Origin of the sequence: Neopararhizobium haloflavum, from assembly GCF_002750855.1 — a bacterium.
GTDB lineage: Bacteria > Pseudomonadota > Alphaproteobacteria > Rhizobiales > Rhizobiaceae > Georhizobium > Georhizobium haloflavum.
Genome location: NZ_NWUC01000010.1, coordinates 57672 through 115342 on the forward strand (window position 1 = coordinate 57672; position 57671 = coordinate 115342).

The window sequence follows — 57671 nt, forward strand, 5'->3', positions numbered from 1 at the left end:
CGACCCGGATTTCCGGTTCGATCATGCGCTCACTCGCAAGGGCCAGACATTCCCGCGTGATGGAGAGGCGAAATTCGTCCCAGGCAGCGGGCGATGCCGCAAGGGCGGGCGCGGTGAAGCTGGCCGATGCAAGGGCCGCAAGCAGTACCGAACGCAACATGATGAATTCCTTTGATGTATCGGGGTCAAAAATCACTCGGCTTCATCCTCGTAACCGATCAGGTGAAGCGGACGGGCGCGGATGCCTTTCGTTTCGCACCAGCGCACCAGCGCCTCCTCGCGCCCATGCGTCACCCATACCTCGGAAGGCGCGATGGTGGTGATGGTGTCCACCAGTTCGTCCCAGTCCGCATGGTCCGAGAGGATCAGCGGCAGCTCGACACCGCGCTGCTTGGCCCGTTGCCGCACCCGCATCCAGCCTGATGCGAAGCAGGAGACCGGATCGGGAAACCGCCGCGCCCACCGGTCTGCGAATGCCGATGGCGGCCCGACGACGATCGCGGCGGCAAATGCGCCTTTGCTTGCGTTATCGACTGTGGCAGGAGCGAGCGGGCCGAGCGCAATGCCCTGGCTTTCGTAATAGTCGCAGAGCGTCTTGAGCGCCCCGTGGATATAGATCGTGTCCTCATGCCCTTCATCGCGCAAAAGACGGATGACGCGCTGGGCCTTGCCAAGTGCATAGGCACCGACAAGATGCGCCCGATCCGGGAACTGTCGCAGCGAACGCAGCAGCTTCTGGATTTCGGCGCGGTCGTCCGGGTGTCGAAAGACCGGCAGCGCGAAGGTTGCTTCGGTTATGAACACATCGCAGGCGATCGGCTCGAAGGCTGCGCAGGTCGGATCGGGCCGCGGCTTGTAGTCGCCCGAGGCGACAATTTTCATTCCGTCCTTCGCAACCGCGATCTGCGCCGAGCCAAGGACATGGCCGGCCGGATGGAAGGAGACGTCCACCCCGTTGATCGTCAGCGCTTCGCCCAAGGCGGCCACTTGCCGCTCCTTGGCGAAATCCGCACCGTATCGGATCGCCATGATGTCCAGCGTCTGCGCCGTTGCCAGGACGCGCACATTGCCGGGCCGCGCATGGTCGGCATGCCCGTGTGTCACGAGGGCGCGCTCGACCGGCCGCACCGGATCGATGTAGAAATCGCCGGGCGGACAATAGAGGCCTTCCGGCCTTGGTTGCAGAAGATCTTCAGGGCGCATCTGGTTCTAGATAAGGCGCCAGGAGTGCGGCGAAAAGGCGCTTGCCTGTTGCAACGTTTGAGCGCATAGCAGCGCCGCCCTCCTGCTAGGCCTGTTCATGACACCGAAAAATCTCACTTCCGGCGACCTTGTCGCCGACCGCCGCGCGGACTACGCGCGCATGCTGGCCGATGCCGGTGATGCTGCTGCTGCCGCCGATCTCATGGGCCAGGCGCTGGCGATCGCCCCCGACTGGCCGGCCGGCTGGTTTCAGCTTGGGCGCTACGCAGAGAGGGCGGGTCTCATCGAGACGGCCGGCGCGGCTTACCGCGAAGTCCTCAGCCTGTGCGATCACGACGTTTTCGGCGCGGAACTCAAGCTTGCCGCGCTTGGCTGCGCGGCGATGCCGAGCCAGCCGCCGAGCCGCTATGTCGAAAGGCTGTTCGACGACTACGCCGCACGTTTCGACAAGGCTCTTGTCGAAGGGCTCGGCTATTCCATTCCCGAAAAGCTCGCCGATCTCATTTTCTCCCATGCCCCCGATCAGTTCGCGACAGCGATCGATCTTGGCTGTGGCACCGGGCTTCTCGGCGAGCGCATTCGCCACCGCGTATCCTTTCTCAAGGGCTACGACCTGTCGCGCGGCATGCTGGTGAAGGCGCAGGAAAAGAAGATCTACGACGTCCTGGCACAAGCCGATCTCAAACATTCGGCACAGCAAGGCGGCGTCCCGCTGCCCCAGGACAGTCAGCAACGCGCCGACCTCGTGACGGCAGCCGACGTTCTCATGTATTTCGGCGATCTGACCCCGGTCTTCCAAACCGCCGCTTCCGTCATGGTTCCAGGCGGACTTTTCGCATTCTCCGTGGAGGACGACGAAGCCGATCGATGCTGGGACCTGCGGGCCTCGCTGCGCTTTGCGCACGGCGAGAGCTACGTGCGGCAGCTCTGCGCGCAAAATGGCTTCGAGGTTGTCGAGATGCGGCGCAGCCCCATCCGGCGCGATGGCGAGGAGACCATCATCGGCCTCTTGACGCTGACCCGCCGCATCGCATCGCTGCCTACGCTTGCGACACCGGTGGACGCGCAGACGATCTCGCCCGTTCAGGAAGGTCCGCTCCTCCACTAAGCGAAGCTTGGCGAATGCACCCGGCCGGCCTACCTGTTAGGCCATGAAGCACGATGCACCGCCCTTTCGCAGCCATACCGAAGAGCCGATCGGCGGTGCGGGCGAAGTATTGCCCGACCCTTTCCTGCGCTGGTTTCAGGCAAGGGGCTGGCAACCTCGCCCCCATCAGCTCAAGCTGCTGGCACTGGCAGAAGCCGGCGCCTCCACCTTGCTGATCGCACCAACGGGCGCGGGCAAGACGCTTGCCGGTTTCCTGCCCGCACTGGTCGATCTCACGCGCCGCGGCAAGCGCCAGCCCGGCGCCGCCTTTCAGGGCATACACACGCTCTACATTTCGCCGCTCAAGGCACTTGCCGTCGACATCGAGCGCAACCTTGCCCGCCCCGTTGCCGAGATGGCGCTGCCGTTGACGCTGGAGACGCGCACCGGTGACACGCCCTCCGCCAAGCGCGCCCGGCAGAAGCACACGCCGCCCGACATTCTCCTGACGACGCCCGAGCAACTGGCACTCCTGCTCGCCAATGGCGATGCGGAGCGGTTCTTCAAGGATCTGCGCTATGTCGTCTTCGACGAATTGCATTCGCTGGTGACCTCGAAGCGTGGTCACATGCTGGCGCTCGGTCTTGCGCGTCTGCGCCGCATGCGGCCGGCGCTTCAGACGATCGGCCTGTCTGCAACTGTCTCAAAACCTCATGAGCTTCAGGCCTGGCTTGTTGCGCAGGATGGCGACGTGCCACGTCTTGCCGAGTGCCTGCGCGTTGACGGCGGCGCCAAGCCGCACATCTCGATCCTCACCAGCCAGGAACGCGTCCCCTGGTCCGGCCACTCCGCGCGCTATGCGACCGCCGACGTCTACAAGGCGATCAAGGCGCATCGCACCACCCTGCTTTTCGTCAACACGCGCAGCCAGGCGGAACTCCTGTTTCGCGCGCTTTGGGACGTCAATGAGGACACGCTGCCGATTGCGCTGCATCACGGCTCGCTCGATGTCGGCCAGCGCCGGCGCGTCGAAACGGCGATGGCGCAGAACCAGCTCCGTGCGGTGGTGGCGACCTCGACGCTCGATCTCGGCATCGACTGGGGAGATGTCGACCTCGTCGTTCATGTCGGAGCCCCCAAGGGTGCAAGCCGCCTGGCGCAGCGGATCGGCCGGGCCAACCACCGCATGGACGAGCCGAGCCGCGCGCTGCTCGTGCCGGCCAACCGGTTCGAGATCATGGAATGCCAGGCTGCGCTGGACGCCAACTATCTCGGCGCACAGGACACGCCACCCTTGGCCGAGGGCGCTCTGGACGTTCTGGCTCAGCATGTCATGGGCATGGCCTGCGCAGCGCCCTTCGATGCCGACGATTTGTACCGGGAGGTCGTGTCGGCAGCGCCCTATTCCGGCCTCGACCGCGACACTTTCGAGCAGGTCATCGACTTCGTGGCGACAGGTGGCTATGCGCTGAGGACCTATGAGCGCTATGCCCGCATACGCAAGACGAAGGAAGGTCGGTGGCGCGTCAGCCATCCGCGCTATGCCCAGCAATACCGGCTCAATATCGGCACCATCGTAGAGGCGCCGGCGCTCAACGTGCGGCTCAGCCGCCGCCGGGGCGGAACGGCGACGGCGTTGCGCGGCGGGCCGGTGCTGGGCAAGATCGAGGAATATTTCCTCGAAACCATGGTCGCCGGCGACACCTTCCTCTTCGCCGGCAAGGTGCTTCGCTTCGAGGGCATCCGCGAAAACGAGTGCATCGTCTCCAATGCGTCCGGCGATGATGCGAAGATTCCGGTCTATGCCGGCGGCAAATTCCCGCTCTCGACCTATCTGGCCGAGAAGGTCCGCACCATGCTGGCTGATCCGGCCTGCTGGGCGGCGATGCCCGGCGGCGTCGGTGAGTGGCTGAGGATCCAGCAGCAGAAATCGGTCATCCCCTCGCGCGAAGACCTTCTTGTCGAGACGTTTCCACGCGGCCGTCGCTTTTACATGGTCGCCTACTCATTCGAAGGCCGGCTCGCGCACCAGACCCTCGGCATGCTGCTCACGCGCCGGCTCGAACGGGCCCGCAAACGGCCATTGGGCTTCGTGGCGACCGACTATGCCCTTGCGATCTGGGCGCTCGACGACCTCGGCGCCGCGTTCGAAGCGCGCCAGCCGGCCCTTTCGGATCTCTTCGACGAGGACATGCTGGGCGATGATCTGGAAGCCTGGCTGGACGAATCCTGGCTCCTGAAGCGCACCTTCCGAAACTGCGCCGTCATTGCGGGCCTTATCGAGCGGCGCCATCCGGGCAAGGAGAAGACGGGGCGGCAGGTCACCGTATCGGCCGATCTGATCTATGACGTCCTGCGCACGCACGAGCCGGACCATATTCTGCTCAAGGCGACGCGCGCCGATGCCGCCACGGGCCTGCTCGATGTCGGACGGCTGGCGCAGATGCTCGCCCGCATCAAGGGACATATCCGCCATCAGCCCCTGCAGCGGATCTCACCGCTCGCGGTCCCGATCATGCTGGAAATCGGAAAGGAGTCGGTGGCGGGCGAAGCCAGTGATGCGATACTGGAAGAGGCATCGGACGATTTGATTGCCGAAGCGATGGGCGAATCGGCTATGGCAGCATGGAACGAACCATGATCGGACCCGCTGCCTCGCCTCATGCCGACGTCTCCTGCAACCATCCCCGACCGGCCGGTTTCTGACATGCCGGGACGCACTGTCGCCATCGACGTGGCCGGCATCCCGCTCGTCTGCGACACATTGGGTGTTGCCTTTCTCGAGCGCAGCCGCACCCTGATCGTCTCCGACCTGCATCTTGAGAAAGGCGCGGCCTTTGCGCGCCGCGGCATGATGCTTCCGCCCTATGATACGGCCGCGACGCTGGACCTCCTTGACGCCGCGCTTCGCCGCTACCGCCCGACGGCAGTGGTCAGCCTGGGCGACAGCTTCCACGACCGGCTGGGCGCGCACCATCTGCCGCCGATCTACGAGACCCGCCTGCGTGGCTTGATGGCCGGCCGCGATTGGTTCTGGATCGCCGGCAATCACGACCCTGATCGCCCCGCGAACCTGCCCGGCGATTGCGTCGAGACGCTTGCCATCGACGGCCTCACCTTCCGGCACGAGCCTACAGCGACGACGCGCCATGCAGCCGGCGAAATTGCCGGGCACCTGCATCCTTCGGCCCGCGTGGTGCGGCGTGGCCGGGCCGTGCGGCGCCCCTGCTTCGCCACCGACGGGACTCGCCTCGTCATGCCTGCCTTCGGTGTTACGACAGGCGGACTGGACCTGCGTCACCGGGCAATGGAAGGTCTCTTCGACCGCTCGGTGCTCTATGCGCACATGCTCGGCCGCGAGCGGATCTATTCCGTGCGGTTCGCCAATCTGAGCGGCTGATTGTCAGGCCTGCGGTTCATATCTGACGATGACCGATCCGTTGCTAAGCGGCCTCGTTTCGACGCAGCGCAGCGCAATTGGTCGGTCCGCCGGCTTGAAGAACGGCGTGCCGTGGCCGAGAAGGACAGGCACGATGCAGAGCATCAACTCGTCGACCAGGCCCGCCGCGAGAAGTCCGTCGGTGAGTTCCGCGCTTCCGAACACATAGATCGGCTGGTCCATTTCGCGCTTGAGACGCGATAGCTCGGGGATGATCTCCGCCGTTACCCGGGTGTTGTTCCAATCGGACGAGCGAAGGCTGCGCGACGCGACGAGCTTTGGGAGTGCGTTCATGAAGCGTGTGATGTCGCCGTCTTCGGCTTGCGTCCAGTGAGCCTTCATCCCCTCATAGGTCACACGGCCGAAAACGAGCAGGCCGGCGGTGCGCCCGAACTCGAGACTGAGCGCTTCGAGTTCCTCGCCCCATGCCAGTTCATGGAATGGCAACACCCACTTTTCCGCGCCCTCAAAGTACCCGTCCACCGTCACGAGGTTCCAGACGATCAACTTGGCCATGGGTTCCCCCTCCACTGCCGATCGCGTTGCCGGTCTCGGCTGATCAGTTCTTGCGGAAGATCACGCTTCCGAGCCAGCCCGTCAACATGGCGATGGCGACGGCGAAAAGCCCATAGAGAAAGGAGCGCTCATAGGCCATGGCGTAGATGAACTGCTCCAAACCGGTCTTTACCACCCTGAGCGAGGCGTCGCGCTCCATGATGAAATTGCCACTCTTGAAGAGATAGGCGCGAATCGTGTGCTCACCCAGGGGCACATTTGCCGGGATACGGATCGACGCGCGAAACAGGCTTGAACTGACGAAATCGACACCGTGCGGATCGCGCTCGAAAAGGCCGTTCTGGCGCTTCAGCCGACGCAATGCATCGCGGAATTCGGCGATGTTGCTGCCATCGCCGATCGAGCCGGTCGGTACGAGGCGGATGTTGTCTGTTCCGATCTCGTAGCGATCGAGAACGATGTTGTCGGTGATCAGATCGACAGGGCGGGTGCTGGACAGCGAATACGATGCCGCGACCGGCTCGAATTCCATGGAGCGCCGGTTGATCCAGATGCCCAGAACCCGTTCCTTGCGCCAGACCGTGGTCTCGCGCTGCGGGCCGACGAGGGCGACGACGATGTCGTATTCGCCGAGATCGAGCAGGAATGGATCGGCGCTGTCGAGCGCACCGAAAACGGTAATGTCTGCCCCGGAGAAATCCGAGGTGATGGCAATCTCGTTGGTCGAGACCCCGATGTCGAGACGCTCCTGCGGCTCATTCGGTGCCTGCGCGCCGGCCGTGGAAAGGCCGGCCAGGAGCGCTGCAACGGCAAGGATGAGGCGCATGGTCAAAAGCCCACTCCTTGCGTAATGACGGAGTAGACCTCATCCGGCGGCACCAGAAGGTCGAGACCGAGGCGCATGCCTACTGCCAGCACGAGAAGCGCGAGAAGCGCGCGCAGTTGCTCGCCCCTCAGCTTCTGCCCGACACGCACACCGTATTGTGCGCCAATGACACCTGCGACCATCAGGAGAAAGGCAAGGACGATGTCGACCGAATAGTTCGTCGTGGCCTGCACGACGGTCGTGAACGCGGTAACGAAGATGATCTGGAACAGCGAAGTGCCGATGACGACATTGGTCGGGATGCGCAGGAGGTAGATCATGGCCGGGACCATGATGAAGCCGCCGCCCACCCCCATGATCGAGGTCAGCACACCGATCGCGAAACCGAGAACGATTACGGGAATGACGCTCAGATAGAGTTTGGACTTCTTGAACCGCATCTTCATCGGGAGCCGGTGCACCCAATTGTGCTGGCCGGGCTTCCTGAGGGCGACGGTTTCGTTCTTGGCGGCACGGCGCATCGAATTGACGCTTTCCCACAGCATCAGGCCGCCAACGACCGACAGGAAGACGACATACATGATCGATACGATGAGATCGAGCTGCCCGAGCCGGCGCAGGAGCGTGAATATCCATATGCCGACCGATGCCCCCAGGATTCCGCCGACGAGCAGCACCGTGCCGAGCTTGAGGTCCAGCGAACCGCGCTTGAAATGCCATATCGACCCGGAAAAGGACGAGGCAACGACCTGGTTGGCTCCCGTCGCGACGGCGACGGCTGGCGGGATGTTGTAGAAGATGAGAAGCGGCGTGATGAGAAAGCCGCCGCCGATCCCGAACATGCCGGAGAGGAACCCGACCGCCGCTCCCATGCCGAGGATGACGAAGACGTTCACCGACAGTTCCGCGATCGGCAGGTAAATCGTCACCTCATGCCCCTGACCATGCCAGCGAATCGGCCTTTCGTCCGTGCTTCCGTTCCGGGATTGCGCTACACGGTGCAACGCGGCCCGATGATATGTCTTCGATCTTTCTCGGCCGTTAAGCGTAGCCCCAATGCCAACGATCGCCGGGGCGGTTTCGATACCGTCCCAGCGTTGGCTGTTGTGTGCGCGCTTGACGCGCGCAAGTCAATTGAATCGTGGAGGAAAATGCCCCGATAGTGGCAGGGTCAGCCCTTCTGGCTCTCTGCCAGCAAGGCTCTCACGAGTGCCTCGTCGATCCTGCCTGTCGGCTCCATGCCGTTGGCCTCTTGAAACCCCTTGATCGCTTCGACCGTCTTGCGCCCGACGACACCGTCCGGCACACCCGCGTCGAAGCCTTCCTTGGTCAGGAGTGCTTGAATGTTGCGCACCGCCTGATCGACATCGACGGCTGCCGTTCGGGTTTCGGAGACGCCCCAGGCTTCTGGAAGTTCAACGGTATTGGCGGCCGGGTCGAGCGGTTGGGGCTGCCAAAGATCGACGGCGGCCTTGGCTTCTGCCAACGCATCCGCGTCAAGTGCGTTGGCCACCTCGTCGCGCTTGGCGGCCGCATCGGAATCGCCGTCCGCGGCTGCGAGCGCGAACCACTTGTAGGACTGGCCAAGATCCTGATCGACGCCGCTGCCACGCGCGTAGAGAACCGCCAGGTTGAACTGGCTGTCGCTGATCCCGTGGTTGGCCGCCGCCTCGAACCATTCGGCTGCCAGTTCATAGTCCGGCGCCTCGCCGCCCGATGGCGTTGCATAAAGGACGGCCAGATTGTGCATTGCACTGGCGTTGCCCTTGTCTGCGGCCGCGAGATACCAGCGTTTTGCCTCCGCAAGGTCGCGCTCGACGCCGGTGCCTTTCTCGTAGAGGTTTCCGAGCCGGTACTGGGCAGGCGCGAAGCCATCTTCGGCCGACGCGCGGTACCAGGTCGCCGCAGCCGCAGCATCGCTTTCAACGTTGCGGCCTTCGCCGAAGCGCGCGCCGATCTCGAAAAGTGCCCGGCTGTCGCCGCCGCGTGCCGCCTCGATCAGAGCGATCGGGGCGATGTCGTCCGGCAATGCATCGACACGCTCGGCCAGAACCGCGGGATCGGTTGCGCTCGATTCGGTCTCCGGCGCCGGTGCTGCGGCCCGGGCCGCTTCGTCGCTCGCTGGCGCATTGGGTGAAAGACTGGATGTCGACGCCGGATCGCGTGCGATCGCTGGATCCTGTCCGCCATCAGGTGCGTAGACCTGCGGCAACTGCGTCATTTCACGCGGCGTCGGAAGCGGTTCGGCGGTTTCGGTCGGCGTCTCGCTCGGTGCCACTGCTTCGCTCAGACGGGTCGGGGCCTCCTCGCGGGCCTGCTGCGGCTGAGCAGGGCCGGCCGTCTCGGCCGTTTCGACCGGAGCAGCCGAGGGCTCCTCTTCGCGCTCGGCCACGACCGGTTCGGGCGACGGCGCGTCATCAGCCAGGAAGCCGGCAGCCAAGGGATAGGACATGACCGCCAGGAGAACGGCGCCAACGGCGATCAGGATCGGGCGCCGGCGCGAACCGGTTTCGCTTCCCTGACCACTGCGCCCTGCCTTGTCACCTTTTTTCTTGCTGGTGTTCTCGACATCGGCAGCCGCCGCCTGCGCCGCGCGCCGTGCAGCGGCGATGAAATCGCTCTTTTCAGTTTCGCTGTAGCCGGTGCTGCCGGAGCGGATGCCTCCGGATTGCTGCTCGCGGACCTTCTGCAGGATCCGATCGATGTCGGGCGCGCCGGAGCCGGGCTCGAGCGGCATGTTGGCGGTGCTGCTGTCGAGCTGGTCGACCGGGTCGATCGACGGTGTCGGCTCCAGCTGGGCGCGAGAGACGTCGGCCTGAGACGTCTCAGGCTCGCGCCGCACGTCCTCCGCCTGCTTCGGCCGGACGCGCTGGGTCAGGCGTCCGAGCAGCGAGCGCGGCTCGCTCGTCACGCCGGCCGTCGCCGAAGCCGCGGCGACCGCAGGCGCGGCCAGCCCAGCACCATGCGCTGAGACTCTCGCCTCCTCGTCCAGGCGATCCTGATTTTCGGATTTTTCCTTTTCCGCACTGGCGGTCTCGACCGGGTGGTCATCCGCCACGCTCGGCGCCACGGTGCGGTGGCGGTCGAGACTTTCCAGCCGGTTGGCGATCTTCAGCAGCGTGTCGTGAATAGCGTCGAATGTGCGCGCATTGCGCTCATCGCTCATCCGGGTGAGCTTTTCGAGCGCGCGGAGGTCCTCGGCAAGTCCCTGGACGTCGGTGAGTTCGTCGACACCGCCGGCGAATTCGTCGGCACCGCTTTCCAGGAACGAGGCGACGGCTGCCTCTGCCGCCCGGCTTGCAGCCGCAATGACGTCGTCCTGGTTCTGGGAGAGCCGGGTCTCGATCGCCGCAAGCCGAGGCTCCAGCACCGATGCGGTGTCGCGTGGAGCGATCTCGTCGCCGCGCTCGCTCATCAGCCGCGTCAGCAGCGTGATCTGTTCCTCAAGCCCACGCACCGCAGCCTCGCTGGCCGGCGACTGCCGATCCGACTGATCGAGACGGCCACTGATCTCTTCGAGCTGACGTTGAAGCCCTTCGAGTCCGGGAACTGTCGACTGGGCAGTTTCCTGCGCTTCAGCCCGTTCGATCAGCGTCTCGAAGCGGTCGAGCAGCGCGCGGTCAACCGCGAGTTCCCCGGCGTTCGTCTGGCTGGCGGCCAGCGCATCGATCCGGCCCGAAAGGTCTTCGAGATAGGCGGCGATTTCGCGCATGCCCTCGGATTGGCCTTCGCCCGACAACCCGGCAATCTGTACGGCGACCAGATCGAGCCGCTCGGCCAGGGCGCGCGTATCGCCGGACTGGGCCAGCTGCTCGATACGGCTCGCCAGTCGTTCAAGGTGCGGTGCAAGCGCGACCGCGGCCGCCTCGTCGCGCTCGGCAAGCTGATCGGACATCTCTGCCAGACGCACCTCGACCCGCTCGATCATGGCGTCGCCCAGTGCCGGCTCGGCGGAATTGGCGACTGCGATGATGGCCTGCGAAATCTCGTCGAGACGAGCGTTCAGGTGATCGAATCTTGCGGTTTCGTCACCATCCGGCGCCTGCAGCCTCGACACGATGGTGTTCAACTCACCTTCGATGCGCTGGCTCCATTCATTGTCCGGCAGCACGGCCATGCTTGCCGACAGCACGTCCATGCGCTTGGTCAGAGCAGCTATTTCGTCTCGAACAGCGCCGGGATCGGCTTCCTGCATGAACGCGCAGATATCGGCCCAGCGATTGTCGAGGCTGCGAACGGTCTCTTCGCGGGCGAGGCCTTCCACCAGTTGCTGCAGAACTTCGCGATCAGCCTGCATTGCCGCGACGTCGCCCGCCTGGCTCGCCTGGCCGAGCGTATCGATGCTCTGGCTGAGATGAAGAAGATCGGCCCTGATCGCGTCCGGCATTGTCTCGCGCTCGGCAAGCGAGCGGATGTGCACCATTTCGCCGCGCAGCGCCCCAACATGGCGGGCGATGTCTTCGCTGAGGTCGTTGCGGATTTCGACACGCAGCTCGCGGCGCAGCGCCACCAGTGCCTGCGCCACGTCGCGCAGATCGCCGTTGCCTGCCGTGCTTGCGGACGACGAAGCGTGTGGCTTTGCTTGTGAGGAGGTTTCGGCGGCAGCGCGAAGTTCGGCGGTGCGCGCCCTGAAGGCGTCCAGCCGACGCTGACGCGCGCGAATCTGATGCAGCGGATTGTCGGTATCGACCGCCGCATCGTCCGCTGGCGCCGGGCTCGCCTTTCCCGCCTCCTCGTCGTGCGGGCTCATGTCCCCGCGTGCCGACATGACGGCATCGAGCCGCGTTTCCAGCGCGTCGATCGTTCGACCGATGGCACCGACCGACGCTGAGTCTTCGCTGTGATTCCTGGATTCCGACCGTGATTCGTTCATCGCAGAGCTCGTTTCGGTTTAGCGGCGCCCCGAAAGACTTCGGAGCCGGTAGGCCGTTCCCACTGGCGGTGTCGCGCTTGAACGCGCCCGCTGAAGTGCGGCAGGCGATCCGAAATGACCCGTTACTATGTTCGGCAACTACCCTGTGTGGCTGCACAATCGACGAAACGTGGTAAACAACCCGTTAATCTTGTGCATGACCGGAACGATTCTGCGGCGTATTTGTGTTTGTCATCGTTCGGAGGCATTCTCCCTGCCGCCTCCATCGAACCTGGCGCCCGTTCCAGCGCGATGCGAGCGAGCATCAAGGACAGGGCCGGCATGAGAACGCATCCCAATACCTCCTCCCATACCGATCCGCATGATCTCGACACAGCCGAAGCCGGACCACAGGATCGCACCTTCCGTATCGGCGACCTCGCCGGCGAATTCGGCGTCACCTTGCGGACGCTGCGTTTCTACGAGGACAAGGGTTTGCTGACGCCCCGGCGCATGGGCGTCACCCGGCTGTATTCACGGCGCGATCGGGCACGATTGAAGCTCATCCTTCTCGGCAAGCGCGTCGGCTTCTCCCTCGACGAGGTGAAGAAGATGATCGAACTCTATGATCCGCACGGCAAGAACGAGACCCAGCTTGCGGTGGCGCTGGAAAAGGGCGAGAGCCAGCTTGAGCGCCTCCGTCAGCAGCGTGACGAAATCGACGTCGCGATCGGCGAGCTGGAGCGAACGCTCAGCGTCGTGCGCAACATGCTGGCCGATCCACGCTGACAGACCGCAACCGCCAGTCAGCCGACCGATGAAAAATTGACGTTTACGCAAACGTCAATTTTTGGTATTCCCCTCCCCAACGGGAGTTCTCCCGCATTTGTCCGCAATTGAGGAGGCGACGATGCCTGTCTACAAGGCTCCGGTTGACGATACCCTTTTCATCCTGAACGACGTGCTCGGCTTCGAGCGCTACAACAATCTCGCCGGCTTTTCCGACGCGTCGGCCGACGTCGTCGAGGCGATCCTCGCAGAAGGCGGCAAATTTGCCGAGGCGGTGCTTCAGCCGCTCAACCAGGTTGGCGACCGCGAGGGATGCAAGCGGGGCGCCGATGGGTCGGTGACGACACCGCGGGGTTTCAAGGACGCTTTCGACCAGTATCGTCAGGGTGGATGGCTCGGGCTTGCCGCGGACCCAGACTATGGTGGCCAAGGACTGCCATACGTGCTGCATAGCGCCGTCGGCGAATACATGTCGTCGGCCAACATGGCGCTCATGATGTATCCGGGCCTCACGCAGGGCGCCATCGCCGCAATCCAGGAACATGGCACCGACGAGCAAAAGCGCACCTACCTGCCGAAGATGGTCGACGGCACCTGGACGGGTACGATGAACCTCACCGAGCCGCATTGCGGCACCGATCTGGGCCTGCTGCGCACCAAGGCCGTACCGAACGAAGATGGCTCCTATCGGATTTCCGGCCAGAAGATATTCATCTCGGCCGGTGAGCACGACATGGCGGAGAACATCGTCCACCTCGTCCTTGCGCGGATCGATGGCGCGCCGGAAGGCGTGAAGGGGATCTCGCTCTTCATCGTGCCGAAATTCAAGGTGAACGGCGATGGTTCGGTCGGAGAGCCGAACGGCGTTTCCTGCGGCTCGATCGAAGAGAAGATGGGCATTCACGGCAATGCAACCTGCGTCATGAACTACGACGAGGCGGAAGGCTATCTGGTTTCCGAGGCGAACAAGGGCCTGCGCGCCATGTTCGTGATGATGAACGAGGCGCGCCTGTCGGTCGGCCTTCAGGGACACGCCATCGCCGAGGTCGCCTATCAGAACGCTGCAGACTATGCGCGCGAACGCATCCAGGGACGCGCGCTCTCGGGCGCCAAGGCACCGGAAAAGAAAGCCGATCCCATCATCGTGCACCCCGACGTGCGCCGCACGCTGATGACGATCCGCGCTTTCAACGAGGCCGGCCGCGCGCTTCTTCTCTGGACCGCGCTCAAATCCGACATTGCCCACCGCTCAGATGACGACAAGGAGAAGCAGTCGGCCGACGACCTGCTTGGCCTGATGACACCGATCATCAAGGGCGTTCTGACCGACAAGGGGTTCGACCACGCAGTTGCGGCCCAGCAGCTCTACGGCGGCCATGGCTACATCGAAGAGCACGGCATGAGCCAGTTCGTGCGCGATGCCCGCATCGCCATGATCTACGAGGGAGCAAACGGCATTCAGGCCCTCGACCTCGTCGGCCGCAAGCTTGGCATGAACGGCGGCCGTGCCGTCATGGCCTTCTTCAAGGAGGTCGAGGATTTCTGCGCCGAGCACCGCGACAACGAGAAGATGAGCTTCTTCACAAAGCATCTCAAGAAGGGCCTCGGCGACCTGCAGGCCTCGACCGTGTGGTTCATGCAGAACGCCATGGCCAAGCCCGACAACGCCGGTGCCGGCTCGACCGACTACATGCACCTCTTCGGCCTCGTCGCACTCGGCTATATGTGGGCACAGATGGCGAAGGCTGCCTCCGACCAGCTTGCGCAAGGGGCCAACGGGCGATCCACCTATATGGAAAACAAGCTGATCACGGCGAAGTTCTTCATGGAGAAGCTCCTGCCGGAAACGGCGCTGCGCCGTGCGCGGATTGAAAGCGGCGCTGATTCCATGATGGAACTGGCTGCGGAAGCATTCTAGGTTCGACGAGCACTTGGGCCGGCAGCCATGTCGGCCCATATGACTGTCCGGAGGAAATGCATGACCCTAGCCGCTGAAGTTCTCGGCACCCCCCTTCCCGCCTGGCGCTCGGACGATGTGACCATGCTGGAAGACATGGCGATGCGCTGGCTGTCCGACGAGATCGCGCCCGACTACGAGCGCTTCGAGAAACAGGAGATGGTCGACCGCGCGGCGTGGGAAAAGGCCGGAGCGGCCGGTTTGCTCTGCGCCTCGATGCCGGAGGAATACGGCGGCGCGGGTGGCACCTACGCCCATGAAGCGGTTATCGCCGAAGCGCTCGGCCGGGTCGGCGTCGATGGCTTCGGCATCGCCCTGCACAACGCCATCGTCGCCCCCTACATCCTCCATTACGGTTCCGAGGAGCAGAAGAAGAAATGGCTGCCGAAGCTCGCCACCGGCGAACTGATCGGCGCCATCGCCATGACGGAACCGGGCGCGGGCTCGGACCTGCAAGGGGTCAAGACTCGTGCCGAAAAGGACGGCAACCACTACCGCATCAATGGCTCCAAGACCTTCATCACGAACGGCCAGCTCGCCAACCTGATCATCGTGGTCGCCAAGACCGATCCCCAGAAGGGCGCCAAGGGCACGTCGCTGATGATCGTCGAGACCGACGAGGTCGACGGATTCGAACGCGGGCGCAATCTCGACAAGGTCGGCCTCAAGGCCAACGACACCTCCGAGCTCTTCTTCAACGACGTGCGCATTCCGACGGCCAACATGCTGGGTGCCGAAGAGGGACAGGGCTTCATCCAGCTCATGCAGCAATTGCCCCAGGAACGGTTGCTGATTGCCAACCAGGCGATTTCGATGATCGAGCGGGCGCTTGCCGTCACCATCGATTACGTGAAGGAGCGCAAGGCATTCGGCAAGGCGGTGATCGACTTCCAGAACACTCAGTTCAAGCTTGCCGAGCTGAAATCAGAAGCGGTGATGGCGCGCGTCTTCGTCGATCATTGCGTGGATCAGCACCTTAAAGGTGAGCTGACGCCGACGACCGCCTCGATGGCGAAATATCTGCTGACAGACCTGCAATGCAAGGTTGCCGATGAATGCGTCCAGCTTCATGGCGGCTATGGCTATATGAACGAATATCCGATCGCCCGCATGTTCCGCGATGCCCGTGTGCAGCGGATCTACGGCGGCACCAATGAGATCATGAAGCTGCTGATCGCCCGCTCGCTTTGAGCCTGCCGCAGCCGAACGGAAAAAGGGAGACCAATCATGGCCGAAGTCTACGTATACGACCACGTCCGCACCCCGCGCGGCCGCGGAAAGAAGGATGGCTCGCTGCACGAGGTACCGTCGGTGCGCCTTGGCGCCAAGGTCCTGGAAGCGGTGCGCGATCGCAACGGGATCGACACCACCAAGGTGGACGACATCATATTCGGCTGTGTCGACGCCGTCGGCGAAGCGGGCGGCGACGTTGCGAAGGCCTCGGCGTTCGAGGCGCGCTACGATACGCAGGCTCCCGGCCTGCAGCTCAACCGCTTTTGCGCATCCGGCCTTGACGCCATCAACTTCGGTGCAGGCAAGATCGCCCAAGGCGCCGACGACATCGTCATCGCCGGCGGCGTGGAATCGATGTCGCGCATCGGCCTCGGTATGGCGGGCGGCGCATGGTTCATGGATCCGTCCGTCAACTTTCCGGCCTATTTCATGCCGCAGGGCGTCTCCGCCGACCTGATCGCCACCAAATACGGCTTCAGCCGTGATGATGTCGACGCTTACGCGGTCGAGAGCCAGAAGCGCGCGGCCAACGCCTGGGAAAAGGGCTGGTTCAAGAACTCGATCGTCCCTGTCGACGATATCAACGGGATGACGATCCTCGACCGTGACGAGCACATGCGACCCGGCACCGACATGCAGGCGCTCGCCAGCCTGAACCCGTCCTTCACCATGGTCGGCGAGATGGGCGGCTTCAACGCCGTGGCCGTTCAGGCTCACCCCGAGGTCGAGAGCGTCGACCACGTCCACCACGCCGGAAACTCATCGGGCATCGTGGATGGCGCGGCCGTGGTTCTCCTCGGCTCCAAGAAGGGCGGCAAGACGATGGGCATGAAGCCGCGGGCGAGGATCAAGGCCTTCGCCAATATCGGCTCCGATCCGGCATTGATGCTCACGGGTCCGGTCGACGTGACCGAAAAGCTCCTGAAGCGCGCCAAGATGAAGATCGACGACATCGATCTCTTCGAGTTGAACGAGGCCTTCGCCGCCGTGGTGCTGCGCTACATCCAGGCGTTCGACATCCCGCACGACAAGATCAACGTCAATGGCGGCGCGATTGCCATGGGGCACCCGCTGGGTGCCACCGGCGCGATGATCTTCGGCACCGTGCTGGACGAACTGGAGCGCCGCGATCTGAACACCGCGCTTGTCACGCTCTGCATCGGCGCCGGCATGGGCACGGCGACGATCATCGAGCGCGTTTGAGACCTGGGAGACGAGACATGAGCTATACCAATTTCACCGTCGAGACCGACAATGACGGCATTGCGCTGGTCACCTGGGACATGCCCGACAAATCGATGAACGTCTTCACCATGGCCGTGATGGACGAGATCGAGAAGATCGCTGACACGACCAGCGCCGACGACAAGGTCAAGGGCGTCGTCTTCACGTCCGGGAAGAAGTCGTTCTCCGGCGGCGCCGATCTGACCATGCTCAAGGGCATGTTCGCCATGATGGCCGAGGAAAAGGCGAAGGACCCGAAAGCGGCCGTCAAAAAACTGTTCGACGCCGCCGGCCGCATGAGCTGGCTGTGGCGCAAGATCGAGACCAGCGGCAAGCCGTGGGTTTCGGCGATCAACGGCACCTGCATGGGCGGCGCCTTCGAACTGGCGCTTGCCTGCCATGGACGCATCGCAGCCGACGACAAGTCCGTGAAAATGGCCCTGCCTGAGGTGAAGGTCGGTATCTTTCCGGGCGCCGGCGGGACCCAGCGCGTGCCGCGCCTGACCAACGCCCAGGACGCGCTGCAGATGATGACGACGGGCCAGAACCTGTCGCCGCAGCGTGCCAAGGCGATGGGTCTCATTCACGAGATCGTAGAACCCAAGAAGCTCGTCGCGGCCGCCAAGAAGATGATCAAGGACGGTCTGAAGCCGGTTCAGCCCTGGGACGAGAAAGGCTTCAAGGCACCGGGAGGCGCCGTGTGGTCGCCGCAGGGCGCGCAGCTGTGGCCCGCGGCATCGGCGATCTTGCGCCGCGAGACGGCCGGCAACTATCCGGGCGCCCTGGCCATCGTCAAATGCGTTTTCGAAGGCCTGCAGGTTCCCTTCGACACCGCGCTGAAGATCGAGCAGCGCTATTTCACGCATGTGCTGCAGACGCCTGAAGCCTTTGGCATGATCCGCTCGCTGTTCGTTTCCATGCAGGAATTGAACAAGGGCGCGCGGCGGCCCGATGGCGTCAAGCCGGTTAAGTTCAAGAAGATCGGCGTTGTCGGCGCCGGCTTCATGGGGGCCGGCATCGCCTATGTGACGGCAAAGGCGGGCCTTCCGGTCGTCCTGATAGACCGCGATATGGACGCCGCGGAGAAGGGCAAGGCGCACTCCGCCGACATCGTCAAGAAGGGCGTGCAGAAGGGCAAGACGACGCAAGAGGAAGGCGACAAGCTGCTGTCGCTGATCACCCCGTCCTCGGACTATGCCGATCTGGAAGGCGCGGACCTCGTCATCGAGGCGGTGTTCGAGGATCGCGAGATCAAGAAGGATGTCATCGAGAAGGTCGAGGCGGTGCTGAAACCCGGTGCGATCTTCGCCTCCAACACCTCGACCCTGCCGATCAGCGGGCTGGCAAAGAACGCCAAGCGCCCGAAGAACTTCATCGGCATCCACTTCTTCTCGCCCGTCGACAAGATGATGCTGACGGAGATCATCCTCGGCAAGAAGACGGGGGACAAGGCGCTGGCCACCGCCCTCGATTATGTCGCCGCGATCAAGAAGACGCCGATCGTCGTCAACGACACGCGCGGCTTTTACGTCAACCGCTGCGTCCTCGGCTACATGAACGAAGCCTATGACATGCTGATCGAAGGTGTGCCGCCTGCGATGATCGAAAACGCGGCCAAGATGGCCGGAATGCCTGTCGGCCCCCTCTCGCTGAACGACGAAGTGGCAATCGACCTGTCGCAGAAGATCCTGAAGGCGGCGATCGCCGACATGGGCGAGAAGGCGGTGAAAAGCGAGCATATGGAACTCGTCAACACAATGGTCGACAAACACGGCCGCTTTGGCCGCAAGAATGGCAAGGGGTTTTATGACTACCCCGCCAAGCCTGCCAAGAAGCACCTCTGGCCGGACCTGAAGACGCTCTATCCGCAGAAGAGGGCCAACGAGGTCGATGTCGAGGAGCTGAAGCAGCGCTTCCTTGTCGGCATCGCGCTGGAGGCGACGCGAACCATGGAGGAAGGGATCGTGACCGATCCTCGCGAAGCCGATGTCGGCTCCATCCTCGGCTTCGGTTTTGCGCCCTATACGGGCGGCGCGATTTCCTACATCGACGCCATGGGCGCGGCTAGGTTCGAGGAAATCTGCAAAAAGCTCGCCAAGAAATACGGCAAGCACTTCAAGCCGACCAAGATCGTCCAGGAACTGGCAAAGAGCGGTGAGACGTTCTACGAGCGGTTCGGCCAGGATGCGGCGATGCGCGAAGCCGCTTAAACGCTGCGATTCATGAAATGCTGAAGCCCGGCCACCGCGCCGGGCTTTCGTCACGCCGCCCCAGCCTGTATGACGGGCAAATACCTCCGCGACGGCGCCCGTTCGATCATGACCATAATCCTCCTGACGATCCACATTCTCGCTGCCCTTTTCTGGGTCGGTGGCATGGTCTTCGCCCATCAGATCCTGAGGCCGGCGGCGCTGGCGCTCGATCCGCCGCTGCGCCTCGCTCTCTGGCGCGACGTCTTTTCCCGGTTTCTCCCTGCCGTCGGATTTGCCGTGGCTGCACTGCTCGTCACCGGCTTCGCGATGATCTTCACGACATTCGGCGGCTTCGCGGCCGCGCCGGTGTCTGTGCATGTGATGACCACGACAGGACTCGTGATGATGATGCTCTATCTCCATCTCGTCTTTGCGCCGTGGAAACGTCTGAAATCTGCGATCGGCAATGCCGATTGGAAGGCGGGCGCCGGCCATCTCAATCAGATGCGCCAGATTGTCGGGATCAACATCGTGCTCGGCATCGTTACGATCGTGGTCGCGAGCACCGGCCGCTACTGGTGAGCTCAGGAAAAGGACCCGACCATGGCCAATATCGACTATTACTTTGCCGGCATTTCGCCGTTCAGCTATCTCGGCCATAGAGCCATCGAAGCGGTGGCCCGGAAGCATGGTTGCGGCATCGCCTACAAGCCCGTGATCCTGCCGGAACTCTTCGAGGTTTCGGGAGCCCTGCCACCGGCCAAGCGCCCGCCCGTGAGGCAGCGCTATCGGCTGCTTGAACTCCAGCGCGTCGCCGAGATGCGCGGATTGCCAATCAACCTCAAACCGAAGCATTTTCCCGTCGATCCTGCGCTGGCCGACCAGGCGGTGATCGCGTTGCTCGATGCCCGCCAGGACCCAACCGACTACATGTTCCGGGTCTTCTCTGCCGTCTGGGCTCAGGACGAGAACGTCTCCGACCCACGCGTCGTCGAACGGGTGCTGGATGAAAGCGGTTTCGATGGGGCAGCGTTTCTGGAGGCCGCGCAGTCGGAGAGCGTCGCCGAAACGCGCCGCCAGAATACGAAGGAGGCAATCGAGGCAGACGCTGTCGGCGTGCCCGCCTATGTCCTCAATGGCGAGGTCTTCTGGGGACAGGATCGGATCGAGCTTCTCGATCGTGCGCTCGAGAGCGGACGTGCGCCATTCCATCCATAGGCTTCGAGACGCACAGCTCCGGGACTTTATTCCTAATTTGCTTTACTCCCGTCCCCGCTCGGTTTAAAAGAGATAAAGGCGCTGGCATTCGCGGCCAACGCGTTCCGCTGGACGATCGAGGCTCTATCGATGCTATCGCATGACCGCATATGGGCGGCGATTGATGCGCTGGCCGAAAAGCACCAGCTGTCGCCATCCGGGCTTGCCCGGCGCGCGGGGCTCGATCCGACCGCTTTCAACAAATCCAAACGTCAGGCATCGGACGGACGCTCACGCTGGCCGTCGACCGAATCGCTCGCCAAGGTGCTCGGCGCGACCGGCGCGTCGCTCGACGACTTCATGGCGCTTGTTCGCGGTCCCTCCGACCGGGCGGGTGAGATCGTGCCCAAGGCAAGTGCCATACCTCTCCTGGGGTTTGCCCAGGCCGGCGCTGGCGGCTTTTTCGACGATGGCGGCTTTCCTGCCGGACAAGGCTGGGACGTCGTCGACTTCCCTGCCCCGCCCGGAGGCGGGACCGGCGTCTATGCATTGGAAATCCAGGGCGATTCCATGTTGCCGCTCTACCGCGACGGCGATGTGCTGATCGTCGAGCCGGGAGCGCAGGTGCGTCGCGGCGATCGTGTCGTGGTCAAGACGGTCGACGGCGAAGTGATGGCCAAGTTCCTCCACCGGTTGACATCAAAGACCGTCGAGCTGAATTCGCTCAATCCGGAGCACCCGAACCGGTCGTTCGCGCTCGCCGATGTCGAGTGGATCGCACGCATCATCTGGGCCAGTCAGTGATCGGTCGTTTTCTGCGCAGCCTTGTTCTTCCAACCGTGCTCATCGTCGTGCTGCTGGCCGGGCTGATCACCGCGATGGACTACTACGCCGCGCTCGAAGAGCGGCCCGCATCGGCAGATCGCGCCAATTCCGCTCCGCCAGCCGAGACGGCGGACAGCGCCGCGGCGGTTGATCGGCGCGATGATCGGTCTGCCGCAAGCCGTCCGGTCGATCCACAACTGTTCGGACAGCCTTTCACTGCCCGTCCGGGCGAACTCACCCGCGTCGATCCACGCCCGCCCCTGACGCCGCCGAAGGAGGAGACGGACGAGGAGGCCGCATCGACCATGCTTTACCGTCCGCAGGCCGTGGGCGCCGGTCGCCTCGAATTCGAGGGGCGAGCGCTGCAACTGGCAGGCATCGATCCGACACCGGTGGAGCGCACATGCCAGGGGGAAAGCGGCGCCTGGCCATGCGGCATGGTCGCCCGAACCGCGTTCCGCAACTATCTGCGCAGCCGGGCGCTCGAATGCGATGTGCCAGCCGACGACTGGCAGGACACGGCAGTCGCCACCTGCATGATGCGCGACGACGACATTGCCGCCTGGCTCGTCCGCAACGGGTGGGCGGAAGCCACCGCCGGCTCGGCTTACGCCGAACTCGCCAGCAAGGCGCGCGAAGAAGGCCGCGGGATTTACGGTGGCGATCCACGGCGCTAGAGAGTCAAGAACAGGGAAACGCCCCTATTCCCAGGCTGGCTCCGCCAGATCGCCCGACAGGGCCTTGTCAATGAGAGCGCGCGTCTCCTTGATGCCGTAAAGCGCCACGAAGGAACCGAAGCGCGGCCCGCGTTCCTGCCCCAGAAGAACCTCGTAGATCATCTGGAAGAAGGCGATCGACACGCCTGGCCCACCATCGGGACTCTTCTTCGCCGGATCCTGATAGCGCGGAATGGAGCGTGCGACATTGAGTGCCGCATCCTGGATTTGCGCGCCATCGGCATCGTTCGGCAGGGCATTGAGCGTCTCGCCAAGGGTCTGCAGCGCCTCGCGCTCCTCGCCGTCGGGCTGCCGGAAGCGCTTTGTCGGCGCCACGAAGTCATGAAAATACCGAATGGCGAAATCGACCAGCTGGTCGAGCTCCGAATGGCTCTCCGGCGTCACGCCCGGCGCATAGCGCGAGATGAAACCCCACAATACCGCCTTGTTCTCCGCGTTAGACGCGCTGACGAGATTGAGCAGCATCGCGAAGGGCACCGGAAGGCTCGTTGCCGGCGGCGTTCCGTCATGCATATGCCAGACCGGGTTGCCGAGACGGTTCTTCCAGTCCTGCCGTTCATAGGCGGAAAGGAACGTGAAATACTCGTCCACCGCCTTCGGAATGACGTCGAAATAGAGCTTCTTGGCGGCCTTTGGCTTCTGGAACATGTAGAGCGAAAGGCTCTCCGTCGGCGCATAGGTCAGCCATTGGTCGATCGTCAGCCCGTTGCCCTTCGACTTGGAGATTTTCTGCCCGTTCTCATCGAGGAAAAGCTCGTAGTTGAATCCCTCCGGCGGACGGCCTCCGAGCGCCTTGCAGATCTTCGATGACAGCGTGACGCTGTCGATGAGATCCTTGCCCGCCATCTCGTAGTCGATACCGAGGGCAAACCAGCGAAGCGCCCAATCTGCCTTCCACTGGCACTTGACGCGTCCGCCCGTCACCGCCGTCTCGACACGCTCGTGGGTCTCCGGATCGACATAGGTGACCGTACCGGCATCGACATTGCGCGCCACCATCGGGACCTGAAGGACGACGCCCGTGCGCGGGCAGATGGGCAGGAAGGGCGAGTAGGTCCCGCGCCGCTCTTCGCCGAGAGTCGGCAGGATCACCGCCATGACGTCGTCATAGACCTCGAGCATGCGCAACAATGCCGTATCGAAGCGCCCGGAGGTATAATAGTCGGTCGCCGAGACAAACTCGTAGTCGAAGCCGAACCGATCGAGGAAAGCACGCAGCCGCGCATTGTTCGCCGCCGCGAAGGACGGATATTCGTTGGAGAACGGGTCGGGTATGCGCGACAGCGGCTTGTTCAGGTGGGTGGCCATCATCTCCCGGTTGGGGACATTGTCGGGCACCTTGCGCAGGCCGTCCATATCGTCCGAAAAGCAGATCAACTTCGTCGGAACCGTATCGTTCGTCAGCACGCGAAAGGCATGACGCACCATCGAGGTGCGAGCGACCTCGCCGAACGTGCCGATATGCGGCAGGCCCGAGGGACCGTATCCCGTTTCCAGCAGCACGGTTTCAGGATAGCCGTCCGCTTCGTAGCGCTTGAGGAGCTTTCGCGCTTCCTCGAAAGGCCACGCCTTGGACTCCATCGCGGCCGCGCGCATCGCGGCTTCGGGCCGGGCGGTGTCGGACAGAGTCTCGGATCGCTGTGGGTCGCTCATGATCGCGCTTTCGATGAGGAAGGGCCGGCCGCTCTTGCGACCGCAATTCGGCGGCACCTATGCCGCGCTCGCCCGGCTGCGTCAACGTCCCGCCCGCAAACCCGTTGCCACGCGGCGCTGCCGCCACCATCTTTGGCATGCTTTCCGCCTTGCGCAGGAAAGCGATTGCGGGAGATGCGAATGGATCTTTTCGGACTGGCAGAGCCGATCGTGCGGTTGGGCGCATTCGCCACCATCTTTGTCGCGATGGCGATTTTCGAACTGGCCGCACCGCGCCTGGAGCGCGAGGAGATGCGCGGGGCCTGGCGCTCGCGGCGCTGGATGACGAATGTGTCGATCCTCGTCATTTCCTCGATCTGTCTTCGCATCGTGTTTCCGCTCGCCGCGGTGGGGACCGCGCTTTGGGCCGAGGAGCGCCAGCTCGGCCTGTTCAATCAGATCGGGGCCCCACCCCTTCTTGCCGGCGTGATCGCGTTCTTCATCCTCGATTTCGTCATCTGGCTGGAACATTGGGCGAGCCACCATATCCCGCTGCTCTGGCGGATTCACCGCATGCATCATGCCGACAACGGGTTCGACTTCACCACGGCATTGCGTTTCCATCCGCTGGAAATCGTTCTGTCCATGGTCTGGAAGGCGCTGATCGTCGTGCTTCTCGGTGCCCCGGCGCTGGCGGTGCTGATCTTCGAGATCGTCCTCAACGGAGCGTCGATGTTCAACCATGCCAACGGCAGGCTGCCTCCAGCCGCCGACCGCGTCCTGCGACGGTTTATCGTTACGCCGGACATGCACCGCGTGCACCATTCCAGCGACATGCGCGAGACGAACTCCAATTTCGGCTTCAATTTTCCATTCTGGGATCGCATCTTCGCAACCTATGAAGAAGCACCGCGCCTTGGTCATGATGCCATGGAAATCGGCCTCAAGCCCTATCGTGGCATCCAGACGGCCCGCCTTGGATGGTCTTTGATGCTGCCCTTCCGAAAGTGACCGCCTGCGTCGCTCAATAGAGCCCGTTCGGGAAATAGCGCAGATAGATCTCGGCGAACCGCCCGTTGTTGTTCAAGGCCAGGATGGCGTGATCGAAGGCCTCCGCCAGAATCCTGTCATCGCTGGCGACGGCAATGGCGAGCCCCTGGCCGAGGAACCGGTCCGAGAAGAAGGGACCGTCGAGAAATCGGCAACAGCGCTCTGCTTCCTGGCTGCCGAGCCAGAACGAGAATTGCATGCCATCGCCGAACGCCGCCTTGATCCGACGATCCTTCAACGCATCGAAAACCCGCTCTGGCCGGCCATAGGCGACGACATTCAGGTCAGGGAAGAATGCGCGGGCCATCGCCTCGTGGGCAGTGCCATCAACAACACCGATGCGTGCCCCCTCCGGCAACGCCGCCAGGGCATCTTCCGCCGGGTTCAACGAAGGGTCGGCCCTGATGATGAAGCGTGCAGGCAGCTTTAGATAACTGCGCGTAAAACGATAGCGTTGCCGGTTTGCATCGCTGATGCTGACACCTGCAATGATCGCCTCGCCGCGCCCATTCTCCAGTGCCGCGTCCAGTTCGTCGAACGGCATCGCCTGCAACTGGCACCGATCGGCGACATCGAGTTCCTCGCAGATGGCGCGGACGAGATCGACATGAAGGCCTGAAAGTCGGCCTTCCTGGTCGAGAAAATTGAAGGGCGGGAAATCGGTCGTGGTCAGAAAGCGAATTCGCGGATAGCGCGAAAGATCAGGCAGCGTCATCCGTTCGCGAGGGTCGAAATGGTTCGGCACAGATACCCCGCCCTGCGCCGCCGCAGCGCCGGCTCCTAGCAGCAAAAATATAAAAAAGAGTAAATTTCTGTAAAATTCTAGGGGTTCTTTATTCAAGAATTTCAATACCATATGGACGGCTGATTGGGGGGACGGCACGCTTGCGCTGCCGATGGTGTCGCGTGGATTCTGACGTACATTACACGCAACCGGGCACCTCGCGAAGAGCCGAAGACGCACCCATCCCGTTCCGCTTGATGAGCAGCCTCAGCGCGGCGGAAGAGGCCATTGCGCTGCCGCCAGAGATACGATCCGGCACGCAGTATCCCTTGTCGGTTCAGGTGGCCGCGTTGAAACGGCTCGGCATCGGCAAACCTGTCATCGCCAACGCAGCCTCCCTGGCAAGACGCAACGGGACATCGCTGGAGGACGAATTGTTTTCCTCCGGCATCGTCCAGGAGACCCTCTATTTCGAGGCGATCGCCCACTCGCTCGGGTTGCGTTTCCTGCGGGTGATCGATCCGACCGCCATCATCCTCTCGGCTTCGATCGATGTGCTGCTGACCGATCCGCGGCGCCCGCTGCGCGTGGACACCCACGACGGCCGCACGATCACCGTGATCGCGCCGGTCGCGGCGGAAGCCGAAAGACTGAGCCGGCTGTTGGAGGATCATCCGGGCTTGCGGGAAAGTTTCGCCGTCGCGCCGCCGAGCGCGGTGCGCGCTGCCGTCTGGAGTGCACGCAGCGAGCGCCGCGTCGCCGAGACGGTCGGCAGCCTGTTCGACTCCCGCCCGCGGTTGAGCGCCCGTTTCGTCGCGACTGGCCGTCAGGGTTTTGCCATCGGCGTGGTGCTCGCCGGGCTGATGGCAGCCGGCCTTGTGGCGTGGAATCCGACATTGGCCGCCGTGCATGTGGCGTTGACATCCCTTTTTGCCGCCTGCGTCTGGCTGAGAGCGACGGCCAGCGCGCACTGGCAGGAGAGAACCCCGCACTATCCCACGGTACTCGATGACGCGCGCTTGCCCATCTATACGGTGATGGTCGCGATGTATCAGGAAGCGCCTGTCGTCCGGCAACTCGTGGGGGCGCTCGACAAGCTCGACTGGCCGCGCTCGAAACTCGATATCAAGCTGGTTTGCGAAGCCAATGATGGCGAAACCATCAAGGCGTTGGAAGAACTCCGGCTGAGGCCGGAATACGAGATCGTGCGCGTGCCGCGCGTCGCACCGTTCACCAAGCCGAAGGCGCTTTGCTACGCGATGGCCGGGGCGCGCGGTGAGTTCACGGTAATCTACGATGCCGAAGACCGGCCCCATCCGGAGCAATTGCGCGAGGCGCATGCGCGCTTTCTCGCCGGCGGACCGCGCCTCGCCTGCATCCAGGCACCGCTGGTGATTGCCAATGCAGGACGCACCTGGCTGACCAGCATGTTCGCATTGGAATATTGCGGGCTATTTCGCGGCATCCTGCCATTCCTGGCAAAGGTCGGCCTGCCCTTGCCACTTGGGGGAACGTCCAATCACCTGCGCTCCAACGTCCTGAGGGAAGTCGGCGGGTGGGATCCATTCAATGTCACCGAAGACGCTGATCTCGGGCTGCGCCTGGCGCGCGGAGGCTATCGCTTCGCGATTATCACCCGCCCGACGCTCGAGGATGCGCCGACATCGATCCGCGTCTGGGTGCTGCAGCGAAGCCGCTGGTTCAAAGGCTGGCTCCAGACCTGGCTGGTCATGATGCGCCATCCCGTCCAGCTTTGCCGTGATTTCGGGCCCGTCGGCTTCCTGACGAGCCAGATCCTCACTGCCGGCATGCTGGCCTCCGCTCTGCTCAGCCCCTTGATGCTCTACTTCATCCTGTCGAGCGCGCTGGCACTCCTGCTCGGCCATCGAGACACCTCGACGCTTGGAACCATATTACTGGTCGTCGACCTTGCCGTCGTCATCAGCACCTTCATCGTGTTCATCTTGCTCGGCTTCAAACCCATGACGATGAAGGAGCGTTTCCAGATCGGTCGACGCTGGGCGTGGCTGCCGGTCTATTGGACCATGATGTCATGGGCCGCATGGCGCGCCGTCTTTCAATTGATGAACAAGCCCTTCCACTGGGAAAAGACCCCGCACGAACCAACTGCGCGAAGGGAACTGGACGGTTGATCCACGGTGCGTTTGCCGGCGGCCTGTCCGGCCGCCGATGAGCCCCGCAAATGCCCGTCGGCCCGTCCTCGACAACCGCTAAACGGCAAACGCGCCCTCAAGCCAGCTTTTCAGCTCTGATTTCAGTTCGAGTCCGACGCCGGGCACATCGGGCAGGCGCACGCGGCCGTTCTCCACTTTCGAAGTGTCCGCGAAGCCGCCGAGCGGCTGGAACACGCCGGGATAGCTTTCGTTTCCGCCAAGCCCGAGGCCGGCAGCCAGATGCAGCGACATCTGGTGGCCGCCATGCGGATGAAGCCGCCGCGGCGACCATCCGTGCTGGCGCATCGTCTCCAGCACCTTGAGATAGTCGGGCAGGCCGTAGGCGAGCCCGCAGTCGAACTGCACGAAATCGCGATCGGCCCGCATTCCGCCATACCGCAAGAGGTTGCGGGCATCCTGGGAGGAAAAGATGTTCTCGCCCGTGGCAAGCGGTCCATCGTGCTCTTCTGCAAGCACGGCCATCAGACGGAAATCGAGCGGATCGCCGGGCTCCTCGTACCAGCGCAGTCCATAGTCGCGCATGGCGCGGCCATAACTGAGCGCGGTTTCCAGATCGAAGCGCCCATTCGCATCGACAGCGAGCCGCGATCCGTCGCCGAGAACGGCAATCGCCGCCTCGATCCGCTTCATGTCTTCGGCAAGTGGCGCGCCACCGATCTTGATCTTCACCTCACGATAGCCGAGGTCGAGATAGCCCTTCAGTTCGTCCTGAAGCGCGCTTTGGCCAAAGCCGGGCTGGTAGTATCCACCGGCGGCATAGACCGGCACCTCCTCGTCGGCTTCACCATCGCGATACATGTCTGCAAGGAGGCGATAGAGAGGGACGCCAGCTGCCTTGGCCCGCAGATCCCACAGCGCCATGTCGAGCGCGCCAAGTGCGCTCGCCCGGTCTCCGTGTCCACCGGGCTTTTCGTTGCGCATCGCCACATCCCAACAGGCGAACGGGTCGATCTGCCCGGCCTCGTCCTGAAGGTCGGCCGGATCGGCCGCCATGAGCCTTGGAATGAACCGTTCGCGCAGCATGCCCCCGACGGACCAGCGGCCGATCGACCCGAAACCATAACCGACAAGCGTCTTTCCATCCTGGATGGTGTCGGAGACGACCGCCACCGCCGAGGTGGTAAGGCCAGCAAAATTGACCATGGCGTTGGCACCGGGAGAGGTAATTGGCAGATCCTTCTCCAGAATGCGTGCGATCTTCATTCCGTTTTTCCTTCTTTCATTCGTCCGCCATTCGCCATGCGCACCGGATCGATGAGCGCGTCGTACTCTTCCATGGAGATCACACCCAAGCGGGCCGAGGCTTCGCGCAACGTCAGATTTTCGGCCTCGGCAAGACGGGTGATCTCAGCCACGCGGTCATAGCCGAGCCTGGGCGTGAGCGCCGTTGCCAGCATCAGCGAAGCGTCCACATAGTGCCGCATCCGCCCGTCGTTGATTTCAAGGCCATCCAACGCCCCCTCGATGAACGCGGCGATGGTGCCGTTAAGCGCGGCAGCGCTCTCCAGGAGCGCGTGGATCAGCACAGGCTTGGCGACATTGAGTTCGAATAGGCCCGACCCCGCCGCCCAGACCACCGTCGTGTGATTGCCGATCGTGCGAAAGCAGGCCTGCAACAGGGCCTCGGCCAGCGTCGCGTTGCGCTTGCCGGGCATGATGGAGGACGACAACCCATCGTCGGGAAGCATCAATTCGGCCAATCCGGCCCGCGGCCCGGCTGCAAGCAGCCGTATGTCGTTGAGGATATGAATGAGGCCGGTTGCAAGCCCCTCCAGCGACGCCGAAGCCGCCACGAGCGCATCATGCGCGGCCATGCCCTCGACCTTGACCGGATTGGGGACAAAATCGATCCCGGTCGCCTCGCTCAGCGCAGCACAGAACGCGGTGTCAAAGCCGGGCTCGGCATTCAGACCGCTACCCGCTGCCGTGCCGCCTTGCGCCAGAACCTTGAGATCGGGCATGGTCGCCGCGATGCGCTTTCGCGCCTGGCCCACCTGTCGGCCGTAGGATTGAAAGGTCTGCCGCAACGTTACCGGAACGGCGTCGTTCAGATGGGTCCGCCCCATCCGTACATGATGGCCATGGTCGCTCTCAAGGCGCGCGAACGCAGCTTCCAGCGCACCGAGCGTTGGAAGAATGCCGTTTTCGAGTTCCAGCACCGCCGCGATGTGCATGACCGTTGGGAAGGTATCGTTGGACGACTGGCCCAGATTGACATGGTCGTTGGGATGCACCGGCTCACGCGTTCCGAGCGGCTGGCCGAACAATTCGTTCGCACGGTTGGCCAGCACCTCGTTGGCGTTCATGTTGGTCTGCGTGCCGCTTCCCGTCTGCCAGATGGAGAGAGGAAAATGATCGTCGAAATCGCCATCGCGCAAAGCGTTGGCAGCGACGACGATCCGTTCGCCGCGTCGATGGTCGATGACGCCGAGCGCCATGTTCGCTCGCGCGGCTGCCGCCTTCTGAAGCCCGAATGCACGCAAGAGGCCGCAGGGCAATCTTGGCCCGTGTTGGGGAAAGAGCTTGAGGGCGCGGGCCGTCTGCGCCCCCCAATAGCGGTCCGCCGGGATGTCGACGGCGCCGCTCGCGTCTGATTCCGAACGGATCGCCATCACGTGCCGATCACAGCGTCGACCATTGCGCCGGCACTACCGAGATAGTTCGTCGGATCGGTGAGATTCTTCAGGGATTCATTGCCAAGTGGCTCCGCCACGTCCGGCATGGTGCGCAGGACGTCGTAGAGGCTCGATTGTTCTTCAACGGCCCGCCGGCAGCCCGCATAGACGATATCATGGGCCTCCTTGCGTCCCGTATGGGGGGCAAGCGCCATCATGACCGCTTCCGCGACGATCAGGCCACGTGAATGATCGAGATTTTCGCGCATGCGCTTCGGGAACACCTGAAGTCCGCCGAGCATGAACTCAGCCTGGTAGAGGATGCCCGATGCGACGGCGAAGCCCTCGGGAACGGCGGACCACTCCAGATGCCAGGGCCCCGTCGCCCGTTCGAAATCGTGGATCATCGCATCCAGCATCGACGTGGCGTGGTTGCGCACGATCCGCGCACCGGCAAGGATGAGCTCGCACGAAACCGGGTTCTGCTTCTGGGGCATGGTGCTGCTGGCACCGCGATGACGAACGAACGGTTCGGCCACCTCGCCGAGTTCGCTGGTCATCATGATGGAAATATCCATCGCAAGCTTGCCGAGACTGCCGCTGACCAGGGCGAGGAACTGGACCGTCTCGGCAATACCGTCGCGCATGGAATGCCAGGTGATGGCGGGAACACCGAGACCGAGTTCACGTGCGAGCTCCTGCTGGACCTCAAGGCCTCGCGTCCCGAGCGATGCGAGCGTACCCGACGCGCCGGAAAATTCGACGACCAGGACACGCGGACGGATTTCCGCAAGTCTTGCGGCATGACGGTTGAAGGCAGAGAGCCAGACTGCGGTCTTGTAGCCGAACGTCACCGGCAACGCATGTTGCAGATGAGTGCGGCCGGCCATCGGCGTATCGCGATGATCGCGCGAGAGCGTTGCAAGCGCCTGTCGCACGCGGTCGATGCGCCTTTCGACAAGGCTCATCCCGTCCCGAATCTGAAGGACGGTCGCCGTGTCCATGATGTCCTGCGTGGTCGCGCCCCAGTGCAGGTATTTTCCGGCCTGACCCGCATGGGCGGCGAGTTGCTCGACGAGAGGCAGGATCGGATAGCCGACGATCTCCGTCTCGTCCCGCAGACGCTCCATATCGGGCTTGAAGGTCGAAGCCGCGGCGGCAATCCCCGCCGCCGCGTCTTCCGGGATGATGCCGAGGCGCGCCTGCGCCTTGGCGAGGGCGACTTCCGTCTCGACGCAGCGCGCCACGAAGGTCTGCGCGGCGAAGATAGCCCGCATCTCGTCATCGGCGAAACTGCGCCCGTAAAGCGGAGAGTCCAGGGCCGTCACAGGTTGAGGAAAGGAAGCCGCCATCGTTTATCTCACTCCGCCATGTCGGCGGGGACGACCGCATCCGAGAGTTCGATCCCCTGCTCACGGTAGTAGCGGACGGCACCGGGGTGATAAGGCATGAAGTCGTTCGCCGAAACGTTCTCCAGCAAGGTTTCCTTGGCCGACGCATGTGTGGCGACCAGATCGTCCTGGTTCTCGAAGACGGCCTTGACGATCTCGTAGGCGAGCGACTCCGGCATCCGGTCGTTCGTGAAGGCGACGTTCCACATTGCCAGCGTCTCGATATCGTCCGGCTGGGAACTGTAGGTGTTGGCGGGGATCGTGAATTCGACCGCGTAGGGCACCGTGTCGCGCAGCGTCTCGATCTCCTCCTGGGAGAGCCCGAAGAAGACCGTCGGCGCCAGCGTTTCCAGTTCGGAGAACGCTGCGATCGGCAGTCCGGCGGCCGTGGTCACGGCGTCGAGGCGGCCGTCGGCGAGCTGCGAAGTCTGGTCGCCCAGGGGGCCGTTCTGAACGGACGCCTCGATGGCCAGCGTTTCCAGCCAGCGCGCCCAATAGGTACCACCCGTGCCGCCGCGCGGGCCCGCACCGATCGTCTTGCCGGCAAGATCGGACACCGAGCTTATGCCGCTTCGCTCGAGGGCTGCGGCCTGGAATGGCGTGATATACATCGGGAAAAGCGCGCGCACATCGCTGTATTGCGTGCCCGGATCGAGATCGAGCTCGCCCTGCATGGCTTCATAGGCAGGGCCCATCGTGGTCAGGCCGATATTGACCCGGTCGGAATGAACCAGCACCAGATTCTGAGTTGGGCCCTGGGTCTGCTGGGTGGATGCCGGAACACCGACATGGCTCGAGATGATGCTGGCGACACCCTGACCGTAGATGGCGTGGGTCCCGCCCGGAGAGGCGGTGCCGATGACCACGGTGTTGGGCCAGTCGCTGCGATCGGCCTCCTGTGCGGTGGCCGGCAGGATCGCTGCCGTGCCGAGGGCGAGTGCGTAAAGGGTCGTTCTGATCATTTGGTCCTCCTCTGATCAGTTTCCGGATGAAGGGTGTGTGGTGCGCGCGCGGGCGCGCAGGGTGCGATAGGCGACGAAGGCCGCGATCGCGATCAGGCCAGCAATGTCGGTGTAGATGTCGCCTGCAATGAGCAGCAGCGCCGCTGCGGCCAGAAAAATGCGCAGGAAGACCGGCATGCGTCCGGCGAACCAGCCCTCCGAGGCGGTGGCCAGTCCCCAGACCCCGATAAGCGCCGTCAACGTCGTCCTCACGATCTCGACAACGCTGCCATCGAGCAGGACGCCCTGATTGTGAATGAAGAGGAACGGCACGATGAATGCGGCGATGCCGTAACGCACGGACTTGAACGCCGTTTTCCACGGGTCAGCCCCGGCAAGCGCCGCACCGGCGAAGGCGGAAAGCGCGATCGGCGGCGTGATCGTCGATATCACCGCATAGTAGAAGATGAAGAGATGGACCGGCAGGATGGGCAATCCCATGCGCTGCAGCGCCGGCGCGACCACGCTGGCGGCAATGGCGTAGGCGGCGGTGGTCGGCATGCCCATGCCGAGGATCAGCGCGATGATCATGGCAAAGACGAGCGCCAGCATCTCGCTCTGCCCCGCAACGCCGAGAAGCAGCGCCGAAAACCGTCCGCCGAGGCCCGTCAGTCCGATGACGCCGACCACGATACCGGCGCAGGCGCAGACTGCCGCAAGCTGCAGCGACTGGCGCGTGCCGATGGACAACGCTTCGAGGATGTCGCTGGCCGTTCCCTTGAGGGCGCCGGCCACCGCCGCATGCCGACCTGCGATCGCTGCGGCAAGAACAGCCAGAAGCCCGAGGGTAAAGGCTATGCCGCCATGCGTGTTGGCCGGAAGTCCTGGGAGGAACAATACGGTTACCAGCGCGCAAAGGATCGGCGCGACGTGGACGCGTGTATCGACCCCCAATCGTTGCTGCAGCATCACGAGAACGGAAATCGCGATGCCCCAAGAACCAGCCGAGATGATGGAAAAGCCGGCAAAAAGGAAGATGAGGAGAACCGCGAGCGGAGCGAGAACGAAAGCGTCCCGCATCATCGGCCTCAAGGGCGGCAGCTCCGAGCGCGGCAGGCCCTCGATGCCTTCCTTGCGCGCCTCCAGATCGATGTGCACATAAACCGCGAAGTAGTAGAGAAGGCACGGTATCAGCGCCGCGACGATGATCGTGGTGTAGGGAATGCCGGTCACCTCGGCCATGATGAACGCGCCGGCGCCCATGATCGGAGGGGTAAGCTGGCCGCCCGTGGAGGCCGCAGCCTCGATTGCGCCGGCACTGGACGGCTTGTACCCGACCCGCTTCATGACCGGGATGGTGAAGGTGCCGGAGGCAACCACATTGGCGACGCCCGAGCCCGAAATCATCCCGAATAGAATCGAGCCGAAGAGCGAAACCTTGGCCGGTCCACCGCGCAGCCAGCCAAAGGCGCCGAACGCGAGGTTCATGAAGAAGTCGCCGACCTTGGAGACCTGAAGAAAGGCGGCAAAAAGCACGAAGAGCACAATGTAGAGGGCCGCCGCTGCCGTCGTGATGCCGAAGATGCCTTCCATGGAATAGACGAAGGTCGTGAACTCTCCGAAGCTATAGCCCCTGTGGAAGAGGACGCCTGGCAGCCATGGGCCGACGAAGCCGTAGAGGATGAAGATGCCGGCAAGGATCGGCAAGGCGAGTCCCGATGTCCGCCGCGTGAATTCGATCACGACGACAATCCCGGCGGTCGCCACCAGCACGTCGGTCGAGGTCATCAAGACGCCGGTGCGCAGGATCAGCGCATCGAGGTTCCACCAGATGTATCCGGCTGCACCGATCGCCCCGACGGACAGAAGCATGTCGATCGCAGGCACCTTGTCGCCCGGTCGGCCGAACGGCGCATAAAGCGCGAAGGCGATGACGGCCGCGATATTGACGTGCAGGGCCCGGAACACCCAGGCGTCGAGCTGAACGAAGTTCAATACCATCAGGTGGAAGGCCGCGTAGAGGACGCAAAGCGCCCCTACCGTGGCTTTCTGCCAGCCATTCAGGTTTCTGACGGTCGATCCGAAATCGAACTTCTCCGCATCTTCGACAGCGGCTTCGACGGACACGTTTTCAGTATGACCAGACAAGGCTTCCTCCCATCCGCATTTTCAGGTACGGACTTATTTTCTGGTACGTACATACGCAGGTCATTGTGACGAGTCAACGACGTTGCTAGGGAAGAAGCGGAGAAACGAAGGGGCGGGAATGGGCAAACGTCCGATTTATGCGGAGCTGTCGGAGCGTCTGGTGCAAGCGATCAAGCAGGGCGACCATGGCGTCGGCGCGCTCATGCCGACCGAATTGGAACTGGCAGCGGCACACGGCGTAAGCCGCGCCACGGTCCGCTCCGCCCTCGACAGGATCGAGTCGATGGGCTTCGTCACACGTCAGAAGGGCGTGGGCACGCGCGTGATCGCCGCCAATCCGCATGGGTATGATGCTTCGACGGCATCGCTTGAGGAACTCGCCCATTTTGGTGCCGCGACGGAGCGCATCATCTTCGGCCAGCATGAGGTCGTCGCTGACGAGGATCTGGCGCTGCGCATGGGATGCGCAGCCGGTAAGCGCTGGTATCTCGTCAGCGTCGTTCGGATCGAACCCGACTCCAAAGATCCGCCGATCTGCTGGACCGATAACTATATCGCGCCCGCCTATGCTGACGTGGCGACGGTGCTGCCGGGACAACGGGGTCTGATCACCGATCTGATCGCCGAGCGGTATGGCGTGATCGTCGACGAAGTCATCCAGACGATCAGGCCCACTCTGCTGGATTCTCAAATCGCGGAGGCCTTAAAAAGCACGTCCGGTGCGCCCGCCCTGGAGATCGTGCGGCGATACCAATCGGCCGGCAGCCCGATCTGCATTTCGATCTCGCAGCATCCCGGAGACCGGTTCAGCTACCGCATGACCCTCAAGCGCCGATCGTAGGATTGGAGCGGTTCGAAATTGTTCAGCGCATCGTCAGTTGCATCTTGGTGCATTGCGTCCGGTCGGCAGCGACCTTGAACGCCTCCACGGCATCGGCAAGATCAACCGAGCCTGTGATGATCGGCCGGACGTCGATCTGGCGTCGATCGATCAGGCCAACGGCTTGCGCATACTCGCCGACGAAGCGGTGCGTTCCGACGAAGGCGATTTCCTTGCCGACCAGAAGGTTCAGCGGAACGGTAACGTCACCGGCAACCCCAACTTCAACGAGCGTACCCTGCGGCCGGATGGCATTGACGGCGCCGCGGATCGCAGGCCCGGCCGCCGAACATTCAAACACCATGTCGAACGTGCCCTTGTCCGCGCCGTAAGCGTCCAGCCGTTCCGGCTCGTGTGTCATGTTGATCGTCACGTCGGCCCCCATGGCGCGCGCGACGGCGAGCGCAGCATCTTGCAGGTCGGTGACTACGATCTGGCCGACACCGGCATGACGCAACGCCGCGACCGTAAGCGCGCCAATCGGCCCTGCGCCGGTTACCAGAACGGATATCCCTTGCAACGCTCCGGCCACCTGTATGGCGCGGTTGAGCGCGTGCAGACAGACGGCCAGCGGCTCGGCGCAGGCCGCCTCGCCGAGCGACACCTCGGGATTGGCGATTTTCTCACACTGGAAGTCGCTGACGATCATCAGATCGCGAAAACCGCCCTGTTCGTGCGGATAGCGCAACGCCGAACCGAAGAACCGCATCGCCAGGCAATGTTGTTGGAGACCCTCGCGGCAATAGCGGCACGCATTGCAGGGCCGGCTGGGATTGACGGCGACGCGATCGCCGATCGCCACCTGTTCGACCCCCTCACCGACCGCGCGAACGGTGCCGGCAACCTCGTGGCCAAGGATGATCGGCTCGCGCACCCTGATCGGGCCGAACCCTCCGTCCTGGTAATAGTGGAGGTCGGAGCCGCAAATGCCGCCCGCGCCCATGGCGACGAGCACCTCGCCCGGGCCTGGTTCTCCAATCTCGATCTCCTCGATCCTGATATCGCCCTTTGCGTGAAGGCGGCACACGCGCGTTTTCATGTCGGTTCTCCGATCAGGGGGCCATTAGCGTCGTCGGAAGCCAGGTGGCGAGCGGCGGGACGAAGGAGACCAGAAGCAGCACCAGCACGTTGGCGAGCAGGAAGGGCATGATTGCCTTCACAACCGGCAACAGCGGCAAACGCGCGATGTTGGCGCAGATGAAAAGGCAGACACCAACCGGCGGCGTCGTCAGACCCAGCATGAGGTTCAGGACGGCGAAGGTCGCGAAGTGCAACGGTTCGATTCCGACGGCTGTCGCGAGCGTCAATAGCGGAACGAACAGGATGATGAGCGCTGCGATCGTCTCCATGAACATGCCGACGAAAAGCAGCAGCAGATTGATCAGTATGATGATCAGATATTTGTTGTCGGTGATCGAAAGGACCGCGGAGACGATCATCTGCGGTATGCGCTCTGCAGACAGGATCGAACCGAAGACGTTGGCGAAACCGACGAGTGCGAGGATGCCGGCCGAAGACACGGCACTGTCGACGAGAATCTTGGGAACACGGCTGATGGGCAGCTCGCGGTAGACGAACGCGCCGACGACAAAGGCGTAGATCGCGGCGACGATCGCCGTTTCGGTCGGCGTTGCGAGGCCGCTCATCAGGCCTCCGACGATCAGACCGGTCATGGCGATGGCCCAGAAGGCGCCCGAAAACGAAAGAGCCAGTTCCCGCAAGCCCTTCCATTCCTGGCGGGGGAAATTCCGGCGCACCGATATGACATAGCAGGTGATCATCATCCCGATGCCAAGCAGGATGCCCGGAATGGCACCAGCCAGGAACATCTGCCCGACCGAAATGCCGGACAGAGCCCCGACGATGATCATCGGAACGCTTGGGGGGATCATGGGACCGACGGTCGAGGACGCTGCCGTTATCGCGGCGGAAAAGTCGGCCGGATAGCCCGATTTCTTCATGCCCGGAATCAAGACGGAACCGAGCGACGCGGCGTCGGCCACGGCCGTTCCGGATATGCCGCCGAAGAGCATGGATCCGGCCACATTGGTCATGCCAAGCCCGCCGCGCATCCAGCCGACAAGCGCATTGGCGAAGCGGATGATCCGTTCCGTGATGCCGCCGCCATTCATCAGGTTGCCGGCGAGGATGAAGCCCGGAATGCACAGGAGCACGAAGACGTCGATGCCGGCATACATGCGTTGCGGGATCACGACGAGCGGCAGCCCGGCAGCCACGATATAGGCCAGCGATGACAGACCAAGGCTGACGGCAACGGGAACGCCGAGCGCCAGGGTGATCAGGAAGGTTCCGAACAGCCAGAACAGATCCACGCTAGTCCTCCTCGGCGAATTGGGTGCGGCCGTCCTCTATGCCGGCGACCATGCCGACAACGCGCAGCAGCGCGAACACGAAAAGAGTGATGGAAAGAACGAGAACGCTGGCATGGATGATATCCATGGACCAGCGCAGGCTCGGCGATGTCTGCATGGCGCCGATTGACGTGAAGCGCCAGGCAGGTCCGATCATGACGAGTGCCAGACCGGCGGTCGCGGCCGCCGAAAGAAGTCGCATCCACCACGAAACGCGCTCGGAAACGGCTTCCTGCAGAATGTCCACATTGACAAGGTCGCCAGAGCGATAGGAAAGGCCAACGCCGAATGCAGCGAGATAGAGCAGCATGAAGCGCGACAGTTCCTCGGTCCAGATCGGAGAACTTGCCGAGAAGGTGCGCGTGAAGACCTGGATCGCCACTGTTGCGATCAGGACAGCGAAGACGGCTCCAAGCAAGACCCGGCAGGCCAGACTGAGGCCGACGATGAAGGTGGACATCGCTTTCATGGCAAGCTCGCCTCGTTGGGTGGCAAGCGCGGCTGTTTCCAGCCGCGCCTTTGGATGGTCGCCTTAGCGGGCAAAAAGGTCCTCGACGATCGGACGAATGCTTTCGTCGACACTGTTGATGACCGGCTCGCGCGCTGCTTCCGCGAATGCGGCCGTGTCGACCTCGGTGAATGTCATGCCCTTGGCTTCCAGGTCTTCGCGGATAGCCTGCTCATCGGCCAGGAACTGCTCGCGCTCGAATTCCTGCGCGGCTGCAGCCGCCGTCATGACATGGCCCTGGTCCTCTTCCGAAAGCTGGTTCCAGACCTGTTCGGAGATTGTCAGGTAGATCCACGAACGAACATGCTCCGTCAGGTTCACGTGGGTCTGGACCTCGTTGAACGAAGCCGACTGGATGAGCGCCAGCGGATTCTCCTGGGCGTCGATCGTGCCGTTCTGCAGCGAGGTGAAGACCTCCGAGAACGCCATAGGCGTCGGCGCGGCACCGAGCGCGGACCAGGTGTCGACGAAGAGCGGCACGTTCGGCACGCGCATACGCAGTCCGTCGAGCTCTTCCGGCGTGGTGATCGCGCGGTTGGCGGTCAGATTGCGCGGTCCCCGCGCGAAATAGGCGATGGGACGAACCTGCGCCTGCTCGATCACCTGCGCCTCGATCTGGTCGCCGATCTCGCCGCTGGCGATTTCGTCCATCTGCTCAAGCGATTGATAGGCGTAGGGAACGGCGAGAAGCGCCGCCATCGGCGCCCAGTTCTGCAGGCTTTCACCGGTAATGGTCATCTCGACCGTACCAAGCTGCATGCCGTTGATCAGGTCCATTTCGCGACCGAGCGAGTCGTTCGGAAAGACCTCGACTGCGATACGCCCGTCGGTCAACGCCGACAGCTCTTCGCCGAATTTGACCGAAGCCTTGTGCCAGGAGTTCTGTTCATTGGCCAGATGACCGAGCTTGAGGGTCAGTTCCTGCGCAGACCCGATGCCAATCATCATGGCGGAGAAGGCAAGCCCGGCCGCCAGCGTTTTCATGGTTGTCTTGAATGTCATGTCATTCCTCCCTTTAGGTTTGAGAATGGTGAAGTGGCGGTTGTCACCGCGCCCCGAACAGATCGGGACGAGCCTTGGCCACTTCAGGCAGCGATTTGAGAATTTCGCGCAGATGTGTGCGCATGGCGGCCTCGGCGCGGCCGGCGTCGCCGGCGACGATCGCGTCGACGATCGCCTCGTGCTGGCCGATCAGGAGCCGCACATGCAGCCGCTCGACACTGAGATAACGCACGCGGTCCATCTGCGCCTTCACCTCTTCGATGACCCGCCAGGCGTAGGACTTGCCGGCAAGATCGGCGAGTGTGCGGTGAAACAACTCGTCGAGGACGACGAAACCGTCGACATCGTCGTCGGCGACACGTTTCTGGGCGGCGATCTGCCGCTCCAGTTCGGCAAGGACGCCAGCGTCGCGGCGCTCGACAACGAGCTTCACGACATCCGCCTCGATCGCCTCGCGCACAAAGCGCGCATCCATCACCGCATTGGTCGAGATTGGCGTGATCATCGTGCCGCGCTGCGGCCGGATCTGAACGAGCCCGGCTTCGGCCAGCTTGATGAAGGCCTCGCGCACCGGCTGACGTGACACGGCATATTCGCGCGCGATCTCGGTCTCCGAGATCAGCTCGCCAGGCACGAGTTCAGTGTGGACGATGCGATCGCGCAGGAGGCGGTAAAGCTGCGGCGCGATGGCCGTCGCTTCATTGAGATTGGATGTGATGGCGCTGGCGTGCACGGTCACGGCGTCCTCCTTGTCAAAACTATCCTCCATACTTCCATACTAGTCAACACCTGTGCTATGACGATCGCGTCGGCGTGGATCGCGCCGCAGCATGCAGCAAGGGGAAGAGAGAGCATGAAGCAGACTTGGCGGTGGTTCGGACCCCGGGATCTCACGACTGTTGACGACATGCGCCAGGCCGGCGTCGAGGGTGTGGTCAGCGCGCTTCATCATGTCCCGACAGGCGCCGTCTGGAGCATTGAGGAAATCGCCGGACGGCAGGAAGAAATCGGCCGGATGAAGGACGGAACGCCGTCGAACCTCAACTGGGATGTGGTGGAAAGCCTGCCGGTCTCAGAAGACGTCAAGAAGCAGAAAGGCGAATGGCGCGATCATATCGCCAACTACAAGAAAAGCCTCGCCAATCTGGCCGAGCGCGGCATCGAGACCGTTTGCTACAATTTCATGCCGGTGCTTGACTGGACCCGGACCGATCTTGCCTACCGCGTCGATCACGGCGGCACGTGCATGCGTTTCGATCTCATCGACTTCGCCGCCTTCGACATTCACATTCTCAAGCGGAGGAACGCCGCCGAAGACTTCACGCAATCACTTGCAGAAGCGGCGTCGGAACGCTTTGCCGGCATGAGCGACGAGCGCAAGCGTCAATTGGCCGCCAACGTCACCGCGGGACTGCCCGGATCGACCGAAAGTCTCTCGACGGACGACGTGCTGCACCATCTTGCCGAATACGACACCATCGATGGTGATCGACTGCGCGCCAATTTCGTTGCCTTTCTTGAAGAGGTGGCTCCCGTCGCCGAGCGGCTCGGCATGCGGCTGTGCTGCCACCCCGACGATCCGCCCTTCCCCCTGCTCGGGCTGCCGCGCATCATGTCGACCGCCGACGACTACCGCGTTATCCTGGATGCGGTCGATACGCCGGCAAGCGGCATGACGCTCTGCTCCGGTTCGCTGGGCGCGCGCCGGGACAACGATCTGCCGGGCATGATGCGCAGCTTTGGCCCGCGCGTGCATTTCCTGCATCTGCGCAACGTGACGGTGGAAGGTCCCGACATGCCCGCATCGTTCCACGAGGCCGAGCATCTTGGCGGGGACACGGACATGGTCGCGCTGATGATAGAGGTCGTGAAGGAGGAAGCGCGTCGCAAGGCACAGGGACGCGCTGACCATCAGATTCCCATGCGCCCGGATCATGGGCAGGACATTATCGACGACCTCAATCGCCGCGGACAGCCGGGCTACCCGATCATCGGGCGACTGAAGGGACTCGCCGAGTTGCGCGGCATCATGACGGCACTGACGCACTCGGCCGTGGCGCTTGAGGCGTGACGACGACAGCGCGGCTCATGGCGTTTTGCCTGCCAGATCCTCGATGATCGGGCAGTCCGGCCTGGCGTCCCCGTGACAATGCCGGGCAAGATGGAAGAGCGTCGCCCTCAATGCGTTGAGCTCTTCGATCTTCCGGTCGACCTCCTCGATCTTCTCCAGCGTCATCGCCTTCACGTCCGCGCTTGCACGGTTCTTGTTGTCATAGAGTGAAAGCAGATGCCGACACTCCTCGATGCTGAAGCCAAGGCTGCGGGCCCTTTGCAGGAAACGCAGGCGATGAACGTCGTCGTCGGTATAATCCCGGTATCCGTTCGCGGCTCTGCGCGGGCGGATCAGGTCGATATCCTCATAGTAGCGAATGGTCTTGGGCGGCAGGCTCGACCGTTCACTGGCACCTTTGATGTTCATGTCACGCGGTTCCCAGCTTCACTGCACCCAGAAGCGAAGTCCCGTCAGTTACAACGAACGCCCCCGCCAGCCAGCGGTTTGCGGCGCGTCTCCCTCGATGAGCCGGGACGATCATACTTTGTTTTTTCTATTGCGTTTTTACGCAATCGTTTTTATATTTTCATTATCTGATGAACCTACCGAGATTCATCGAAGAGAACCACCCAATCCCGCCGCCCGGGCAACATCTGGCCAAGATTTGCCCGAAGCGGTCAGATGCTCGACGCCAACGACCGAATGACCGAAACATCCCGATAACCAAGCAGACGAGTATCATGATGAGCGACCGACCCGATGTGAAGGCCTTTTTCGACAAGCGTACCTATTCGGTGCAGTACGTCGTTTCCGATCCCGCAACGAAGACGTGCGCCATCATCGATCCGGTGCTGGATTTCGACGAGAAGTCGGGCGCGACGGCGACGATCAACGCTGACCGCATTCTCGACTACATCGCCTCGGAGGGCCTTTCGGTCGAGTGGATACTCGACACTCATCCCCATGCCGACCATTTTTCCGCGGCGCGATACCTGAAGGAGAAGACCGGCGCACTGACCGCCATCGGCGAGAAGGTGGTCGAGGTTCAAAAGCTCTGGAAGGCCTTCTACAACTGGCCCGGCTTTCCCGCGGACGGCTCGCAATGGGACAAGCTTTTTGCCGAAGGCGAGACCTTCAAGCTCGGCGAGATCGACGCGAAGGTGCTGTTTTCGCCCGGCCATACGCTGGCCTCGATCACCTATGTGATCGGCGACGCCGCCTTCGTCCACGACACGCTGTTCATGCCGGATTCGGGCACGGCGCGGGCCGACTTTCCCGGCGGCAGCGCATCGCGGCTGTGGGATTCGATCCAGCAGATCCTCGCTCTGCCGGACGCGACCCGCATCTTCGTCGGCCACGACTATCAGCCTGGCGGGCGCGAGCCACGGTGGGAATCGACCGTCGCCGAACAAAAGGCGTCGAACACGCACATGGCCAAGTGCCACACGAAGGACGCGTTCGTCACCGTTCGCGAAAAGCGCGACGCGACCTTGCCGATGCCCAAGTTGATCCTGCACGCGCTGCAGGTCAACATCAATGGCGGCCGCCTTCCCGCGCCGGAGGCGAATGGCAAGCGCTACCTCAAATTCCCGCTCGATGTTCTGGAGGGTGCGGCATGGGAATGACGGCCATGCCACGCGACCTTACGCCGGAGACGGCCGAGATGGTCGAAAACGCCGCCGAGGCGGCCGAGTTCCTGAAGAGGCTCGCTCATCCCTCGCGGCTGATGATCGTCTGCGCACTCGTCGATGGCGAGCGTTCGGTGCGTGATCTGGAAGACACGCTCGGGATCCGCCAACCGGGCCTTTCGCAGCAGATCGCCGAACTGCGCGAGGCCGGCTTCATCACCGGCCGCAAGGAATCCAAGCACATGTATTACCGGCTCGAAGACGGCCGCGTATCGGAATTCATTTCGATGATGCACGCCATGTTCTGCGCCGCGCCGGGCAAAGGATCGAACCCATGACCGAATTCACTCCGCTCGCCTCGCTCGTCGGCGGCATGATGATCGGCCTTTCGGCCGTGCTTCTCATGTTCTGGGAAGGCCGTATCGCAGGCATCTCGGGGATTGCCAGCCGGCTCCTGCCGCCCTACCGCGATGGCGCGTTCCTGTCCCGCTTCGGCTTCGTCATCGGCCTCGTCGCTGCGCCGCTCGCCATGATCGCTATCGGGGGCATCGATGTCAGCCAGACGGTGTCCTCGAACATCCCGCTGATGATCGCCGCCGGGCTTCTCGTCGGTTTCGGCTCGGTCTGGGGCAATGGCTGCACGTCGGGACACGGCGTGTGCGGCCTGTCGCGGCTGTCGACCCGCTCCTTCATCGCCACCGGCATCTTCATGGCGACTGCCTTCGTCACGGTCTTCCTCGTTCGTCACGTGATTGGAGGCTGAAGCCCATGTCCTTCTTCGTCAATCTCGCGCTCGGCCTTCTCTTCGGCGCCGGCCTCGTCGTCTCCGGCATGTCGGATCCGGCGAAGGTTCTGAACTTCCTCGACCTCTTCGGCACATTTGACCCCTCGCTCGCCTTCGTCATGGGCGGCGCGGTGCTGGTGACCTTCATCGGCTATCGTCTCGTGCTGGCGCGCGGCGAGCCGATCATCGGGACCCGTTTCCATATGCCGACACGCAATGACATCGACACGCGCATCGTCGCCGGCCCCGCGATCTTCGGCATCGGCTGGGGTCTCGGCGGGTTCTGCCCGGGTCCGGCGCTGACCGCCCTCGGCCTCGGCGCCACCGGCACCTTCGCCTTCATCCCCGCCATGATCCTCGGCATGTGGGCCGCAAGGCTGCTCGCCGAAGGCAATTCGGCACGGCGCACCGCCTGAGGCGGGCAACGATCGAAAGACCACAACATGGTCGCGGCGATCATCGTCACCATCATGCCGATCCCGCAGTCGCTCGCCTGTGCGATGCTGGCGTGCCTGCCGGACGAGATCGGGCTCTACGCCTCATCGTCGCCGTTCTGTCCCTGGCGAATGTTGCTTGCAGACACTGCACGGTACGAACGCGATGATCCCGTTCCAACCGCGGTTCAACCCTGCTTCAGCAACCCAAGGATTTCTCTGTCCGTCATCTGGTGAAAGTCATCGTAGTAGGCACCCACGCCGAAAAAGCGATCTGCCGTATGAAGACAGACAACAGTGTCCGCAACCAGCCCAATCTCTTCAATCGTCTGCCTCGGTGCAACGGGGACCGCGACGCAGATAGCTCTCGGCTCTTGCTGCTTCATCGCCATGATGGCTGCCTTCATCGTCGCCCCCGTGGCAAGGCCGTCATCGACCAGAATGGCAGTGCGCCCGGTCGGATCGATCGGCTCGCGGTCGCCGAGATAACAGGCACGGCGGCGCTCGAGCTCTTCAAGTTCAGTGTCCCGAGCATATTTCAGGTAATGCTCGTCGGCGCCGGAAGCCCTTCGCACGTCTTCATTCACCACCGTAAGCGGGCTGGCCCCGTCGACGACCGCACCAAGAGCCACTTCAGGTGCGCCGGGAGCCCCGAATTTGCGGACCATGATGAGGTCCAGCGGCACGCCGAACTGCAACGCGATTTCCAGCCCAACGGGAACACCGCCGCGTGGAAGCGCGTAGACGACTGGGTCGTCAGGCTTCAATGCCTCGATCCGCGCGGCCAACTCCTTGCCGGCAGCGGCGCGGTCTGCAAATTTGCGAATCGGATTTTCCATGATCCGGTTTGCTCCGACAAATCTCGCAAGGTCGATGAGTTGGACGCATCGTCCAAGTCCTCGATACCGCTTTCATCGACTGCATTCGCGATCTTGCCCGCATTGAACGCGATGAACCCCGTCAAGGGGTCGAAATTTAAAGCTGTCTGGTAATGAGTGCCCCCTCGCGCAACGTGTCCGAGGGGTGAAGCACGACGATATCCCCAACCTTGAGCCCATTGAGAACCTCCGCCTCTTCATCGTTCATTCGACCGATCTCGACGGTTACCGTCGTCACGCGATCATCGACGATGCGAAACACCTGCCAGTCGCTGCCATGGCGGAAAAGTGCGCTGATCGGCACGGTCAGGCAGCGCTTGCAATCCCAGACCGCCAGTTCGACCACCACCCTGAACTGATGACCGAGCCGCGGATCGGTGTTCACCAGATCGAGGATTGCGTCTACCCGCTGCTCCTCTATGCCGAGTGCCGAAACCTTGGTGAAGGCTGCAGTACCGATCTTGCGTACCACCGCATCAAGGCTCCGATCGCCGCCCCATTCGCGCACACGCGCCGCATTGCCGGGTGCGATCCTCACCGCATCGGCTGACAAGAGATCGACGACGACTTCCATCCGAGCCGTGTCGCCGATTTCGGCTATGGCGGCACCTGCCCCCACGGTCTGCTCGCTGCGCACATGCACGGCCAGCACCGTGCCGTCGGCTGGTGCACGCAAATCGACACAGCAGCCATTGCTGCTGGCAGCCTCGATATGCGGGACCACAAGACGCGCCTCGGCCGCGGCAAGCTCGGCCTGGCGAAAGGTGATGGTCTCGCCTGCGGCCTGCGCGGTCTCCTCCAGCATGCGAACCGCGCTGGACGCCCGCTGCAGGCTGCTTTCCGAGATGACGCCAGTCTGCGAGAGTTTCAGCGACCGCTGAAAATCCTCCCTTGCCAGTTCCAGTTCGCTGCGCGCGCGCCGCAATTCGCTTTCTGCAATCGCGACCGCCGACCGCGCCGCGTCGCGCGCGGCCAGCAGCTCTGCGTGTGCTCTTGAGTCGATGAATGGTGGATCGGGAGGATGGATGGACGCGATAACTGTCTGTCCCTGCTTAACTTCATCCCCCTCCTCGAGAAGCGTCCTGGCAAGGTGGCCGGCAATCGGCGTCGACACGACATAGACATCGCGCACGCGCGTGATGCCGTCCTCGCGAATGGTGACGTGCATCGCGTCTTCGCGAACAGTCGCGACGTCGACTGAGACGGGACGCTCACGCAGCGCCCACCAGCCCGCCGCGGTAACGCTCATCGCAATAGCCGCATAGAGGATCCGGCCGGGCCAAGGGCTGCGCATCGCTATTCCCTCGTCTTCAACACGCGCACCAGGTCCAGCCGGTCGACGCGTCTGCGCACGATGAGTGCCGATATCGCGGCCACGGTAACGACGATGAGGCTCGACTTGGCATAGGTCGCACGCTCGATCACGAACGGGATGCGAAAAAGATCGCTCTCGAAGCCGCGAACGACCGACCAGGCAAAGCCGGTGCCAAGCAGCCATCCAACAGGCTGCGCGATTGCGATAAGAACGATGATTTCGGTCAGGAGAACACCCGACGCCTCCGACCGAGAGAAACCAAGAACGCGCAGGCTGGCCAACTCGCGTGCACGTTCGGAAAGATGGATGCGGGCGGTGTTGTAGACCACCCCGAAGGTGATGATGACGGCGAGCGCCACATAGACGCTGGTCATGATGAAAATGTTGTTCTCGATCGTCTCGCGGAAATGCGCGTGAGAAACCCTCTGCAGGGCGATGGCGCCTATGCCCGGCGTCGCCTTGACGGCATGGTAGAACTGCGGAAGTTGGGCAACATCGAGCGCAAGGCGCGCGCCGCTTATACGAGGCCCGTCACCGATCAGCCTGTCCAGAGCTTCCGGGCTCATGAAGACGGCTAGTCCGACATAGCTTTCGATGACGGCCGACACACTCACCGATACCCGACGCCCGCCAAAGTCCAGCAATTCGACCTCGACCATGTCACCTGATTTGAGCTCCAGAAGCGCCGCCACCCGCTCCGAGATGAGCAATCCGACCGGAGGAATGATCGTGACGTTCATCTTCTTGTCGAGAGGCCGGAAGAGATCAGCATTCACTGCGATGCTTGTGATTGACAGTCGACGAGCACGATGATCGCGGCGCAGGACCACCAGTGTCGACCGGTACGGTTCGGCCCGCATGACGCCGGGGAGCCGGCGCAAGGAACTGAGCGCGCCAGGACCGGCTGCCTCGCTCAGCATCACCGTGGCGTCCTGCCGTTCGGTGCGGAAGAAGACCGTGTCGATCATGAAGGCGACCGAGTCATAAGTGAAAAGCGCCGTGATGAGCAGACCAACGGCCAGAGACGTTCCGAAGGCGGTCATGGCCGCACGCAGCGGCCACCGAAGCAGATGCCGGATTGCCATCAGATTCAACTGCGAGATGTGCCGCGTGACACCTCGACCGAGGAACGAGCGATACCCGACTGGTTGGGGCGGCAACATCGCCACCGCCGGAGTGAGCCGCAGGACGCCGACAATGGCGCGGACGCTTCCGGCCAGGGCCGCCGATACGCTGAATGCTCCGGCGACGGCATAAAGATCCATGCTGTCGCTGAAGACGAGGAATGGAAAGGAATAGAATGACGCGTAAAGACGCGTCATGCCCCGGCCGAGAACATTTCCGAATAGGAAACCGATCAGGATGCCCAAGACTGCGATCACCAGCGTCAGCTTGGTGAAATGCCAGCCGATCGCAATCGAACCATATCCGACAGCCTTCATCAGTCCGATCTGTTCGCGCTCGAGTGCAATGAGTCGCGTCAGCACCATGTTGACCAGAAAGGCCGACAGCAGCAGGAAGATCGGCGGGACGACTGCGGCCATCGCGCGAAGCTGCATCAACTCGTTATCCAGAAACGCGTGAGATGTCTGCTGGCTGCGATCGATCGTACCCGTTCCGCCATAGGGCTTGAGTATTGCGTCGAGTGCCATGGAGACATCATTGAGAAGAACGCCGGGCTGCAGCCGCAGCGCGATGTCGTTGAACGCACCTTCCATGTCATGGACCGCCGCCATTGCTGATCGCGGCATGAAGATGACGGCGAAGCGGCGGGGATCCGGGACCATGTCGCCCGGGCCGATCGCATAGACATATTCCGGAGACAGAACGATCGCGGTCAACGTCAGCGTCTGCCGCTTGCCATTCAAGAGCACGGAAAACCGGTCGCCCGGCTGGAGCCCGTGAGCCAGTGCAAAGCTCTCGAGCACGGCGACCTCGCCCGCCCGCCCGCTGTCCGGCCAGCGGCCGGATCGCAGATAAAGGCGATTTACGGCCGGCTGAGTATCCGGAATGGAGACGGCAATTCCGGTACCGGGCTCGCTCATGCCTTCGATGTCAATAATAAACGGCTTGACGATACGCAGTTCGACCGACCTGACGCCCGGTATCTGCAGGATGGGTTCGCGCAACGAAAGCGGTGCCCGGTTCAGGCCTGCAAATGCTGTGGCGAAACGGTAGCGATCGTAGAATGCCGAACGCGTCTCGCTCAGCGAACGATAGGCGCCGAGCGCGAGAATGATCGTCGCGACACCGCAGGCCATGACGAGCGATATCGCCGTGATCTGGACCCACAACCGGCAAACGTCGCGGCGCAGCTTGCGGTCAAGCGCACTCATCTACCAGCTCACCGCATGGGGTGGAAGACGCTGCGTATTCGTTGCCTCCTCTGCAATACGCCCATCGCGGAACGTTACTACCCGGTCCGCTATCTGCCGGATGGCGGCATTGTGGGTGATGATCGCGATCGTGGTGCCGAGCTCGGCATTGACACGGATCAAAGCTTCCAAAACGACAATGCCGGTTCTGGAATCAAGCGCGCCGGTCGGTTCGTCACACAGCATGATTTCGGGACGCTTCGCGATCGCCCGAGCGATCGCCACGCGCTGCTGTTCTCCGCCCGAAAGCTGGGCAGGAAAATGATCGAGACGCTCGTTTAGACCCACTCTCGCGAGTGCCTCTGCGGGATCCATTGGATCTTTTGCAATGTCGGTAACGAGCGCCACGTTTTCGCTCGCCGTCAGGCTTGGAATGAGATTGTAGAACTGGAAGACGAAGCCGACATGATCGCGGCGAAACCTCGTGAGTTTGCGCTCCGAACAAGCCGTCAGATCGAGGTTGCCAAACCAGGCCTTTCCCGATGACGCGCGGTCCAGTCCGCCGACGAGATTGAGAAAGGTTGACTTCCCGCTTCCCGACGGCCCGAGCAGAACGACGATCTCTCCGCGACAGAAACTGAAATCGACCGCCCGAAGCGCCGCCACATCGACGTCTCCGGAGCGATAGATCTTGGTCAGCCTCTCGGCCCGCAGGATGGGTTGCGCCGCCCCACCCTCCCGACTTCCTGACGGTGATGAGGAGGCCGCTCCACCCTGCGCAGCGCGGCAGAGCGGCTCGATCATCATGCCGCCTTGACGGGTATCGTCTTCTCGGCCTGTCGGGCTTCCGCACTTTTCGGAAGCCTCACGGTCAGGACTCCTTTTGTGAAGCTCGCTTCGATGCCATTCGTATCCACCCCTTCCGGCACCTGGAAGGAGCGCTGGAACGAGCCGAAACGTCTTTCGGAAAGGAAATAATCCTTTTCCTTCTCTTCCTTGCTCTCCGACTTTTCCCCACGGATCGTAAGCAGATGGTTGTTGAGCCTGATCTCCACGTGATCCTGGTCGATGCCAGGGAGTTCCGCAGTGATCTCGTATTCCTTCTCTTTCTCGGCAACGTCAAAGGCCGGATTTATGGCCATATCTGACATCGCCGCGGGCAAACCGAGGGAAAGCGATGAACCGCGCGCACCCGACCGCCATCCGAACGGGTGGAAGTCTTCGAAGAGCCGGTCGACTTCGCGTCTGAGACTGTCGAAAGGGTTCCAATCTCTCTGGACCGTTGGCGATGCCGCTTCTTTCTTGATAGGAAACTTGGTCGTCGTTTCAGCCATGATCACCTCCGTTGGAATGGCCGCGGGCAGCGCCCATTTCCTTCAATGCGCAGCCCATCGGCGGCATACGGAGCTTGCACTGATCGACCTTCGGGCTCATTGACTGTGATCAATCTGCTTTTTGCCGGAAGACGCAGGCCGCGATCGGCCAGAGGGCTCGATATCCCATTCCGGAAAATGAGCCCTAAAATCCCATAGTGCTGATACCTGTCCGACACGCTTCGCGCGAAGCTCGACGCCGAGAGCTGGCGTTCTCAATCAGGAGGCTGATCTGCACGACTCGGCGCTGCTGCGCCCGGCGCTTGCGCACACCGGCAAGCGGTCGTAGCGTCACCGTGGACAACGACCGCTCGGACAGAAATGCCGTCAGATAGCGATACCGGAGGCCAGGCTGCAAAGCTGAGAGCCATTCTCGAATCGGCGCTCGACGCAATCATCACGATCGATAGCCAAGGCATTATCACGACGGCAAACCCGGCGGCAGAAGCGCTGTTCGGGTATGCAGCGGAGGAGTTCATCGGCCGCAACATTCGGTTTCTGATGCCCGACCCCTACCGGACAGAGCACGATCGATACATCGCCAACTATCTCAATACCGGGCAGCGCAGGATTATTGGCATCGGGCGCGAGGTGAGCGGCCTGAAGCGCGATGGCACCGTCTTCCCGATGCATCTCGCGGTTAGTGAATTCGAGATCGCAGGAGTGCGGTATTTCACCGGCATCATTCATGATCTTACGCAGTCCAAGGCAACCGAACGAGCCTTGCGAGAGGCACAGAAAATGGAAGCGCTCGGTCAATTGACCGGTGGCATCGCACACGACTTCAACAATCTGCTGACAGTGATCCTCGGCAACATCGAGATGCTCGAAAGCCGTCTTTCCGATCGCGAGCAAAGAGACCTCGCCAAAGAGGCGCTGGAGGCGGCCGAGGCGGGGGCTCGCCTCACGTCTCGATTGCTTGCCTTTGCGAGACGCAGCCATCTCGAACCGGAACCGGTGAACCTCAACCAGTTCGTCCTGAGCCTCACCGATATCCTCCACCGCACACTGGGAGAAACAATTCAGCTGAGCACGGTTCTTGACCCAAGCCTCTGGCCGGTCAAGGTGGACCCCTCCCAAGTCGAAAGCGCGATCGTCAACCTCGCGGTGAACGCTCGCGATGCCATGCCGAAGGGCGGGCGGCTGGTGCTCGAGACGAGCAATGCAAGGCTTGATGCCGATGCCATCGCCGGGCTCCAAGATTTGCCAGCCGGGGATTATGTACGCCTGTCGGTGACGGACACGGGGCATGGTATGCCGCAAGAAGTCCGCGAACGCGCATTCGAGCCGTTCTTCACCACCAAGGAGACCGGCCGCGGCACGGGCCTCGGCCTTTCGATGGTCTACGGGCTGGCGAAACAATCGGGCGGTCACGCCACGATCTACAGCGAAATCGACAATGGAACATCGGTCAATCTCTATCTGCCGCGCAGTGATGGCGGCATGGGTACGGCCGCTGGCGCGTTGGATGACCAGGGTGCGTTCATGGGCGCAGGCGAGCGCATCCTCGTCGTCGAGGACGACGAACGGGTCAGGCGCCTCACCGTCGAACGGCTGCGCCGCCTCAATTACCGCGTCCTGGACGCTGCGGACGCCAAAGCGGCGCTGCATATTATCGCGAATGAACCGGCGATCGATCTTGTTTTCAGCGATCTCGTCATGCCCGGCAAGATGGACGGGCGGGATCTCGCGCGTGCGATCGCCACACGTTATCCCCAAATACGCGTGCTTCTGACATCCGGCTATTCGGAAGATGTGGTGCGGGCGGCCGAGCTCCGCGCCACTAGAATTCTCAGAAAGCCTTATCGGCAGACCGAGTTGGCAGAGGCGATAGCGAAGGCTCTCATCTGAAGCGGGTCAGCCTTTGTGCATGGCCCTTGGGGCGAAACAATAACCGATCCCACGCACTGTCTTGATCAGGCGCGGGCGGGAAGGGTCGTCCTCGATCTTCTTGCGCAGACGCGCGACCTGGTTGTCGATCGTGCGATCGGTCGGCGTCCAGTCGCGACCCTTGAGAAGATCCATGATGAGATCTCGATCCAGAACACGGTTCGCATGGCGAACGAATACCGCAAGAAGGTCGAACTCCGCGGTTGTCAGATCACACGAAGCGCCGCTTGGCCCGACGAGCTCGCGCTGGTTGAACTCCAGCCTATATCCGTCGAAGGCGATCGCGTTTTCGCTCTCCGCTTTCCGCTCCATGGCTCGCCCGGCGGACTGATCGGCTCGGCTGCGGCGCAGCACCGAGCGGATACGGGCAAGGACTTCGCGCAGGTGAAATGGCTTTGCGACATAGTCATCCGCCCCAAGTTCCAGACCGACAACCTTGTCCACCATATCCGACTTTCCGGTGATGATGATGATGGGAACCGGAGAGGTTTCACGAACCGCGCGGGCAATGGCAAGCCCGTCGCAGCCGTCAAGATTGAGATCGAGCGTTACCAGATCAACGCCACCTTCAAGCGCGCGTTCGACGCCGGGGAGATCCTCAGCCTCATGCACAGCGAAACCTTCACCCTCGAGATAGCGTCTCAACATGCGGCGGACAGCCGGCTCGTCATCGACAACGAGGATACGGGCGCTCGGTTCACTCATCGATCTGTGTCACTGACTACAAGGAACGTGCCGATACGAATTGATACATAGCAAACGCAAGCGCGATACGCACGCATGGTCCATTGGGTCGCAGACGTTACTGGACAAGGGGTCTGTCTCATGCGCACCGTTGCCGAGAAATCCGCAGATATCCTGCCCGTGCCTCAATTCGTGGATCCGGTCGGATTTGCTTCTCTGGACCAGACCATCAGAGCGATCCGAGCCCAGGAGGCACTATTCTTCGAAGGCGATCCGTCCACGAACCTTTACGAGGTCGTCGAGGGTATTTTCCGGTCTTCCAGAATCTATAGTGACGGCCGTCGCCAGATCGTCACCTTTGCCTTTCCGGGTGATCTCGTCGGGTTCGCCCACGGTGAGTATTACCGCTTCGATTGCTACGCTCTCACTGCAGGCAAAGTCCGGCCGATCCCGCGTCACGCGCTCCTGACCGCGGTCAAGAGCAGACCTGCCCTTGCCGAAAAACTGCTCGCGGCCGCCGCTGACCAGATTTCCAGCATGCACGATCTGTCGATGATTCTGTGCCGAAAATCGGCTCTCGAACGCGTTGCTTCCTTTCTCTGCGCCTTCAGGGACAAAACAGGAGCGGCTGACTGTTTGAGATTGCCGATGACCCGAAGCGAAATCGCCGACTATCTGGGGCTGACGATCGAGACCGTGAGCCGCAACATCACCAAGCTGCGTCAGCGTCGGATCATCGAACTGCTCGAGCCGTCTTCGATCCGCATCCTCGACCTCGACAGGTTGCGGCGTATCGCGCAGGAAGATGCCTCGATCCACTGATCGCGACGACCCGCAAGCCATATGGACCTTTCCCAATCTTCGCGAACGAGAAATGGGGATAAAACCATGGCCGGTATCGGCAGTCGACATCGCGTGGCGATCTGCGTTTTCGCAGATGCCAACGCCTGCGACGATCTGATTGCAACACTCAAGGCAAGGTCTGTCGGCATCTCCATGGACGTGCACGACGGCCCATATTCCAGGCTGGAGAGAGATCTGGCGGAAGGTCCAAAGCGTGCTCACGCAGCGCGCCCCGGTTGGGTTCTGCATCTTGTGCGCCTCGGGACCTCACGAACCACCGCCAGAAGCAAAGGCTTCAGAATGGCAGATGGGCACTGGATCCTTGTGATCAGGCTGATAGACGCTGCGCACGAGCAGCGCATCTTGAGCGAACTGCTAGCCAGCAACGCCTTGTCTGTGCAGGTGCGTGATTTGGAAGAACAGGATTTGCGCTGCTTTTTTCTGCCGTGACAGCAGCACGTCTGGAAATCGAATAAGCTCTATCCCGCTCCGTCCTCAAGGCGCCGTTATGGTGCGACACCGAGATATGCAACGTCCTGTTTGATGCCGGTCAACGTCGCCGGACGGGATCCGCAGTATCTGTTGCTCGTCACAATTCCTGACGTAGCGGAGAAGGAAAATGCTGGACAATACATTGCGCCAAAACATCATCGATGAACTCGAATTCGAGCCCAGCATCGATGCTGCAGATATCGGCGTCGCCGTCGACAACGGCGTCGTCACTCTCACCGGACATGTTGCGACATACTCCGAAAAGGTGACCGCGGAAGACGTTGTCAAGCGCGTACGCGGCGTCCGCGCCATCGCGGAGGAAATCGAAGTCCGACCGGTTGGGTCATACAGCACTGCCGACGACGAAATCGCTCGACGGGTCCTGAACGTGATCAAGTGGAACACCACGATCCCGGAGGAATCCATCCAGGTGAAGGTCCAGAAGGGCTGGGTATCCCTGTCGGGAACGTTGGAATGGCAGTACCAGAAGAACGCGGTCGCCAGTGCCGTACGAAACCTGACTGGCGTCATCGGCGTCTCGAACCTCATCCAGATCAAGCCGAAAGCAACGACGGCGGACATCAAGAAGCGTATCGAGGAAGCATTCAAGCGCGATGCCGAGATTGAAGCTCAAGGCATTCGGGTCGGTGTCCGGGATGGCAAAGTCACCCTCGAAGGCCATGTGAAGGTCTGGGCCGAACGCCAAGCGGCGGAGCGCGCGGCATGGTCAGCACCAGGCGTCAAGGCGGTCGAGGATCGGATCACACTGACCTGACGAAGAACGGGCATTTCCCGCGCGTGATTTGCGGCCCGGGACGCAATACCGGGATCCGCACGCACGGCAGATCGAACGACCTGCTGGCATTTCCGTCCATCAGACGATGAGTGGCTCGCTGACCGACGCAGCGGGCCTTCGAACTATCTGGATGGTCGGTTGGAGCGGGCGATGGGGATCGAACTTCAGAATTAGATATCTGAAATCGTTACCTTTTATGTGTAGTGATTCCTCATGTACCGCGCCATGTACTGCACCAGATTATGAGGATGCTTTTCCACAGGTTCCTGACGCGGACAGCGGCCGCATCATGACAGACCCCACAATCAAATCGCGACGATTGGTTTTCGCCAGGACCGAATACCAAGGCGAACTAGACGATCCTCGAAGCTGCGGGGCATACGAACGTTCTCGGCAGACGCTATCGTCTGAAAGAGGCTTACCATTGAGGCAGAGCAAGGCAGCAGCTAGATCCTCCGCTTTATGACTTGCTTCAGCGGGATTCCTTAGGAGTCTAGGCAAGCCTCGTCCTTGGCGACATTTCCGTCCTGGGCCGGCATTCTGCCTCGACGAACGCCTAAAGCTAAGCCCAGCCACCCTAGACTGGCTTTATTTCGTCCTGTGCGGCCCACTGAGAGCATCCCGTGCGTTTCCGCGCCAAGGGAGGCAGGGGGGGGCTGACGGCGCTCAGCGGGCGTCTCTGTGGATTTACACTCTTGGCTCGGTTGTCTTCCCTGTTCTGGTGGAACTGATCGGCAACGCCCCACACACTGACGGCGCCCGCCAAGAGTGCGATCGGGAGGTAGGCCCCCATCGCGGCTCTGTCGCCGTTTGCCGATTTGAGCAATCAAGCTTGTCCGATGGAGGCGACCTCCAGGAAGCCGCTGCGTGAAACCTGGGCTTCGTTGACCAGCCGCATCGATCGGCATGCACTGACCTTTCCAGGTAAATCCCTCCGGAACTGCCCCCGTCACTCAGCGCCGCATGCAATTCGATTTGGCCCAGAACTTCAAACCGCTCCGAAACTGATGCCGGGCATTTCCGAAGCTGAATGATTTTCGATCCAGCTGGGACGCCACCATTTTATCGACCGATAGCGCGTCAGTGCGATCACTGCCAATTATTGCCTTCTCGAAAATCCGGATCTTTCTGGTGGGTCGCAAATTTCGAAAAGGCGACCTGCGATGTGAGCTGGTCGTCAGCAGCGTCATTGTCGTTGATTGGCAATCAAGAGGAACGCGACACCGAACCCCTTAAACCGTGTCAATTGCGAGGGGACGAAATAAGCTGTTTTTGGCTCGATTTATTTTCTCCCGTTTTAGGGGGGGGGGGGAGTGGGTTGGGTGGCTGAAACAGAGGAGAATCGTCAAAAATCCCCTATAAGAGAAACGGGAGAAAAAGAAATCGCCTCTTTTATCCAATGAAATCAACGCGGTATTTTCTCCCAGAGGGGGTGAATTTTGGTATTTTCTCCCGTAATTATGCATCCATATATTTGGAATTGTTAATGGAAAAACGGCGGGAGAAAATAGCCGTTTTCGACCCCTTGGGAGAAAATACCTGCATCGAATTTGCCGGTCTGATGGGTGTCTGATAATCTCGTTTAAGCCCTAGAAAAATCCCGAAAAAATTCCGAAAACTCCCACGGCCCGCGCTCAGCGCCCCCCGTGACAGCTCACCCCGGCCAGGAAGGACCCGGAGCGACCGCGCCACCGATCCGCACGGCCACGCATCCGCACGGCCTATCCCGTCACGCTCCACCACGTCTCATGATGTTCCGCGCCGTCCCGCACCTGCACCATGTACCTTTAACCGAGGCGTTCCGCCACGCCTCACCCCGTTCCAATCCGTTCCACCGCGTCCCGGTAATGTGAAGAGGGTTCGCATGCCAGGACGGACCCTGCATCGAGCGCACGGTACCGGAAGGCTTGGCAGTGGATTGAAACGAGACATCTGCACGATGCCCACGTCATCTCTTTTGCAGCGCGAGCTCAAGATCCTGGACCGAGAGCATCTGCCCATGGCATCGTTGACGCCACCACCGGCGCATCGAGCGTCTTCAATCAGTCCATGGCGGACTAATCTGGAGCGTGTGGCGACCATGAGCCTTCGGCAAGTCTACGCAGTCATGCTTGCAGGTGCTGTCATCTGGCATGGACCGACACTGCCAGCGGTCTTGATCGCTCTGGTCCTGTTCTGGTTCTTCGGCCACTGGCTTCATGAGTGATGAGATTGCGCAGCAACAGCTGGCAACCCGACTGCATTGACGAACGTCAACCACCAGCACGAACGGCTCGATCTGAAGGGCGCGTCGGCCACCCCACCGGCTGTCGCCATGGCTTGACTTTCCATGTCCGGCGGCTCACCTATTGGGCATGTACAGAACCGAGCATCACCTTCTGAGGTTTTTCAGGGTGTGCCCCATCGCGGGCACCTGACCCCCGGCTCGGTCGCGTCGCGCGCCGGCCGAGGGGCTTAGGCAGGTCCCCTTGAGGGATCGCAGCCAGACACGCGGCACCAATCCAAAATCATAATTCTGTCCTCGCACGCCATCGGTGTGCGTGTGGGCATCGTCGGTCGAGGGCGTCAATGATGGCTCCTGTGAGAAGAACAAGGCGCAAGCCGGCAATCACGGTCACACGGTTTGACAGTGACCGCCTGTCGAGCCTTGC

Annotated in this window: 50 protein-coding genes and 2 pseudogenes (2 of these 52 cut by a window edge); 27 read left to right on the plus strand and 25 right to left on the minus strand. The window is 62.3% G+C overall.

Annotation, left to right across the window (positions count from 1 at the left end):
* On the minus strand, positions 1–160 hold the beginning of the coding sequence (locus tag CN673_RS18435; protein WP_157928948.1) for a hypothetical protein. It extends 764 nt beyond the left edge of the window; the window shows 160 of its 924 coding nt (coding positions 1–160); it begins with the start codon at positions 158–160; its stop codon lies beyond the left edge, outside the window.
* A 32-nt stretch (positions 161–192) separates the two neighbouring features.
* Positions 193–1203 carry a ligase-associated DNA damage response exonuclease gene (locus CN673_RS18440; RefSeq protein WP_099867877.1) on the minus strand — a complete coding sequence of 337 codons (1011 nt, stop codon included), beginning with the start codon at positions 1201–1203 and terminating at the stop codon, positions 193–195.
* Between the two features lie 97 nt (positions 1204–1300).
* Between CN673_RS18440 and CN673_RS18445 the strand changes: the two genes are divergently transcribed.
* The 3 genes from CN673_RS18445 to pdeM all read left to right on the plus strand — a co-directional run bounded on the left by CN673_RS18445 (position 1301) and on the right by pdeM (position 5690).
* Entirely contained in the window at positions 1301–2311 is a 1011-nt protein-coding gene (locus CN673_RS18445) for a class I SAM-dependent DNA methyltransferase (RefSeq protein WP_099867878.1), read from the plus strand.
* Positions 2312–2354: 43 nt separating this feature from the next.
* Positions 2355–4931 (plus strand): ligase-associated DNA damage response DEXH box helicase, encoded by a 2577-nt coding sequence (locus CN673_RS18450; protein ID WP_099867879.1) that lies wholly within the window; start codon positions 2355–2357, stop codon positions 4929–4931.
* Positions 4932–4997: 66 nt separating this feature from the next.
* Positions 4998–5690 carry a ligase-associated DNA damage response endonuclease PdeM gene (gene pdeM, locus CN673_RS18455; protein WP_198586057.1) on the plus strand — a complete coding sequence of 231 codons (693 nt, stop codon included), beginning with the start codon at positions 4998–5000 and terminating at the stop codon, positions 5688–5690.
* A gap of 3 nt (positions 5691–5693) precedes the next feature.
* Here the strand turns inward: pdeM and CN673_RS18460 are convergent, their stop codons facing one another.
* From CN673_RS18460 to CN673_RS18475, 4 genes are all read right to left on the minus strand, one after another.
* Positions 5694–6245: a dihydrofolate reductase family protein gene (locus CN673_RS18460; protein ID WP_099867881.1), complete on the minus strand. Its 552-nt coding sequence runs from the start codon at positions 6243–6245 to the stop codon at positions 5694–5696.
* A gap of 43 nt (positions 6246–6288) precedes the next feature.
* Positions 6289–7071 carry a TIGR02186 family protein gene (locus CN673_RS18465; RefSeq protein ID WP_099867882.1) on the minus strand — a complete coding sequence of 261 codons (783 nt, stop codon included), beginning with the start codon at positions 7069–7071 and terminating at the stop codon, positions 6289–6291.
* A gap of 2 nt (positions 7072–7073) precedes the next feature.
* Entirely contained in the window at positions 7074–8000 is a 927-nt protein-coding gene (locus CN673_RS18470) for a sulfite exporter TauE/SafE family protein (protein ID WP_099867883.1), read from the minus strand.
* 242 nt (positions 8001–8242) lie between these two features.
* Entirely contained in the window at positions 8243–11944 is a 3702-nt protein-coding gene (locus CN673_RS18475) for a peptidoglycan-binding protein (RefSeq protein ID WP_099867884.1), read from the minus strand.
* Positions 11945–12265: 321 nt separating this feature from the next.
* On the opposite strand from CN673_RS18475, the gene CN673_RS18480 reads away from it, so the two are divergent.
* From CN673_RS18480 to CN673_RS18520, 9 genes are all read left to right on the plus strand, one after another.
* Positions 12266–12712 carry a MerR family transcriptional regulator gene (locus tag CN673_RS18480; RefSeq protein ID WP_099867930.1) on the plus strand — a complete coding sequence of 149 codons (447 nt, stop codon included), beginning with the start codon at positions 12266–12268 and terminating at the stop codon, positions 12710–12712.
* Positions 12713–12833: 121 nt separating this feature from the next.
* The gene (locus CN673_RS18485) at positions 12834–14630 is read left to right on the plus strand and encodes an acyl-CoA dehydrogenase C-terminal domain-containing protein (RefSeq protein ID WP_099867885.1); all 1797 of its coding nucleotides are present in this window, start codon (positions 12834–12836) and stop codon (positions 14628–14630) included.
* 60 nt (positions 14631–14690) lie between these two features.
* Positions 14691–15860, plus strand: coding sequence for an acyl-CoA dehydrogenase family protein (locus tag CN673_RS18490; protein WP_099867886.1), 1170 nt, complete (start codon positions 14691–14693; stop codon positions 15858–15860).
* Positions 15861–15896: 36 nt separating this feature from the next.
* Positions 15897–17105, plus strand: a complete 1209-nt coding sequence (locus CN673_RS18495; protein WP_099867887.1) for an acetyl-CoA C-acetyltransferase — start codon at positions 15897–15899, stop codon at positions 17103–17105.
* A 17-nt stretch (positions 17106–17122) separates the two neighbouring features.
* Entirely contained in the window at positions 17123–19336 is a 2214-nt protein-coding gene (locus CN673_RS18500) for an FAD-dependent oxidoreductase (RefSeq protein WP_099867888.1), read from the plus strand.
* 108 nt (positions 19337–19444) lie between these two features.
* Positions 19445–19900, plus strand: coding sequence for a CopD family protein (locus CN673_RS18505; protein ID WP_099867931.1), 456 nt, complete (start codon positions 19445–19447; stop codon positions 19898–19900).
* Between the two features lie 21 nt (positions 19901–19921).
* Positions 19922–20536 carry a 2-hydroxychromene-2-carboxylate isomerase gene (locus CN673_RS18510; protein ID WP_099867889.1) on the plus strand — a complete coding sequence of 205 codons (615 nt, stop codon included), beginning with the start codon at positions 19922–19924 and terminating at the stop codon, positions 20534–20536.
* A 129-nt stretch (positions 20537–20665) separates the two neighbouring features.
* On the plus strand, positions 20666–21319 hold the full coding sequence (locus CN673_RS18515) for a S24 family peptidase (RefSeq protein WP_099867890.1): 654 nt from the start codon (positions 20666–20668) through the stop codon (positions 21317–21319).
* A complete protein-coding gene (locus tag CN673_RS18520; RefSeq protein ID WP_099867891.1) occupies positions 21316–22017 on the plus strand; it encodes a thermonuclease family protein in 702 nt (233 codons plus the stop codon). The genes CN673_RS18515 and CN673_RS18520 overlap by 4 nt, the downstream gene beginning before the upstream one ends.
* A gap of 24 nt (positions 22018–22041) precedes the next feature.
* Here the strand turns inward: CN673_RS18520 and CN673_RS18525 are convergent, their stop codons facing one another.
* Positions 22042–23673, minus strand: coding sequence for a lysine--tRNA ligase (locus tag CN673_RS18525; protein ID WP_245409991.1), 1632 nt, complete (start codon positions 23671–23673; stop codon positions 22042–22044).
* A gap of 237 nt (positions 23674–23910) precedes the next feature.
* On the opposite strand from CN673_RS18525, the gene CN673_RS18530 reads away from it, so the two are divergent.
* The gene (locus CN673_RS18530; RefSeq protein ID WP_099867892.1) at positions 23911–24720 is read left to right on the plus strand and encodes a sterol desaturase family protein; all 810 of its coding nucleotides are present in this window, start codon (positions 23911–23913) and stop codon (positions 24718–24720) included.
* 13 nt (positions 24721–24733) lie between these two features.
* Here CN673_RS18530 and CN673_RS18535 read toward each other — a convergent pair whose 3' ends face one another.
* Positions 24734–25504 carry a transporter substrate-binding domain-containing protein gene (locus CN673_RS18535; RefSeq protein WP_245409989.1) on the minus strand — a complete coding sequence of 257 codons (771 nt, stop codon included), beginning with the start codon at positions 25502–25504 and terminating at the stop codon, positions 24734–24736.
* Between the two features lie 236 nt (positions 25505–25740).
* Here CN673_RS18535 and CN673_RS18540 point away from each other — a divergent pair, with 236 nt between their 5' ends.
* Positions 25741–27636 carry a glycosyltransferase family 2 protein gene (locus CN673_RS18540; protein WP_099867894.1) on the plus strand — a complete coding sequence of 632 codons (1896 nt, stop codon included), beginning with the start codon at positions 25741–25743 and terminating at the stop codon, positions 27634–27636.
* 78 nt (positions 27637–27714) lie between these two features.
* On the opposite strand, the gene CN673_RS18545 is transcribed toward CN673_RS18540, so the two are convergent.
* The 5 genes from CN673_RS18545 to CN673_RS18565 are packed head-to-tail and all read right to left on the minus strand — an operon-like array spanning position 27715 to position 34773.
* Positions 27715–28881 (minus strand): mandelate racemase/muconate lactonizing enzyme family protein, encoded by a 1167-nt coding sequence (locus CN673_RS18545; protein ID WP_099867895.1) that lies wholly within the window; start codon positions 28879–28881, stop codon positions 27715–27717.
* Positions 28878–30290: a class II fumarate hydratase gene (locus tag CN673_RS18550; protein ID WP_099867896.1), complete on the minus strand. Its 1413-nt coding sequence runs from the start codon at positions 30288–30290 to the stop codon at positions 28878–28880. The genes CN673_RS18545 and CN673_RS18550 overlap by 4 nt, the downstream gene beginning before the upstream one ends.
* Positions 30290–31645 carry a 3-carboxy-cis,cis-muconate cycloisomerase gene (gene pcaB / locus CN673_RS18555; protein ID WP_099867897.1) on the minus strand — a complete coding sequence of 452 codons (1356 nt, stop codon included), beginning with the start codon at positions 31643–31645 and terminating at the stop codon, positions 30290–30292. The genes CN673_RS18550 and pcaB overlap by 1 nt, the downstream gene beginning before the upstream one ends.
* Before the next feature lie 8 nt (positions 31646–31653).
* On the minus strand, positions 31654–32646 hold the full coding sequence (locus CN673_RS18560; RefSeq protein ID WP_099867898.1) for a TAXI family TRAP transporter solute-binding subunit: 993 nt from the start codon (positions 32644–32646) through the stop codon (positions 31654–31656).
* A gap of 15 nt (positions 32647–32661) precedes the next feature.
* Positions 32662–34773: a TRAP transporter permease gene (locus CN673_RS18565; protein WP_099867899.1), complete on the minus strand. Its 2112-nt coding sequence runs from the start codon at positions 34771–34773 to the stop codon at positions 32662–32664.
* A gap of 118 nt (positions 34774–34891) precedes the next feature.
* Between CN673_RS18565 and CN673_RS18570 the strand changes: the two genes are divergently transcribed.
* Entirely contained in the window at positions 34892–35614 is a 723-nt protein-coding gene (locus CN673_RS18570; protein WP_099867900.1) for a GntR family transcriptional regulator, read from the plus strand.
* Positions 35615–35636: 22 nt separating this feature from the next.
* Here the strand turns inward: CN673_RS18570 and CN673_RS18575 are convergent, their stop codons facing one another.
* The 5 genes from CN673_RS18575 to CN673_RS18595 all read right to left on the minus strand — a co-directional run bounded on the left by CN673_RS18575 (position 35637) and on the right by CN673_RS18595 (position 40268).
* The gene (locus CN673_RS18575) at positions 35637–36692 is read right to left on the minus strand and encodes an L-idonate 5-dehydrogenase (RefSeq protein WP_099867901.1); all 1056 of its coding nucleotides are present in this window, start codon (positions 36690–36692) and stop codon (positions 35637–35639) included.
* Between the two features lie 13 nt (positions 36693–36705).
* Positions 36706–37986, minus strand: a complete 1281-nt coding sequence (locus CN673_RS18580; RefSeq protein ID WP_099867902.1) for a TRAP transporter large permease — start codon at positions 37984–37986, stop codon at positions 36706–36708.
* Between the two features lies 1 nt (position 37987).
* Positions 37988–38494 (minus strand): TRAP transporter small permease, encoded by a 507-nt coding sequence (locus CN673_RS18585; RefSeq protein ID WP_099867903.1) that lies wholly within the window; start codon positions 38492–38494, stop codon positions 37988–37990.
* A gap of 63 nt (positions 38495–38557) precedes the next feature.
* Positions 38558–39535 carry a TRAP transporter substrate-binding protein gene (locus tag CN673_RS18590; RefSeq protein WP_099867904.1) on the minus strand — a complete coding sequence of 326 codons (978 nt, stop codon included), beginning with the start codon at positions 39533–39535 and terminating at the stop codon, positions 38558–38560.
* 43 nt (positions 39536–39578) lie between these two features.
* The gene (locus CN673_RS18595; RefSeq protein WP_245409992.1) at positions 39579–40268 is read right to left on the minus strand and encodes a GntR family transcriptional regulator; all 690 of its coding nucleotides are present in this window, start codon (positions 40266–40268) and stop codon (positions 39579–39581) included.
* A gap of 120 nt (positions 40269–40388) precedes the next feature.
* Between CN673_RS18595 and uxuA the strand changes: the two genes are divergently transcribed.
* Positions 40389–41606, plus strand: a complete 1218-nt coding sequence (uxuA, locus tag CN673_RS18600) for a mannonate dehydratase (protein WP_099867933.1) — start codon at positions 40389–40391, stop codon at positions 41604–41606.
* Positions 41607–41621: 15 nt separating this feature from the next.
* Here the strand turns inward: uxuA and cueR are convergent, their stop codons facing one another.
* Positions 41622–42014, minus strand: coding sequence for a Cu(I)-responsive transcriptional regulator (gene cueR, locus CN673_RS18605; RefSeq protein ID WP_099867906.1), 393 nt, complete (start codon positions 42012–42014; stop codon positions 41622–41624).
* A 326-nt stretch (positions 42015–42340) separates the two neighbouring features.
* On the opposite strand from cueR, the pseudogene CN673_RS18610 reads away from it, so the two are divergent.
* The 5 genes and pseudogenes from CN673_RS18610 to CN673_RS20715 all read left to right on the plus strand — a co-directional run.
* A pseudogene (locus CN673_RS18610) lies at positions 42341–43213 on the plus strand (MBL fold metallo-hydrolase); the annotation flags it as partial.
* Positions 43210–43554 (plus strand): metalloregulator ArsR/SmtB family transcription factor, encoded by a 345-nt coding sequence (locus CN673_RS18615; protein ID WP_370853074.1) that lies wholly within the window; start codon positions 43210–43212, stop codon positions 43552–43554. The pseudogene CN673_RS18610 and the gene CN673_RS18615, both read left to right, overlap by 4 nt.
* Entirely contained in the window at positions 43551–43979 is a 429-nt protein-coding gene (locus CN673_RS18620; RefSeq protein ID WP_099867908.1) for a YeeE/YedE family protein, read from the plus strand. Before CN673_RS18615 ends, CN673_RS18620 begins: the two co-directional genes overlap by 4 nt.
* A gap of 5 nt (positions 43980–43984) precedes the next feature.
* On the plus strand, positions 43985–44416 hold the full coding sequence (locus tag CN673_RS18625; RefSeq protein ID WP_099867909.1) for a DUF6691 family protein: 432 nt from the start codon (positions 43985–43987) through the stop codon (positions 44414–44416).
* 24 nt (positions 44417–44440) lie between these two features.
* Positions 44441–44551 (plus strand): annotated as a pseudogene (locus CN673_RS20715) (SulP family inorganic anion transporter); the annotation flags it as partial.
* Positions 44552–44622: 71 nt separating this feature from the next.
* Here the strand turns inward: CN673_RS20715 and CN673_RS18635 are convergent.
* From CN673_RS18635 to CN673_RS18655, 5 genes are all read right to left on the minus strand, one after another.
* Positions 44623–45273: a phosphoribosyltransferase gene (locus CN673_RS18635; RefSeq protein WP_099867911.1), complete on the minus strand. Its 651-nt coding sequence runs from the start codon at positions 45271–45273 to the stop codon at positions 44623–44625.
* 136 nt (positions 45274–45409) lie between these two features.
* Positions 45410–46606: an efflux RND transporter periplasmic adaptor subunit gene (locus CN673_RS18640; RefSeq protein ID WP_099867912.1), complete on the minus strand. Its 1197-nt coding sequence runs from the start codon at positions 46604–46606 to the stop codon at positions 45410–45412.
* 2 nt (positions 46607–46608) lie between these two features.
* A complete protein-coding gene (locus CN673_RS18645) occupies positions 46609–48963 on the minus strand; it encodes an ABC transporter permease (RefSeq protein ID WP_099867913.1) in 2355 nt (784 codons plus the stop codon).
* On the minus strand, positions 48964–49641 hold the full coding sequence (locus tag CN673_RS18650) for an ABC transporter ATP-binding protein (RefSeq protein WP_099867935.1): 678 nt from the start codon (positions 49639–49641) through the stop codon (positions 48964–48966).
* Between the two features lie 104 nt (positions 49642–49745).
* Positions 49746–50276 carry an Hsp20/alpha crystallin family protein gene (locus CN673_RS18655; protein WP_099867914.1) on the minus strand — a complete coding sequence of 177 codons (531 nt, stop codon included), beginning with the start codon at positions 50274–50276 and terminating at the stop codon, positions 49746–49748.
* 360 nt (positions 50277–50636) lie between these two features.
* Between CN673_RS18655 and CN673_RS18660 the strand changes: the two genes are divergently transcribed.
* Entirely contained in the window at positions 50637–52166 is a 1530-nt protein-coding gene (locus tag CN673_RS18660) for a PAS domain S-box protein (RefSeq protein ID WP_099867915.1), read from the plus strand.
* 6 nt (positions 52167–52172) lie between these two features.
* Here the strand turns inward: CN673_RS18660 and CN673_RS18665 are convergent, their stop codons facing one another.
* Positions 52173–52910 carry a response regulator gene (locus CN673_RS18665; protein WP_099867916.1) on the minus strand — a complete coding sequence of 246 codons (738 nt, stop codon included), beginning with the start codon at positions 52908–52910 and terminating at the stop codon, positions 52173–52175.
* A gap of 120 nt (positions 52911–53030) precedes the next feature.
* Between CN673_RS18665 and CN673_RS18670 the strand changes: the two genes are divergently transcribed.
* The 5 genes from CN673_RS18670 to rnk all read left to right on the plus strand — a co-directional run.
* The gene (locus CN673_RS18670) at positions 53031–53711 is read left to right on the plus strand and encodes a helix-turn-helix domain-containing protein (RefSeq protein WP_198586059.1); all 681 of its coding nucleotides are present in this window, start codon (positions 53031–53033) and stop codon (positions 53709–53711) included.
* 66 nt (positions 53712–53777) lie between these two features.
* Positions 53778–54182, plus strand: a complete 405-nt coding sequence (locus tag CN673_RS18675; RefSeq protein WP_099867918.1) for a hypothetical protein — start codon at positions 53778–53780, stop codon at positions 54180–54182.
* Positions 54183–54351: 169 nt separating this feature from the next.
* A complete protein-coding gene (locus CN673_RS18680) occupies positions 54352–54999 on the plus strand; it encodes a BON domain-containing protein (protein WP_099867919.1) in 648 nt (215 codons plus the stop codon).
* Between the two features lie 2101 nt (positions 55000–57100).
* The gene (locus CN673_RS21495; protein ID WP_280951203.1) at positions 57101–57226 is read left to right on the plus strand and encodes a hypothetical protein; all 126 of its coding nucleotides are present in this window, start codon (positions 57101–57103) and stop codon (positions 57224–57226) included.
* A gap of 365 nt (positions 57227–57591) precedes the next feature.
* The coding region annotated (rnk, locus tag CN673_RS18685) for a nucleoside diphosphate kinase regulator (RefSeq protein ID WP_099867920.1) crosses the window boundary (this coding region is incomplete at its 3' end): on the plus strand, positions 57592–57671 show 80 of its 389 nt. Its footprint extends 309 nt past the window's final position.

Bases quoted from the DNA above. Each gene is read 5' to 3' on its own strand.
- CN673_RS18440 (WP_099867877.1), bottom strand. From the start codon at position 1,203: ATGCGCCCTGAAGATCTTCTGCAACCAAGGCCGGAAGGCCTCTATTGT.
- CN673_RS18445 (WP_099867878.1), top strand. From the start codon at position 1,301: ATGACACCGAAAAATCTCACTTCCGGCGACCTTGTCGCCGACCGCCGC.
- CN673_RS18450 (WP_099867879.1), top strand. From the start codon at position 2,355: ATGAAGCACGATGCACCGCCCTTTCGCAGCCATACCGAAGAGCCGATC.
- pdeM (WP_198586057.1), top strand. From the start codon at position 4,998: ATGCCGGGACGCACTGTCGCCATCGACGTGGCCGGCATCCCGCTCGTC.
- CN673_RS18460 (WP_099867881.1), bottom strand. From the start codon at position 6,245: ATGGCCAAGTTGATCGTCTGGAACCTCGTGACGGTGGACGGGTACTTT.
- CN673_RS18465 (WP_099867882.1), bottom strand. From the start codon at position 7,071: ATGCGCCTCATCCTTGCCGTTGCAGCGCTCCTGGCCGGCCTTTCCACG.
- CN673_RS18475 (WP_099867884.1), bottom strand. From the start codon at position 11,944: ATGAACGAATCACGGTCGGAATCCAGGAATCACAGCGAAGACTCAGCG.
- CN673_RS18480 (WP_099867930.1), top strand. From the start codon at position 12,266: ATGAGAACGCATCCCAATACCTCCTCCCATACCGATCCGCATGATCTC.
- CN673_RS18485 (WP_099867885.1), top strand. From the start codon at position 12,834: ATGCCTGTCTACAAGGCTCCGGTTGACGATACCCTTTTCATCCTGAAC.
- CN673_RS18490 (WP_099867886.1), top strand. From the start codon at position 14,691: ATGACCCTAGCCGCTGAAGTTCTCGGCACCCCCCTTCCCGCCTGGCGC.
- CN673_RS18495 (WP_099867887.1), top strand. From the start codon at position 15,897: ATGGCCGAAGTCTACGTATACGACCACGTCCGCACCCCGCGCGGCCGC.
- CN673_RS18500 (WP_099867888.1), top strand. From the start codon at position 17,123: ATGAGCTATACCAATTTCACCGTCGAGACCGACAATGACGGCATTGCG.
- CN673_RS18505 (WP_099867931.1), top strand. From the start codon at position 19,445: ATGACCATAATCCTCCTGACGATCCACATTCTCGCTGCCCTTTTCTGG.
- CN673_RS18510 (WP_099867889.1), top strand. From the start codon at position 19,922: ATGGCCAATATCGACTATTACTTTGCCGGCATTTCGCCGTTCAGCTAT.
- CN673_RS18515 (WP_099867890.1), top strand. From the start codon at position 20,666: ATGCTATCGCATGACCGCATATGGGCGGCGATTGATGCGCTGGCCGAA.
- CN673_RS18525 (WP_245409991.1), bottom strand. From the start codon at position 23,673: ATGCGCGCGGCCGCGATGGAGTCCAAGGCGTGGCCTTTCGAGGAAGCG.
- CN673_RS18530 (WP_099867892.1), top strand. From the start codon at position 23,911: ATGGATCTTTTCGGACTGGCAGAGCCGATCGTGCGGTTGGGCGCATTC.
- CN673_RS18540 (WP_099867894.1), top strand. From the start codon at position 25,741: ATGAGCAGCCTCAGCGCGGCGGAAGAGGCCATTGCGCTGCCGCCAGAG.
- CN673_RS18545 (WP_099867895.1), bottom strand. From the start codon at position 28,881: ATGAAGATCGCACGCATTCTGGAGAAGGATCTGCCAATTACCTCTCCC.
- CN673_RS18550 (WP_099867896.1), bottom strand. From the start codon at position 30,290: ATGGCGATCCGTTCGGAATCAGACGCGAGCGGCGCCGTCGACATCCCG.
- pcaB (WP_099867897.1), bottom strand. From the start codon at position 31,645: ATGGCGGCTTCCTTTCCTCAACCTGTGACGGCCCTGGACTCTCCGCTT.
- CN673_RS18560 (WP_099867898.1), bottom strand. From the start codon at position 32,646: ATGATCAGAACGACCCTTTACGCACTCGCCCTCGGCACGGCAGCGATC.
- CN673_RS18570 (WP_099867900.1), top strand. From the start codon at position 34,892: ATGGGCAAACGTCCGATTTATGCGGAGCTGTCGGAGCGTCTGGTGCAA.
- CN673_RS18575 (WP_099867901.1), bottom strand. From the start codon at position 36,692: ATGAAAACGCGCGTGTGCCGCCTTCACGCAAAGGGCGATATCAGGATC.
- CN673_RS18585 (WP_099867903.1), bottom strand. From the start codon at position 38,494: ATGAAAGCGATGTCCACCTTCATCGTCGGCCTCAGTCTGGCCTGCCGG.
- CN673_RS18590 (WP_099867904.1), bottom strand. From the start codon at position 39,535: ATGACATTCAAGACAACCATGAAAACGCTGGCGGCCGGGCTTGCCTTC.
- uxuA (WP_099867933.1), top strand. From the start codon at position 40,389: ATGAAGCAGACTTGGCGGTGGTTCGGACCCCGGGATCTCACGACTGTT.
- cueR (WP_099867906.1), bottom strand. From the start codon at position 42,014: ATGAACATCAAAGGTGCCAGTGAACGGTCGAGCCTGCCGCCCAAGACC.
- CN673_RS18615 (WP_370853074.1), top strand. From the start codon at position 43,210: ATGACGGCCATGCCACGCGACCTTACGCCGGAGACGGCCGAGATGGTC.
- CN673_RS18620 (WP_099867908.1), top strand. From the start codon at position 43,551: ATGACCGAATTCACTCCGCTCGCCTCGCTCGTCGGCGGCATGATGATC.
- CN673_RS18625 (WP_099867909.1), top strand. From the start codon at position 43,985: ATGTCCTTCTTCGTCAATCTCGCGCTCGGCCTTCTCTTCGGCGCCGGC.
- CN673_RS18635 (WP_099867911.1), bottom strand. From the start codon at position 45,273: ATGGAAAATCCGATTCGCAAATTTGCAGACCGCGCCGCTGCCGGCAAG.
- CN673_RS18640 (WP_099867912.1), bottom strand. From the start codon at position 46,606: ATGCGCAGCCCTTGGCCCGGCCGGATCCTCTATGCGGCTATTGCGATG.
- CN673_RS18645 (WP_099867913.1), bottom strand. From the start codon at position 48,963: ATGAGTGCGCTTGACCGCAAGCTGCGCCGCGACGTTTGCCGGTTGTGG.
- CN673_RS18655 (WP_099867914.1), bottom strand. From the start codon at position 50,276: ATGGCTGAAACGACGACCAAGTTTCCTATCAAGAAAGAAGCGGCATCG.
- CN673_RS18660 (WP_099867915.1), top strand. From the start codon at position 50,637: ATGCCGTCAGATAGCGATACCGGAGGCCAGGCTGCAAAGCTGAGAGCC.
- CN673_RS18665 (WP_099867916.1), bottom strand. From the start codon at position 52,910: ATGAGTGAACCGAGCGCCCGTATCCTCGTTGTCGATGACGAGCCGGCT.
- CN673_RS18670 (WP_198586059.1), top strand. From the start codon at position 53,031: ATGCGCACCGTTGCCGAGAAATCCGCAGATATCCTGCCCGTGCCTCAA.
- CN673_RS18675 (WP_099867918.1), top strand. From the start codon at position 53,778: ATGGCCGGTATCGGCAGTCGACATCGCGTGGCGATCTGCGTTTTCGCA.
- CN673_RS18680 (WP_099867919.1), top strand. From the start codon at position 54,352: ATGCTGGACAATACATTGCGCCAAAACATCATCGATGAACTCGAATTC.
- CN673_RS21495 (WP_280951203.1), top strand. From the start codon at position 57,101: ATGAGCCTTCGGCAAGTCTACGCAGTCATGCTTGCAGGTGCTGTCATC.